This window comes from Arthrobacter sp. 01L42, assembly GCF_056400005.1.
Map to the genome: position 1 here is coordinate 57,672 of NZ_JBFTSL010000013.1, position 55,947 is coordinate 113,618.

Consider the following 55,947-nt stretch of genomic DNA (forward strand, 5'->3'; position numbering starts at 1 on the left):
GGGCTGGCACCGCGCCGCGCTGCAGGGCAACCGCCACCGGGCGTACGAGGACTTCGCCGCCGTCGCGAAGGACCTGATCTCCCGCGGTGTCACGTCCCGTCAGCGGCTCGGCTGCGTGGGCGGCTCCAACGGCGGACTGCTGGTGGGCAACATGCTCACGCAGTACCCGGAGCTTTTTGGCGCCGTGTCCTGCGGGGTCCCGCTCCTGGACATGCGCCGGTACACCAAGCTGTCCGCGGGCTATTCCTGGATCGGCGAATACGGCGACCCCGACGTGCCCGAGCAGTGGGAGTTCCTGAAGACGTTTTCGCCGTACCACCTGCTCAAGGACGGCGTGGACTACCCGGAGACGTTTATTTGGACGGCGACTTCGGATGACCGGGTGGGGCCGGTCCAGGCCCGGAAGATGGCGGCCCGCATGCAGGCCATGGGCATCCCGAATGTCTGGTTCCACGAGGCGCTCGAGGGCGGCCACGCGGGGGCTTCGGACAACCGGCAGGCGGCGGCCCTGCAAAGCCGCAGCCAGCATTTCCTGTGGCGGGCCCTCGCCGGCACCGAGGCGTAAGGCCCACACCCAAGCAACGCGGGGTCACTTAGCGCCCATCCGGGGGCCCCGCATGGGCCGGATCTGACCCCGCGTTGCTCTGGAGTTGCCGTTTTGCACTGTGTGGCACCTTCTGCGTATCCTTGGTTGGCTAGTTATTAGCAATTGGAGACGTGCCAGAGCGGCCGAATGGGCTTCACTGCTAATGAAGTGTGGGGCACAACTCCACCGGGGGTTCAAATCCCCCCGTCTCCGCGTTTGGCCCCGGTCCTCGGACCGGGGCCTTTTGCGTTCCCGGGCAGATCAGGGCGGATCGACGTCGTTCAGTCGCGCTGGTCTGCCCCCAGCAGTCATGTCCCCCCGGCCCGGCCCGTCCGGTGGCCGGACGCCTCACGCCCGCCGGCGGATCCGGATGGCAGGATAGGCCCATGTCGAGCAACACGGAATTTGACGCCATCATCGTCGGCGGCGGCCACAACGGACTGGCCGCGGCCGCGTACCTGGCCAAGGCCGGGCGGGACGTCCTGGTCCTGGAAAAGCTGGAACACGCCGGCGGCGCAGCGGTATCCGCGCACGCGTTCGACGGCGTCGACGCCCGCCTCTCGCGCTATTCGTACCTCGTCAGCCTCCTGCCCCGGCAGATCATCGACGACCTCGGCCTGCGCATCACGCTGGCGCGGCGGCGCTATTCCTCCTACACCCCGGACCCCGCGGACGGCAGCCGGGCCCTGCTGGTGGACAACGGGGACGAGGCCGCCACGGCCGCGTCGTTCGCCGCCGTCGGCGCTCCCGACGGCGAGTTCGGCGCCTTCACCGCGTTCTACGCCGCGTGCGGGCAGCTCACGGAGGCACTCTGGCCCACCATGACCGCGCCGCTGCTGGCGCGGTCCGCGGCGCGGGGCCTAGCCGCCCGGGCCGGGGCCGACGCGGCGTGGGAGGCCATGATCGAACATCCCATCGGGCAGGCGATCCGCCGGGAGCTGGGCAGCGACCTGGTCCGCGGTGTGGTCCTGACGGATGCGCTGATCGGTACCTTCGCCCGGGCTGACGATGAGGACCTGCAGCAAAACATCTGCTTCCTCTACCACCTGATCGGCGGCGGGACGGGGGACTGGGACGTGCCGGTCGGCGGCATGGGCGCGGTCTCCGGCGAGCTGGAGCGGGCCGCGCGCGACGCCGGCGCGACCATCCTGACCTCCGCGGACGTGACCGCCGTCCGGCCCGGCGGCGCCGTGGACTACCGCCACGGCGGGCAGGACCATTCGTCTTCCGCCCGGTGGGTGTTGTCCAATGTGGCGCCGGTGGTCCTCGACCGGCTGCGCGGCCGGCCTGCCGCCGACCTGTCAGCCGGCGCCGCGGCCGGCGACCCTGGCATTTCAGCGGTCGCCGCCACCAATCCGAACCATCAGCGCGAGGGTGCGCAGGTCAAGGTCAACCTCCTGCTCAAACGCCTCCCGGAGCTGCTGGACGGATCCGTCAGCCCCGAGGCCGCGTTCGGCGGGACGTTCCACATCAACGAGACCTGGTCCCAGCTCGACGCCGCCTACAGCACCGCCGCCGCCGGATCCGTGCCCTCGCCGCTGCCGTGCGAAATCTACTGCCACTCGCTGACCGACCCCACCATCCTGTCCCCGGAACTGCAGGCCGCCGGCGCCCAGACGCTGACCGTCTTTGGCCTGCACGTCCCGGACCGGCTGGTCACGGCGGAGAACAACGAGGACCGCCGCGCCGAACTGCAGGCGGCCGTCCTGGCCTCCCTGAACTCCGTCCTGGCTGAGCCCGTCGAGGATCTTCTCATGACGGATCCGGACGGGCGGCCCTGCATCGAAACCAAGACCACCCTGGACATTGAACGCGCCGTCGGGATGCCCCGCGGCAATATCTTCCACGGCGGCCTCGACTGGCCGTTCGTGGAGGACGGCGAACCGCTGGACACCCCGGCGCGCCGCTGGGGCGTGGCGACGGATGATCCGCAGATCCTGCTCTGCGGCTCCGGTGCCCGCCGCGGCGGCGCCGTCAGTGCGATCGGCGGACACAACGCCGCCATGGCTGTGCTGGAATCGGAACCACCCCTGCGCAATGGGTGAGCCGCTGCAATGGGTGAATCAGCGCAATGGATGAGCCGGCGCTATGGGTGAACCGGACCGTGGAGACACGCGCATGAACGCCTCCCCGCGCGGCGCGGACCCTGCCGGGGGCAGCTGGAGCCCGCGGCTGGCCCTGCTGGTGGCCGCGACGTTCTTCATGGAATTCCTCGACGGGACCGTCCTGACCACCGCCATACCCAGTATCGCCGCCGATTTCGCGGTGCCGGCCGCCGACGTGAACATCACCATGACCGCCTACCTGATGACGGTGGCGATGGGCATCCCGCTCAGCGGCTGGCTCGCGGAGCGGCTCGGTGCCCGCCGGGTGTTCTGTCTTGCCATCGCTATCTTCACGGCCGCGTCATTGCTCTGCGCGCTCAGCCAGGACCTGACCATGCTGACGCTGAGCCGTGTCCTGCAGGGTGCCGGCGGCGCCATGATGGTCCCGGTGGGCACGCTGGTGGTGCTCCGCGGCACCCCGAAGAAGGATCTGCTGCGGGCTACGGCCTTCCTCGTGTGGCCCGGGCTGCTGGCCCCGGTCCTCGCCCCGCTGGTGGGCGGAGTGCTGACGACCTACCTGTCCTGGCACTGGATCTTCCTGGTCAATCTCCCCCTGGGCCTGGCGGCCTTCCTGGCCGCGCTGCGCCTGGTCCCCCCAGTCCGCGGCGACAGCACGCGGCGCCTGGACTGGCTCGGACTGGTCCTGACCACGCTCGGGGTGGGATCCCTGCTGGTCGGCCTGGAATTGATGGGCGGCCGGGACGCCGGACTGCTGGCGGCCGCGGGGATCGCTGCGGGCCTGCTGTTCCTGGCCGCCGCCGCGGCCTGGATGCGGCGGACCAGCACGCCGCTGTTCAATCTGTCCGTCTTCGGCACGCGGACGTTCCGCGCGACGGCGACGGGAGGCTTTGTGTACCGCCTGACCATCAGCGCGGTGCCGTTCCTGCTGCCGCTAATGTTCCAGGTCGGTTTCGGCTGGGACCCGCTGCGCGCCGGGGCGATGGTGTCGGCCGTGTTCGTGGGGAACATCGGGATCAAGCCCGCCACGACGCCCCTGATCCGGCGTTGCGGGTTCAAGCCCGTCCTGGTGTTCGCGTCTCTGGCCTCCGCGGCCACTTTTGCGCTGTGCGCGCTGCTCGACGCCGGCACGCCGGAACCGCTGATTGTCGCGGTGCTGGTGGCCAGCGGGGCGTTCCGCTCGATCGGATTCTCGGCGTACGCGTCAGTGCAGTACGCCGATGTCGTCCCGGCCCAGCTGCCGTCCGCCAACGCCGTCTCCGCGACGCTCGTGCAGCTCGCCACCGCGGCCGGGATCGCGGTCGGGGCACTCCTGCTGCGGGTCTTCGAGGCAGGCAGCCGCGCGGGATCCACCGGGGTCGCCGGTGATCCGGCGGCGCCGTACCGGGCGGCGTTCCTGGCCATCGCGGTCTTGATGCTCCTGAGCACCCTGGACAGCCTGGCCCTCCCCCGCCACGCCGGCGCTGAGGTCAGCCGGCCTGGCCCAGCACCAGCGGCAGAACGGCGCCGGCGCCCGCGAGCCTGAGGGCCCGCCCGGAGACGGTCAGGGTCCAGCGGCTGTCCACGAGGTCGTCCACCAGCATGACGCTCTGGCCACGGATTCCAGCCAGGGCCTCCTCCAGCTCCGGCCCCACCACCAGGCGGTCCCAGACGCCGGCGAGCCGGTAGGCGCTGTTCCCGCCGCGGCCGCCGGTGGGTCCGCCGTGATTGAGCTGCAGCTGGCCCAGATACGGGATGCGGCCAATCTCCGAGATCCCGCGGGCCAGGGAATCCACCAGCAACGGCTTCCCGCGGGAGGGCAGGCTGATGATCGCGGCAGGCCGGCCGGCCCCGCTCCAGCCAGCGGTCCGGGCATCTCCGGTGCCCCACTCCCGGAGCACCTGGACGCAGGCCTGCAGCATGCCCGGGTCCACGGGCCGGTCGGGCGCACCGGCGGCGAAGGCCTCCCGCAGGGCCCCGCCCCAGCCAAGGTCCGTCAGGCGCGCCAGCACCCGGCCGTCCGCGAGGGCCTCATCCGGCTTGATCTTGCCCTTGACCGGCACGCCCAGGCGGTCCATGCCGCTGGGCCACTGCAGCCGCGGTTCCAGGGCGACGCCGGCCCGGCGCAGGGTCTGCCCGGCGGTCTCCGTGGCGTCCTCGGCGATGTCAGCGCGGAACCAGCGGCCCGCGCAGTTGTCGCAGCGGCCGCAGGCGCGGGCCGTTTCATCGTCCAGCACCGAGGTGATGTATTCCATCCGGCAGCCGGCCGTGTCCTGGTAGATGACCATCGAGTCCTGTTCATCCACCCGGGCCTCGGCGATCCGGCCGTACCGCTCGGCGTCGTAGTTCCACGGCTGTCCCGTGGAACGCCAGCCGCCGCCGACGCGTTCGACGGCGCCGTCCACGGCCAGGACTTTCAGCAGCAGCTCCAGCGGGGTGCGGCGCAGGTCCACCCGGGCCTCGAGCGCCACCGTGGACACCGCCGTGCCTGCCTCGGCGAGGGCCGTCAGAACCGCGGCAGCTTTCTCCTCGGACGGCATGGACGCCGTGGCGAAGTACTGCCAGATGTCGCGGTCCTCGGATCCCGGCAACAACAGGACGTCGGCGTTCGCCGCGCCACGGCCGGCGCGGCCCACCTGCTGGTAGTACGCCACCGGCGACGACGGCGCGCCAAGGTGCACCACGAAGCCGAGGTCCGGCTTGTCGAAACCCATGCCGAGGGCCGAGGTGGCCACGAGCGCCTTGACCTGGTTGTCCTTCAGGAGCTGCTCGGCTCGTTCCCGGTCCGCGGGGTCCGTGCGGCCGGTGTAGGCGAGGACCTCGTGCCCCGCCTCAGCCAGCAGGCGGGCGGTGTCCTCGGCGGCCGAGACCGTGAGGGTGTAGATGATGCCGCTGCCCTGCAGATCCTGCAGGTGGGTGAGCAGCCAGCCGAGGCGTTCGCGGGAATCGGGCAGGGTCAGGACACCGAGCCGGAGCGAATCCCGGCCCAGGGCGCCACGGATGGTGAGCACGTCCTTGCCGAGCTGTTCCTCGATGTCATGCACCACCCGGGAGTTGGCCGTGGCGGTGGTGGCGAGCACCGGGACGGTGTCCGGCAGCTGCGTGATGAGGTCCGCGATGCGCCGGTAGTCGGGGCGGAAGTCGTGGCCCCAGTCCGAGATGCAGTGGGCCTCGTCAATCACCAGCAGCCCGGTCCGGCGGACGAGCTCGGGCAGCTGGTTTTCCCGGAAGGACGGGTTGGTGAGTCGTTCCGGCGAGACCAGCAGGACGTCCACTTCATCGGCGGCGAGCTGCTCGCGGACGGTGTCCCAGTCCAGCTGGTTTGCTGAGTTGATCGCCACCGCCCGCACCCCGGCCCGCGCCGCGGCCGCGACCTGGTCCCGCATGAGGGCCAGTAGCGGGGACACGATCAGGGTGGGCCCGGCGCCGCGGCGGCGCAGCAGCAGGGAGGCGACAAAGTACACGGCCGACTTCCCCCAGCCGGTGCGCTGCACCACCAGGGCCCGCCTGCCGCCGTCGACCAGGGCCTCAATGGCCTCGAACTGGCCGTCATGGAACTCGGCTTCAGGATGGCCCACGAGCTCCCGCAGTACATTCTGGGCCTGTTCCCGGGTCGAGGATGGGGTGCCGGCTAGGGCAGTGCTGGAAAGGGCGTTCTGGTTACTGGCCATTGCTTCAGTATCCCAGCCCCCTCCGACAGCCGCGAAGCCGGTACCCGCTATGTGCACAATCCCAGCGTGTGGACAAACGTGGGCACGGGCCGGCGCGTCAGGGCCGCAACGTAAGATAAGACGCGTGACTACGGACAAGACAAAGACTTTTGACCTCTCGACCTCGTTCAAGGCCTACGACGTGCGCGGAATCGTGGGGCAATCCATCACCGCGGAGATCGTCGAAGCCGTCGGTGCCGCCTTCGTCGACGTCCTGGAACTCACAGGGCAGACCGTGCTGGTGGGCGGGGACATGCGCCCCTCCTCCCCCGAGTTCGCCAAAGCCTTCGCGAACGGCGCAGCCACCCGCGGCGCCAACGTCCAGCTGCTGGACCTGATCTCCACCGACGAGCTCTACTACGCGTGCGGGGCCCTCAACGCCGCCGGCGCCACGTTCACCGCGAGCCACAACCCGGCCGAATACAACGGCATCAAGATGGCCAAGGCCGGCGCCGTGCCGATCTCCTCCGAAACCGGGCTCATGGAAATCCAGGCCCGCGCCGAGGAATACCTCAACGCCGGCGCCATCCCCGCGGCCGGCAGCACTGGCCTGATTGGCGTGCAGGACGTCCTCAAGGGCTACGCGGAGTACCTGCGCTCCCTGGTGGACCTGCGCGGTTCCCGCCCGCTGAAGGTTGTGGTGGATGCCGGCAACGGCATGGCCGGCCTCACCACCCCGGCCGTGCTTGGCGATGCCCTGCTGCCCAAGCTTCCGCTGGAGATCGTGCCGCTGTACTTCGAGCTCGACGGATCCTTCCCGAACCACCCGGCCAACCCGCTGGAGCCGGAAAACCTGCGCGACCTGCAGGCCGCCGTCGTCGAACACGGCGCGGACATCGGCCTGGCCTTCGACGGCGACGCCGACCGCTGCTTCGTGATCGACGAGAAGGGCGAGCCTGTCTCGCCGTCGGCCATCACCGGCATGGTGGCCCGCCGCGAAATCGCCCGCGCCCAGGGCCTCGGTGAAGACACGCCCACCGTCATCCACAACCTGCTGACCTCCCGCGCGGTGCCCGAACTCGTCGAACGCCACGGCGGCCGGCCCGTCCGCACCCGCGTGGGGCACTCCTTTATCAAGGCCGTCATGGCCGCGGAAGGGGCCATCTTCGGCGGGGAACACTCGGCCCACTTCTACTTCCGCGACTTCTGGAATGCGGACACCGGCATGCTGGCCGCCATGCACGTCCTCGCCGCCCTGGGCGAACAGGAGGGCCCGCTCTCCGAACTCGGCCGCGAATACGAGCCGTACCGGTCATCCGGCGAGATCAACTCGGAAATCGAGGACAAGGCCGCCGCGGTCGAGCGGGTCCGCGAGGACTTCCACGACGAGGACGTCGAGGTCGACTACCTCGACGGCAGCACCTTCATCGCCACCGACGGCAGCTACTGGTTCAACCTGCGCCCGTCCAACACCGAACCGTTCCTGCGCCTCAACGTTGAAGCCACGGACGCCGCCACCATGGAACGCGTCCGCGACCGCGTCCTGGCGCTGGTCCGGGGCTAGCGGTGGCAGTACACCCGGAAGAATCCGCCAACACCGGATCCTGGCGCGAGTCCGTGCCGGACGCCAGCGCCACGGACCTGGAGAACCTGCTCGGCACCGGCGTCGGTGCCGCGCAGGAGCAGCTGGAACGCAACGGCGGCTTCCTGCCCTTCGCCCTGGTGGTGCAGAACGACGGCGAAGTCCGGCTGGTGGCCGTGACACCCGCGGACGCGAGCGACGGATCGGACGCCGACTTCGACGCGGACGCCATGATCCGGGACCTCCACGAGTTGCTCCGGCAGCACCGGGAAGAGTTCCGGGCCGCCGCCGTCGTCTGCGACATCACGCTGCTCGAGGAAGACTCGGACGCCATCCACGTCGCGGCAGAGCACCAGGACGGCTCCCTGTTCGCCGCCGTGCTGCCCTACGCAGCGAACGCCGGGACGCACGAACTCGAGTTCGGCCAGCTGGCCGCCGATACCAACGAGCCCGCCGTCTGGGTGGACTAGACCGCCCTTAGGCTGGGGATATGAAGATCAATGCGTTCGCCGATGTGAGCCTTCGCGCTTTGCTGGTGCTCGCGGCCGCTCCGGACGGCGGGCTCCTGACCACCCAGAGCATCGCCGACGCTGTCGGCACGCCGTACAACCACGTCAGCAAGGCGATGGCGAAGCTGCGCGCACTGGGCCTGATCGACGTCGAACGCGGCCGCAACGGCGGATCCCGGCTGAGCAGCGCCGGCCGGACCGCAACGGTCGGCCAGCTGCTGCGGCAACTCGACACCCGCCTGGACCCGGCCGACTGCATTGCCACGGGCGGGACGTGCCCGCTCATCACCGAATGCCGGCTCCGGGCCGCGCTGGCCCGGGCCCGCGAAGCCTTCTATGGCGAACTCGACGGGATCGTGATCGCGTCGCTGCCGACCTCCCGGCAGATGGCGCCCGTCTTTGCGGCGATCGGGCTGCGCCCGGGGCTTTGAGCGGCCCGGCAGGTTCGGGCCGCTGTCCGGCGGGATTCCGGCCCAATCTGGGGAAAACCTTTGGTTTGGCGTCCAAACGCCCTTCCTGGCGGGCCTGGCCATTGACTTCAGGCAGGCACGGGATGACCGGCATGCCAGGCTCAGGCACGGTACCGGCGCTCTGCCCCACCGGGATCCGGTTCCTTCTCCGGCAGCGACACTTGCCACTGACACCCGCCTTCTCCCGCCGCCGCCACGCCCGGAATCCGGTCGATTTGGAATAGATTTCTACGCGGTGTAGAAATGAGGCATAGATATTCGTATTTGAAATGCAAGTATCGCCGCGGACCCGGCTGAAGACGCCGGGCCACTATCTCAGGAGTCAACATGCTCTCGGACAAGTCCTTCCCCGTCATCGAGGCCACCCTGCCGCTGGTCGGTTCCCGGATCGGGGAGATCACCCCCAAGTTCTACGCCCGCCTCTTCGCCGCCCACCCCGAACTGCTGGACGGCCTGTTCAGCCGCTCCAACCAGCGCTCGGGCAATCAGCAGCAGGCCCTGGCCGGAAGCATCGCCGCCTTCGCCAGCCACCTGGTGAACAACCCGGACACCCTGCCGGAGACCGTGCTGTCCCGGATCGCGCACCGCCACGCTTCCCTCGGCATCACCGAACCGCAGTACCAGGTGGTCTACGAGCACCTCTTCGCCGCCATCGCCGAGGACCTGGCCGAGGTCATCACCCCGGAAATCGCCGAAGCCTGGACCGAGGTCTACTGGCTCATGGCGGACGCCCTCATCAAGCTCGAGAAGGGCCTCTACGCCGCACAGGCCAACGCCAAGATGTGGACCCCCTGGAAGGTTGCCGCCAAGACTCCGGCCGGCACCGGCTCCATGACCTTCACCCTGGAACCGGCCGACGACACCCCCATCACCGCGGCGCTGCCGGGCCAGTACGTCAGCGTCAAGGTCACCCTTCCGGACGGGCTCCGCCAGGTCCGCCAGTACTCCCTCTCCGGCGACGCCGGCACCAGCCGCAGCTTCACCACCAAGCTCGACGACGGCGGCGAGGTCTCCCCCGTGCTGCACAACAACGTGGCCGTGGGCGACGTCATCGAAATCTCCAACCCCTACGGCGAAATCACGCTCAAGGAAGGCGACGGCCCCGTGGTCCTGGCCTCGGCCGGCATCGGCTGCACGCCCACGGCGTCCATCCTGCGCTCCCTGGCCGAGTCCGGCTCGGACCGCCAGGTCCTGGTCCTGCACGCCGAAAGCAACCTGGACAGCTGGGCGCTGCGCTCCCAGATGACGGACGACGTCGAACGCCTGGACGGCGCCGACCTGCAGCTCTGGCTCGAGCAGCCCGAAGCCGGTTCCAACGCGGGCTTCATGTCCCTGCGCGAGGTGGACCTCCCGGCCAACGCCTCGCTCTACCTGTGTGGCCCGCTGCCGTTCATGAAGAACATCCGCAACGAGGCCATCAACGCCGGCATCCCGGCCACGAAGATCCACTACGAGGTCTTCGGCCCGGATATCTGGCTCGCCAGCTAAAACACTCATCGACGGCGGCCCCGCACCTCTTCGTGAAGGTGGGGGCCGCCGTCGTGAAGCGGTGCCCGGGAGTCCGCGCAGAGCGCGTCAGCCCGCCGACGGCACCCCGGTGATCGCGTGACCGAAGCGCAGGAGGTTACCGGGGTCGTACGTGGACTTCGCGGACCGCATCCGCTCATAGACCGCGGGAGTCCAGGCCCGGGCCCGGTCCTCCTCGTCGCCCGGCGCGCCATGGAAATTGACCAGCGTGTACCCGGTGGAGTGGGGAGCCATCGCGGCCAGGATCCCGCTAATGGAGGCCGATACGGCCTCGGCAAGGGGCGGTATCTTGAACCCGACGAGGAACAGCAGGAAGGCCGCGTCCCGCCCCGACACGGCGTCCGGCAACGCATCCGGCATAGCCCCCGGCCGGGACAGTGCAGTCCGGGCCAGCGCGCCGCCGAGCGGCCGGACCTCCACCAGCAGCAGCGGGCAGTCCGAACCGTCCCCGGTGAGCTCGAGCAGGTCAGCCACCGCCTCTTCGCCGAAATCCTTCAGGAGCGCGCCGCCGTCCATGAAGGGCAGCGGGTCCGCCGGGTCCATGTGGATCTGGTCTACGTCGAGGTAGCTCATGGGCCCGGCCGTGTCCATCAAGGGGGTCGAGACCGCCCGCATCGGGGCAAGCAGCGCGTCGCCGGCCTCACGCTTGCCCAGGAAGGCAAAGCGCAGGTGCACGACGAACTGGTTCCGCAGCGGCTCGGGAACGAAGTCCATGTCCGGAAGCCGCAGCAGCGAGATCGAGGGTGAGGCATCTTCGGGCAGCGTGGGCAGCCAGTGACGGAAGGCAGCCAGGACGGTGGCCGCATCCGCCCCGGGATAGATGATGCCGCCGCCGTAGAAATCATTGAACGGAAAGAGACTGAACTCGAGGGCGGTCACGATCCCGAGGTTGCCCTTACCGCCGCGCATCAGTGCAAACAGCTCGGCCTCGGCGTCGGCGTCGATCCGCCGCAATTCGCCGTCGGCCGTGACAATCTCCATGCTGCGGACATGGTCCGCCGCGAAGCCGTGCGCGCGGCCGAGCACGGGCAGCCCGCCGCCGAGCGTGTAGCCGACGACGCCGACGTCCGTGCTGGAGCCGTGCAATCCGAGGAGCCCGTGCGGCACGCTGGCCTCCAGGAGGGTGCGCCACTTCACCCCGGCGCCGACGCGCGCGGTGCGTTCATCCGGATCGATCTGCACGTCCTGCAGCCGGCGCGTGTTAATGAGCAGGCCGCCATCGATCGCAGATTCGGCGCCGTGCCCGGTGGACTGGACGGACACGGGAAGCCTGCGCTCCGCCGCCCACTTAACCGCGGCCACGACGTCCCGGGCATCTGCGGCCCCCAGAACGACTTCGGGCCGGTGCACTGTTGCGACGTTGAAGGCGAACGTCTCCGCCGCGAATTCGGGGCTGTCCGGCAACGCGACCGGGCCGCTGACAGCGCTGGACAAAGCATCGATGTCGTCGTTGACAAGCATGAGGAACTCCTGAGTCTCGCTTACCGCGAGCAGGTCGGGGGCGCGGCCGCACCCGCCCGGAATGCCCCCAGCGCACGCTCCACTCGTCGGCCGGCCCGGCTGATGGAATGCGGACAAGCCTAGGGATCTGGCCGGACGCGGCCTAGGGACCTAAGTCCCGGCGCCACGCACCCAACGAAAACGGCGGCCCCGCATCTTGCGAGAGGTCCTGGGTTCTAACGGTCGCTGGTTAAACCGCAACGCGGGGTCACTTACGGTCCATCCACGGTGGTGGGATGGGCCGTAAGTGACCCCGCGTTGCTTTGTGTTGTGCCGGCTGCTACTGCTCGGCAGCCATGCGCTCCTTCAGTCCTGCGAGTTCGGCGCGTAGCGCCTCGGGCAGCGAGCTGCCGAAGTTGGCGAACCACTCCTCGATCGAGGCCAGCTCGGTAGTCCACTCCGCGGGGTCGACACGGACGGCCTCTTCAACCTGGGCCGGGGTCATGTCCAGGCCCTTGAGGTCGATCGCGTCAGCGGTGGGGACGAACCCGATGGGGGTCTCCACGGCGTCGGCCTTGCCCTCGAGGCGTTCGATGGCCCATTTCAGGACCCGGGCGTTGTCACCGAATCCGGGCCAGGCGAATCCGCCCTCGGAATTGCGGCGGAACCAGTTGACCAGGAAGATCTTGGGCAGCCGCTCCGGGTTGGCCTTCGCGGACAGGTTGACCCAGTGGTTCAGGTAATCGCCTGCGTCGTAGCCGATGAAGGGCAGCATGGCCATCGGATCCCGGCGGACAACGCCGACGGCACCGGCTGCCGCGGCGGTGGTCTCCGAGGACAGGGTGGAGCCCATGAAGATGCCGTTGGACCAGCTGCGCGCCTCGGTGACCAGCGGGATGGTGGTCTTGCGGCGGCCGCCGAACAGGATCGCGGAAAGCTCCACGCCGTCCGGGTTGTAGTACTCCTCGGCCAGCATGTCGATCTGGTCGATCGGCGTGCAGAAGCGGGAGTTCGGGTGAGCGGCGGGCTTGTCCGAATCCGGGGTCCAGGAGTTGCCCTGCCAGTCGGTCAGGTGCGCGGGTACCTCGTCGGTCATGCCCTCCCACCACACACCGCCGTCGTCCGTCAGGGCGACGTTGGTGAAGATGCTGTGGCCCTTGGCGATGGCGCGCATCGCGTTGGGGTTGGTGCCCCAGCCGGTGCCCGGAGCCACGCCGAACAGGCCGGCCTCGGGGTTGACGGCGCGGAGCTCGCCTTCCTTGCCGAACCGCATCCAGGTGATGTCGTCACCGAGGGTTTCGACTTTCCAGCCCTCGATGGTCGGATCCAGCAGCGCGAGGTTGGTCTTGCCGCAGGCCGACGGGAAGGCGGCGGAGATGTAGTAGTTCTTCTGCTCCGGCGAGGTCAGCTTGAGGATGAGCATGTGCTCGGCCAGCCAGCCTTCATCGCGTGCCATCACCGAGGCGATGCGCAGGGCGTAGCACTTCTTGCCGAGCAGGGCGTTGCCGCCGTAGCCGGAGCCGAAGGACCAAATGGAGCGCTCCTCCGGGAAGTGGACAATCCACTTGTCCGGGTTGCAGGGCCACGGGACATCGGCCTGGCCCGGGGCCAGCGGGGCGCCCAGGGAGTGCAGGGCGGGGACAAAGAACGCGTTGGTCGCGGTGATCTTGTCCAGGACCTCGGTGCCGATGGTGGCCATGATCCGCATGGAGGCGACAACGTAGGCGCTGTCGGTGATCTCGACGCCGAACTTGGGGTCCTCGGCGTCGAGGTGGCCCATCACGAAGGGGATCACGTACATGGTGCGCCCGCGCATGGAGCCGGCGAACAGGCCGTGCAGCTTTTCCTTCATCTGCGCCGGGGCCATCCAGTTATTGGTGAAGCCTGCGTCGTGCTCGTTCTCGGAGCAGATGAAGGTCTGCTCTTCGACGCGGGCCACGTCGGCGGGGTCGGAGAAGGCCGCGAACGACTTGGGGAAGAGGTCCTCGTTGAGGCGGGTCAGGGTGCCGGCGGCAACGAGCTCGTCCGTCAGCCGGGTGTTTTCCGCTTCGGACCCGTCAACCCAGTAGATCCGGTCCGGCTGGGTCAGTTGAGCTACCTCTTCTACCCATGCCAGTAGACCGGCATGTGTGGTGGGTGCTTTTTCAAGCAACGGCAGTCGCGCCAGATCTCCCATTACGGTTCCCTTCCTCGGGTTCAGTGGTGTGTCCTAAATGCTAGGGCTCGGCAGGGGGCCCATTTCGGGCCCGGACGTGGGATGACCGGGGCCGAGCAAATCAAAAACCGCGGAAATTCAAGGAACTGGCCGGCCATCATCCCTCCTTTTTGTGACTAAGGTCACGTAGACCGGTCTAGTCAGCTAGATTACACCCGCTTCGATTTGTAACTGGGCCCGGGCTCGCGTAAAGTAATTCGAGGTTCGGGGAGAGAGAAGTTCTCCAAGAGCCGAGAATGCGCCCATAGCTCAGCTGGATAGAGCGTCTGTCTACGGAACAGAAGGTCAGGGGTTCGAATCCCTTTGGGCGCACAGATGAAGATCCGCCCCGGTTCGCCGGGGCGGATCTTTTGATTTAACCGCCCTAGGCGCCAGGGCGCCGGCCCGGCTGCTTTAGGCGCCAGGCTGGGCGCCGGCGCGGCCGCCTTAGGCGCCGGCGGCAGCTGTTGGGCCGGAGCGGCCCGGCAGCAGGTCTCAGGCCGTGGACCGGACGATGATGTTGCGGATGTCGTCGAAATGCGTGCTGAGCCGCTCGGAGGCGAGTGCCTTGTCCGCCGTTGCGACAGCCTCATAGATCCCCCGGTGCACTGCGGCCGTTGCCTGCAGGTCGACGGCGTACGGCCCGCCGAGTTCGAGGTGGATACGGCGGTAGACCTTCCAGAAGACGTCCATCAGGCTGATCAGCAGGTCGTTGTTCAGCGGCTCGAAAAGCCTGCGGTGGAACTCCGCGTCGGCCTCGATGAACGGCTCCCCCGCGTCGGCCAGCGCTTCCATGCGGTTCACGGACTCCTCCACGGCGGCCAGCTGTTCGGCGCTGATCCGGTCCATGGCGGCGCCGACCAGGCCGGATTCGAGTGCCTGCCGGACCTCCACGAGCTGCAGGGCTTCCTCGCCCTGGTGGCGCAGCGACAGCCGGGCGCGGAAGGTGAGCCCGTCGGTCAGGGCCTCGAAATTGCTCGGCGCCACGAACATGCCGAATCCGTGGCGGATCTCGATGACACCCAGCGCCTGGAGCGCCTTCAAGGACTCCCGCAGGGTGTTGCGGCCGACGCCGAGTGCCGCCGTCAGCTCGTTTTCGGTCGGCAGCGGGTCGCCGGGAACCAGGTCGCGTTCCAGGATCAGCTCCAGGATGTCCGACTGGAGCGCCCGGAGCCGGGCCTGGGCGCTGAACCTTGCCAGCGGTATGGCCGGGCCTGTTGTCATGTTGCGTGCGGCCATGGCCGCCTCCTCCCCCAAGTATGGTCCCAACAGTATCGACCGTCCCCCGTCCTGCAAAGGGTTCGGCCCGGCACATTACGCCGGAAGCCCGCATCGCCGGAGCCCGGAGCTCCCCCGGATCCGGCCGTGGCCCCGGCGTAGGCTGGTGCCATGACGGCACAGATTGAGCGGGAATTCGATGTCATTGTGATCGGCGCCGGGGCCGTGGGCGAGAATGTGGCGGACCGTGTGGTCCGCGGCGGCCTGACAGCAGTGCTCATCGAGGCGGAGCTGGTCGGCGGCGAGTGCTCGTACTGGGCCTGCATGCCTTCGAAGGCCCTCCTGCGGCCGGGCACTGCGCTGCATGGCGCGCAGACGGTCCCCGGCGCCCAGGAAGCGGTCACCCGCACCCTGGATCCGGCAGCCGTGCTGAAGCGCCGGGATTACTTCACCTCGAACTGGCAGGACGACAGCCAGGTCAAGTGGGTGGAGGACACAGGCATCGAACTGATCCGCGGCCACGGCTGGATCACCGCCCCGCGGCACGTCGAGGTGGCCGGGCTGGACGGCAACGGCTACGCACTCACGGCCCGGCACGCCGTGGTGGTCGCCACGGGCTCCGCCCCGAACCAGCCGCCGGTCGAGGGGCTTCACGACGTCGAGTACTGGACCACCAGGGAGGCGACCTCAGCCCGCGCGGTTCCCCCGCGGCTTGCAGTCCTCGGCGGCGGCGTTGCCGGCGTCGAACTCGCCCAGGCCTATGCCCGGCTTGGTTCGTCCGTGACGCTCGTGGCCCGCGGCGGGCTCCTGGGCGTTTTCCCGGAACAGGCCGCAGACCTGGTCGCTGCCGGCCTGCGCGCCGATGGTGTCGACCTCCGCCTGCACACTGGCACGCGGAGCGTGCATGAGAACGACGACGGCTCCCTTACCGTCGTGCTCGACGGCGGCCCCAAGAGCGGTCCCACGGGCGGCCCCAAGGACGGCCCGGGCGCCGGGACCGCTGACGGCACGGCCCATGGCGCCACGATCACGGCGGACAAGCTGCTCGTCTCCACCGGCCGGCACCCCGCCCTAGAGGGACTCGGCCTGGACAGCGTCGGCCTCCCGGCACCCGAGGGCGGCGGGACCCTGCGGCTCACCACCGATTCCACCGGACTAGTCCACCACGCCACCGAGAACGATGTGTCCGGCAACCCGTGGCTCTACGCAGCCGGCGACGCCGCCGGACGGGCCATGCTGACGCACCAGGGCAAATACGGTGCCCGGGCCACCGGAGACGCCATTGCCGCCCGGGCCAAGGGCGAACTCCGCGGCGAGCCGGCACCGTGGAGCCGCTATGCCCAGACGGCCTCCGAGCACGCGGTGCCGAACGTGGTGTTCACCGATCCGGAACTGGCGAACGTCGGCCGGACCGTGGCGCAGGCGGAGAAGGACGGCTTCCGGGCCTCCGCCGTGGAACTCCCCATCCAGGTGGCCGGCTCCTCGCTGCACGCAGAACACTACGAAGGGTGGGCGCAGCTGGTCATCGACGAGGACCGCAAGGTGCTGCTGGGCGCCACGTTCGCCGGCCCGGACGTCGCCGAACTCCTGCACGCAGCCACCATTGCCGTGGTGGGGGAAGTCCCGCTGGACCGGCTGTGGCACGCCGTGCCCTCCTATCCGACCATCAGCGAAGTCTGGCTCCGCCTGCTCGAAAGCTATGGCCTGTGATCCGTTGATCACAAGCGACCAACTCTATTTGAACTGACCGGTCAGTTCGGTTAGCCTTGAAGCAGACCAGACCCTGCGAAAGGCTTACATGCTCTCCGTGCAACAGCTCCGTGTGAACGGGCGCCGGAATGACCTGCTCCCACCCACGTCCCTTGAGGTACGTGCCGGGGAGCTGCTCTTGGTTGAAGGCGACGGCCAGGACCAGCGAACAGCCCTGGCCCTCACGCTCAGCGGCCGGATGAAGCCCTCCGGGGGAGTGCTCAGCTGGGACGGAAATTCCAAGATTAAGCGCCTCCGGTTGGCCAGTGCACTGGTGGACTCCCCCGGTGTCAACGAGCCCGAACAGCATCTCAGCGTGGGCGACCTCGTCACCGAGGACCTCGCGCTCATCCCCCGGCGCTATCGGGGTGCTCTGCTGAGCAAACCCTGGCTCAAGGTCAACCGCTTCGAGGACATTGCCGGCCTCTGGACCGAACAGATTCCGGCCCGGCGACGCGTCGAACTGCTCACCGCCCTTGCCCTGGCCAACCCCGGAACAGATCTGCTGGTGGTCGATTCTCCGGACAGGCACAGCGCAGATCCCGCGGACTGGCTTCCCAGGCTGGAAGATCTGGCGCACGACGGCGGCCGGCCGCTCGCCGTCGTCGTCACCGTCGCGGCACTGCCGGACGGCTGGACCGGGCCCTCCGCCGCAATCGGGAACGCCGTTGAGGCTGCCGCCGCAACGGATTCCATCGTTGACGCATCCGCGGACCACTCCCAGCCGGATGCGCAGGAGACGGAAGGCCATCCCGCGAAACACCGGAACCCTGAACCCATTCTTCTCGAAACCGAGGCCCTAAAGTGACTGTTCTGCGGCTGGCCCGCTCCGAGCTCAAGCGCATGACTGGCGGGCTCCTGCCCAAACTGACCATCCTGGCGCTGACCATGGTGCCTTTGCTGTACGGCGCGGTGTACCTCTATGCCAACTGGGATCCGTACGGGAACCTGGACCAGATCGACGCCGCCTTGGTAGTGGAGGACACCGGCGCGTCCGCCAGCAACGGGACCCGGCTCGAAGCCGGGAAAAAGGTCGCCGACAGCCTCGTGGACGGCCACGTCTTCAACTGGCAGAAAGTCACCACCGCCGCGGAAGCGGACCAGGGCGTGAGCAGCGGCAAGTACGCGTTCGCGCTCAAGATTCCCAAGGACTTCTCGGCCAACCTGGTTTCCCCGGGCAGCTTTGACGCCGCGAACCAAGCCATGCTGAATGTCACCACCAATGATGCCAACAACTACGTCCTCAGCAACATCGTGGACAAGCTGACCACTGCCGTGCATTCGACGGTTGCCAAGGAAGTGGGCGAGGAGACTGCGAACCAGCTCCTGACGGGCTTCGGCACAATCCATACTCAAATAGTCCAGGCCGCCGACGGGGCCGGAAAACTCTCCGACGGCGTTGCCAGACTCCGGGACGGGGCAGCCAGTTTGCATTCCGGAACGAGCCAGCTGAACGGCGGAGTCGCAGAACTCGCCGCCGGCCAAATTAAGCTGCGCGATGGCGCCAACCAGCTCAATTCCGGCGCCGGCCAGCTCAGCGCCGGTCTGACGCAGCTGAAGGACAGGACGGCCACACTCCCTGCCGACTCGCAGAAACTCGCGGACGGCGCCGCGCAAGTCGCGGCGGGAAACGCGGCACTGAACACGAAAGTCCAGGACGTCGTCGGGCAACTCAGCGCTGCTGACAAGGGCCTCCGGGACCGTGTGGTGCAATCCAACAGCCGTCTGATTGCCGCCGGGATCATCACCCCCGACCAGGCCGGCAAAATCCTGGCCGATTTCGATACCGCCGCAGCCTCAAGCCCGGTGGCCGATGCGAAGTCCAGAATCCAAACGGATGCAGCCCAGATCCAGCAGCTTGCCGACGGATCCGCCGCCGTAAGTTCCGGGGCGGCCAAACTTGCGGGAGCAACGCCGGCCCTGACTGATGCCATCTCAAAGGCTTCAGACGGCGCCAACCAGCTCTCAGCCGGCTCGGCCGCGCTGGCCGCGGGCGAGCAGAGCGCTGTCGACGGCACTGCCAGGCTCGCAGATGGCGCCCGGCAGCTCGACGACGGGGCGGCCCAGCTGGAGGACGGCGCCCGCACGGCCTCGGATGGCGCCGCCACCCTGGCCTCAGAGCTGGACAAGGGTGCCGGGAAGATCCCCAATCCCGATGATGCCCAGAAGAACAGCCTGTCAAAGGTGATCGCGGACCCTGTTGCCGTCAGCGACGTCTCCCAGGCCAAGGCTGCGTCGTACGGTGCCGGCCTGGCGCCATTCTTCCTGACCCTGGCCCTATGGATCGGCGTATTCATGCTGGTCCAGGCCATGCGGCCCATCACGCAACGCGCACTGGCGTCCAACGCCCCGTCATGGAAGATCGCCGTCGGCGGCTGGCTGCCATTCTTTGCCGTTTCAGTCATCCAGGCCACGCTGCTCACCCTCGTGGTGGACCTGGGCCTGGGCCTCAAGCCCGCCCACCCGGTGCTGATGTGGTTGTTCATGTTGGCGGCCGCCATGGCCTTCAGTGCCATCATCCAGGGCGTCGTGGCCCTGCTGGGAACTCCCGGAAAATTCGTGGTGCTTATCCTGCTGGTCCTGCAGCTGGTTTCCTCCGGCGGAACCTTCCCGTGGCAAACCACCCCGCAGCCGCTGCACTTTGTCCACGAGGCGCTGCCTATGGGTTATGTGGTGGCCGGCATGCGGCACCTGATCTACGGCGCGGACCTTTCCTTGATCGTGCCCACGGTGGTTGGCCTCCTTGGGTACACTGTGCTCGGGGCGGCGCTTTCCACGCTGGCCGTTCACAAGCACAAGTTCTGGACCCTGAAGTCCCTAAAACCGGAGATCGCCGTATGAGCACAGTGGGGGCCGGGGAGAAGAAACTCCGTCCCGCCCGCACGAACGCCACGAAGCAGAAACTGTTCGAGGCGTCCATGGATCTGATCGGGGAGCGCGGCGCGGCGGGCGTGACGGTGGACGAGATCGCCACGGCAGCCGGGGTGTCCAAGGGCACGGTGTATTACAACTTTGGCAGCAAGTCGGACCTGATCGCCCAGCTGCTGCGCCACGGCGTGGACATCCTCCTGGCGCGGCTGCTGAGTGTCCGCGACGGCTCCGCCGACCCCCTCGCCGCCATGGAGGAAATGATCGGCCAGGCCATGGACTTCATGGCCGAGTACCCGTCCTTCGCCCGGCTTTGGGTCAGCGAAAGCTGGCGGACCCCGAGCGAATGGCAGGACACCTTCGCCGAGCTCCGCGGGCGCCTGCTCGCGGTGATCGGCTCTGCCATCGACGGCGTCGCCGCCGTCTATCCCGTGGATTCTGCCGTTTCCCGGGGCAGCCTGGAAACGGCGATCTTCGGGGCCTGCTTCGTGGTGGGACTGGACCGCCAGACGTACAACCCGGAGCGGACCAGGGAGCAGAGTGTGGCCGCAATCATGGCCTCCATGCGCGGCTACGTCGTGAAGCAGCCGCCTGCTCAGGCATGATTATTCACATGCGTCACATGGGTACCAACGGGAAAGTCGCCATCGGAGCGTTTCTCACTGCCCTGGCACTTCTGGTCCTGACCGGAATCACCCTGCAAGAGTGGGTGCTGGTGTGGTTCGTCGGTGCGGCCGCGACGGCCTATGTGGCCTGCGTGGCGGAGGTGGTGGTCCGGCGCCGGCACAAGACTTTGGCCGCGAGCGGGGTCGGCAGCATCCTCTTCATCGCGTTCGGGGTCGCTTTCCTGCGCCAGTGGGGGCTGGCCTTCAACCCCGATCCCGACGCCCTGTCCACGCGCGTCGATTCCGAGCATCCGGATTTGTACTTCTATCTGGCCGCGGCCGCCGGAGCCGTCACCTTACTGTTGCTGTTCGCCGGCACTGTACTGCCTGGCAGGAGCCGCGGCCGGCGTTCCCCGGGCCGTGCTCCGCGACGCCGCCCGGCGCCCGGCGCGCGGGGAGCGGGGGCCAGGTCTGCGAATCCGCGGCCCTCCGCACCGCGGCCGACGTCGAGAGGAACCGCCCCGCGCCCGGCGGCTCCGCGGGCGGCTCCTCCGCGGGCCACTGCCCGGCCAGCGGCCAAGTCACCGGCTAAGACACCGATAAAGCCAGCTGCGAAGACACCGGCCAAGTCGCCTGCCCCCAAATCACCAGCCCGGGCATCGGCCCGCCGCTGAGTCCCGCGCATCACCACCCGGCGGAGAGGTTCAGCACCGGATTTTCCGCCGGAAGCCAGCCCAGGAGTTCAGCTCAGAGGTTTCGAGGCCTGTCTTCCCGTGGAGTGGCATCCGGGCCCGGGGCCGTGTCGGTCCGGGTTACGTCCTCGCGGCTGCGCTGGTCGGCGGACACTTGCTGGCCGGACGCTGGCTCGCCGGAAGACACTTGCTCGCCGGGGACGTGGCTGCCCGTTGTGGGTTCGGCGGCGGCCCTCTCGGCGCGCAAATCCCCGCGGGTCGGCATCTGCCCGCTTTCGCCGCCGCGTTCAGATGTGACTACGTCCGGGTCCACTTCGTCGGCTTTGCGCAGTTGCTCCTGCGCGCCGGAGCGGACGCTTTCGGCTTCTTCCTGGCGCTTGCGGGCTTCCTGCCGCAGCCGCTCGGCCTCGAGGTCGGCCTCCTGCGCGTCGGCCTCGGCACGGGCCGCCTTGGCGTCGCGTTCCCGCGCAGCGAATTCGTCGGCCTTGGCCTGTTCACGCATCTCGGCCGCACGGTTCCGGTCCGCGGCCACCTTGCGTTTGCGGCTGACCATGACCGCCACCGCTACGATCGCGAGCACCACGACGATGCCGACAATAATTCCTATGAGCTGCCCTGAATCCACGTTGATCACCTTTTCTCCGGGTTGCAACACATGCCCCAAAACCACTGGAAAAAACCACATGACTAAACAGCATCAGTAAACCGCAGATCGGCGCAGGTTGCTATGGATTCCGCAGCCCTCACCGGGCGGACCTGCGGCTATTTGGCGCGGGGGACCTTGAAGTAGGTCAGCTTGGCGTCCTGCCCGTCCAGTTCGGCCCAGGACTTTTCCGTTTCCAGGATGGTCAGCCCGCTGGTCGGATAGCGCGTGGCGGCGTCCATGTAGGCATCGTGGTCGGAGTCGCGCGACGCCAGATGCATCGCAAGGTCCTGCACCCCGGGCATGTGGGAAATCACCATGAGGGTGGTGACGGTGTCAGGGACGTGGTTGATGACGGCCAGCATGCGCAAGGCGGAGGCGGCGTACAGCCCATCCTCGAGCTTGGGCGTCGGCGCCTTGTCTCCGAGGGCGTGGCACACCCACGTGCAGGTCTGGCGGGTCCGCAAAGCGCTGGAGCAGAGGATGAAATCAGGAACCACGCCGTGCTTGAGCAGCCACTTTCCGGCGACTGGGGCGTCCTTGTGGCCGCGTTCTTCGAGCGGCCTTTCGTGGTCGGCAACCCCGCCGGGCCAATCGGACTTGGCGTGCCGCATGATCACCAGCCGTTTGATGTGATGCGCGCTCATGCCCCAATCCTAGTGCGGCGGCTGGCCCACGGGCGCGCATCCGACCAGCGTCCGTTCAGTCTTCAAGGACGAAGGTCACTTCCAGCACGACGTGCCAGGCAACGACGGCGCCGTCGCTGATCTCGACCTTTTGTTCCTTCACCCATGCCCCCGTGACATTGCGAAGGGTCTTATTGGCCCGGTCGACGCCCTCCTTGATGGCGGCATCGAACGAGGTCTTGGAGTTCGCGCTCAGGGTAGTAATCCGTGCAACAGACATGTCTTCCTCCCAATAGTCGGCTCAACGGTCCGAGACTACGCCGGACCCCCGAAAGGCAACAGAGTCCAACCAAAACCACCAGCATCGGCGGCAAAGGCCCGTCAGCCAGCCCACCCAAAGCGCCCGTCGGGGAATGTGGCTGCCGGCGGAAAGCCGCTGAAGCTTCCGGAAACGCGAAAGCGCCCGCTCCCTATGCAGGGGACGGGCGCTTTGCGTGAAGCTGAGGCTAGATCGAGTATTCCGGAGCGGCCCAGACAACCACTTCGGGGTGCTCGTAGAACCGGTAGCCCTGGCCGCGCACGGTGCGCACGGTGTTGGCGAGGCGGCCCAGCTTGGAACGCAGGCGGCGGATGTGGACGTCGATGGTCCGCTCATTCGGGACCTCTTCGGCGTTCCGCCACAGGCCTTCGAGGAGCTCGTCGCGGCCCACGGTGCGGGTGCCGTTCTCCACGAGGTAGTTCAGGAGCTCGAATTCCTTGAACGTGAGATTCAGGGATTCGCCGTCGAGGTGCACCTCACGGCGGGCGAGGTCGATCAGCACCCCGGACGGCCGCGGATCCTGCGGCTGCTGCAGGCGGGCGGTCTCGGTGCGCTGGCGGGCCCCCGCGGTGGGATCACCGAAGGTCGAGCGGACGACGTCGAGGGCGGAACCCGGGGCACTGGCCGGCGCGACGGCGACGGCGGCATAGCTTTCGGCACCGGCCACGAGCGACTGTGCGTAGGCCCGGATTTCCTGGGCCAGCTTGGCGATGGATGTGCCGGCTGCAGCCGCGGTTTCCTCGTCGATGCCCATGTACAGCACGAAACCACGGGCGACGTTGTCGCTGGGGGCCGGACGGACCGGGCTGCCGGCACCCGGGGCGATCACCGGGGTGGGCGCCGTGGCGGGGGCGGGAGGGACGGCACGGAGCTGGCCGTAGGAGTCAGGGTTGTAGCCCTGCGCTGCATATCCGGGGGCGGGGAAGCTGCCCGTGGATCCGGCGGGGGCGAACGCGGAGCGCCCGCCAAAGCCCTGGCGGATCCCTGAGGCCTGGCCGGCCTTGCTGGCGTTACGGACGGAGATGTGGACGTATCCGGATGCAACTGACATGGAATGCTTACCTCAATGTGAATGGCCGTCATCGCGGCTCGAATGCTTCTTTCCCCGCAATGAAATTGGGGAGGGGCGCCCGACTCTGGGCTGGGGGGCGAATACCTGGAAACCTTTAGGGGTGTAAAAGTTAGGCGTGCATTCGACAACAGCGCATCTCGGTACCAGCGGGTGTGCTGATCCAGGAAGCTGCGGCTGCAGGTGCTGTTGAGTTCTTGTTCACAATTGAAGTGTGCAACGTAACAATGTAAACGTGCAAGTAACAATGGACCCCAGGTTCCACATAGTGAGACAGATCGAGGATTTGTAGCGCAAGTCACAATTCTGCAGCGGCAATAAAATAACAAGTGTTTTACTGACCGGAAGGTCAGCAAGTGCGCTTTCTCGAATATTATTCGGTCAAGGCCGACTGCATCAGGCAAATCATTCACAGCACGGCGAGTTGGGCCAAACCGCGCCTGCCCACCGCCGCCTGCGAGGCGGTCCACGGAGTGGGCAGCCGGCATCGCCGCCGGCCAAGCACGGCGGCACTGCCTGCCAGGTACGGTGGCGATGCCGGCTGCGGCGGTTCAGTTCGACTGGCCGGTGGCCGTCGCCGCGACCACCATGACGGAGGCCGCCGTGTAGCCGGAGCCGTCCTTCGCCGCCACGATCCGCACCGTCCCGCCCGCCACGATGTCCGCGACGCTCAGCTGCGTGCCCGCGCCGCCGGCCTGCTGGCGCCGCTGTTGCAGATTACTCACCACGACGTCGCTGCCCAGCGCATAGCTGCGCGTGAAACCGTCGCTGCTCTTGACCGTCACGGAGGACGAGCTGACCTCGCTCACCGTGCCCAGCTGCTCGGCCATCGTGGTGTACGCGCTTCCTTGCAGCACCACGTATTCGGCGTGCACTGCCGCGGAAAGCCCGCTGCCCATCCCCCCGGCAGCGAAGTCGCCGGGACCGCCCTGCCCCGGCATGCCGCCGCCCGCGAAACCACCTTGCGCGGAACCGTCTTGCGCTGAACCTGGCGCGCCCGGGGCGACACCCTGGCCGCCGGGTCCGCCGGCGCCCGCCCCGCCGGCCGCACCGGTGGCTGCCGTTGCGCTTGAGGTGAGGGCATAGACGCCCGCCCCGGCGCCGACGGCCAGGACTGCGGCGGCTCCGGCGACGGCGAGCCCCCGCTTGAGGGTCCATGGCTTTGCCGCCGAGGCCGTCTTGGCGGAAGTTCCCGGCGCGCCCCAGCCTGTGGCTGCGGCGGGCACAGGTTCCTGCCGGGGCATGCCCCGGGCCGGTTCCGATGTCGGAACCGTCCAAACCGGCGGTGCGCCCCAGCCGCCGGCAGCGCCTGCTTCCGGCCGCCCGCCGTCGGAGTGTCCGGCGTCAGCGTGTCCGGTTTGGACTGTTCCGGCGTCGGTGGGTCCGGCGTCAGCATGTCCGGTTTGGACCGTTCCGGCGTCGGTGGGTCCGGCGCCGTACTTCCAGGCAGTACGGGGTGTGGTTACCGGCGCGGGCGCCGCTGGCGCGCCGGTGGTGGGCGTGGGGGCGGGTACGGGGGCTGGCTCGGGGGCTGGTCCGGAACCGGCTCCGGGATGCTGACCGCTCATGGTATTTCTCCTTTAGGGTGCGGATCGGTGTTCACCCCAGAGTGGTGAGCGATCCTGTGCCTGGGCTGTGCGGGCCGACAGCCCGGCCTGTGACGTTGGCGCCGGACGGTAAAGGGGTTTGAACATGGCCGGCGCGGCCCGTACGGTCCCGCAACGGCATCCAGCTCGCTAGGCTGGGATTCACAGGTGCCGCACAGGGTCCCCAAAGCCCCGCCTAACCGGCAGATCGGAGAGTTGTCCCCATGGCCACTTCGCACTCCATGACCAACAACCTTCCCCAGCTCACGCATCCGGACGGCTCCCCCATCCGCGCCCTCGTGGTGGATGACGAGCCCAGCCTCTCCGAGCTCATGAGCATGGGGCTGCGGATGGCCGGCTGGTCCGTGGCCGTGGCCGAGGACGGGCCCGGAGCCGTCCGGCTAGCCAAGGAGTTCCGCCCCGACGTGCTGGTGCTGGACGTGATGTTGCCCGGGTTCGACGGCGTCGAACTGCTGAACAGGATCCGCGCGTTCGCGCCGGAGGTGCCGGCGCTGTTCCTCACCGCCAAGGATGCCGTCCAGGACCGCATCACCGGACTGGCGGCCGGCGGCGATGACTATGTCACCAAGCCGTTCAGCATGGAAGAGGTGCTGCTGCGCCTGCACCGGCTGGTCCAGCGCTCCGGAGTGGCCGCCATGGACACCGCCGAACTCGTGGTGGGAGACCTCGTGCTCAACGTCGACACCCGCGAAGTCACCCGGGCCGGTGAGGAAATGCACCTGACCGCCACGCAGTTCGAGCTGCTGCGCTACCTCATGGAAAACCCGAAGCGGGTCATCAGCAAGGCCCAGATCCTGGACCGTGTCTGGGACTACGACTTCGGCGGCCAGGCGAACATCGTGGAGCTGTACATTTCCTACCTCCGCAAGAAGGTCGACGCCAACCACGCTCCGATGATCCACACGGTGCGCGGAGCCGGGTACGTCCTGAAACCGGCGGACTGATCCGTGCCCTCACTTTCCGGCATGACCCGCGTCCCCGGACGCGACTGGCGCAACCCGTCGACGTGGCATTTGCGCACCCGGCTGGTCCTGGTCGCCATGGCGCTGCTCGTGGCCATCTGCGGCGCTGTGGGCTTGTTCAGCTACGCCTCCATGGACCTCTTCCTCACCCGGCAACTCGACACCCAGCTGGACCAGGCCTCCCACCGTTCGAGCGAATTCGGCCGGCCCTCCTCGGACGATTCGGGCAGACGCCCCGACCCCCTCGAAGCCCGGGGACAGGGCGTCGGGACGCTTAACGCACGGATAGTGGACGGCGAAGTCAGCAGGGCAGGATTCCTGGCCGGGGACGGCGCGGTCAAGAACCTCTCCCCCGCCGACAACAAGGTTCTCCTGGCCCTCACCCCGAGCGGCGTGTCCGTGGACCGCAGCCTTTCGGCCGGCGCCTACCGGCTCACGGCGGCGCGAACACCGTACGGCGACGTGATTGTGACCGGACTCCCGCTGGCAGAAAAACAAAGCACCCTGGCCTCCCTGGTCTGGACCATGGTGGTGGTGTCCGCAGGCGGGCTCGTGCTGATCGGGCTCGCCGGCACGGCCCTGATCCGGCGGACCATGAAGCCGCTGGAACAGCTCTCCGAGGTTGCCACCAAGGTCTCCCGTCTCCCGCTGGACGCCGGCGAGGTGGCGCTCGGGGTCCGCGTCCCGACGTCGGCGGCCCATCCCGGAACGGAAGTGGGCAGCGTGGGCTACGCGCTGAACAAGATGCTGGACAACGTCTCCAACGCTCTCGAGGCGCGGCAGGAGAGCGAGATGAAGGTCCGGCAGTTCGTCGCCGACGCCTCGCACGAACTCCGCACCCCGCTGACGGCCATTCGCGGCTACACGGAGCTGATGCGGATGACCGAGCATTTCACCCCCGACGGCGAGAGGTCCCTCGCCCGTGTGCAAAGCCAGTCCGAGCGGATGACCACGCTCGTGGAGGACCTGCTGCTGCTGGCGCGCCTGGACGAGGGACAGCCGCTCAAAATCTCCGACGTCGACCTCACCCAGCTGGCCATCGAGACGGTCAGCGATGAGAAAGTCATGGCCCCGGACCGCATCTGGCAGCTGGAACTTCCGGACGAGCCCGTGGTGGTGCGCGGTGATGCGACCCAGCTTCACCAGGTCCTCGCCAACCTGCTGTCCAATGCGCGCAAGCACACGGAACCCGGGACCAAGGTGGTCACGGGCGTTATGCGCTCGGCTGACGGCAGTGCCGTGGTCACCGTGACAGACAATGGCAGCGGCATCGCCCCGGAATTTATCGGCCGGGTCTTCGCCCGCTTCACCCGGGCCGACGCCTCGCGCACCAATCCGGCGTCGAACCCCGCAGCCGTCCCCGCCGATTCTGCCGTCGCGACGGCGAGGGTCGGGTCCGGGGCTCCCGCACGCTCGTCCTCCGGCGCCGTTTCCGGCAGCCGCGGAGGTCACGGCACGGCGACCGCCGCGCCGACGTCCGAGGGCACCAGCGGGTTGGGCCTGTCCATTGTCCAGTCGATCGTGGAGGCCCACGGAGGAACAGTCGAGGTCACGTCCCGGCCGGGCCGCACGGAGTTCGCCGTGCGGCTGCCCGCCTCGCCGCCGCCGGCGTAACCGGAACGGCCGCCGTCGGCGCAAACGGCCCGGACGGTCGACCGGCGAGCCCGGCGCAACCCGACACCCCGGCACTGTGACTCCTGTTACCAAAATGTGACTTAAGCAGCCGGGTCCTGTAGCGTCGTTAGCGTGCGCCGCCATCGGTGCCGCATATCCGGACGGACGCCAAACTCTGCCGCTTCCCGGATTCCGCTGGACCAGGCAGAGGCGGGGGACCCAGAGTTCCCGGGCAATCTGCTTTCATGCGCCCTCGGGGTGAAGCCGACACGTGATGTTCCGTGCGGCCGGATGACCTCATCCGAACCCGACAGCTAACTCCGCCGGCGTTGAGAGGCCACCATGACTGAATTCCAGGTACAAACACGCCCTGACGGCGGTTCGCATTCCCGCTCAGTTGGCGCCGCCAAGTCGCGCCACCGCGCCGAACCGGTCAAGCAGGCATCCGCCCTGTCGCGGTTCGCCGCCGGGCTCGGTGTAACCGGCCGCCGTGCCGCCGTCGTCACCGCCGCGTGCGCGCTGCTGCTGGGTGGCGGCGCCGCGAGCCAGGCGGCAGAGCCGGGCGCCCACACGGCGAACGTTGCGAGCCAGACGGCCACGATGGCTGACCCGCTGGCCAAGCTCAACTTCGAGCGGGTCCAGGTGGCTGGGCCGACCGCTGCCACGGAAAAGAACGTGGCTCCCCAGATCTCGGAGGTTAAGGCAGCCGAAGCGCTGATCCACGCGCCCGCTGCTGCCGCACCGGCAGCCGCGGCAGCACCTGCTCCGGCCCCCGCGGCAGCCCCCGCACCTGCTCCGGCTCCCGCGGCGGCCCCCGCTCCGGCACCGGCAGCCGCTCCGGCACCGGCACCGGCAGCCGCGCCGGTCGCAGTCGACGACCCCGCCGGCGCGCAGGCCTACGCCGCGTCCCAGCTGGGAAGCTATGGCTGGGCACCCGGCCAGATGCAGTGCCTGCACAAGCTGTGGACCAAGGAATCCGACTGGAAGACCACCGCCACGAACGCCAGCAGCGGCGCCTACGGCGTGGTCCAGTCCCTGCCCGCCTCGAAGATGGCGAGCGCCGGCGCCGATTACATGACCAACTACCGGACCCAGATCAACTGGGGCCTGAACTACGTCAAGTCGCGCTACGGTTCCCCCTGCGGTGCCCTGAACTTCCACTACGCACACAACTGGTACTAAACCGGCACTAGCCGCCCCCCGCCCTGGAGGCCCCGGATCCGCATGGATCCGGGGCCTCTTTGCGTCTCCACGGCCGGACCGGCCCCGGCGGCCCGGACTTCCACAGCCCCCGCACAGCTTGACCCTAAAGCCCTCATATGGGCCGCCGGGAAAGTTGAGCCATGACATTCACAGACCAGGCCACAGGAACCCTGCCCCGCTCCACGGCGACGCCGGCCGGCCCGGCGGCCCCCGGGGCACCCTCGGGGCTTGCCCTGGCCGACGCACCCGTCCCGGGCCCGATCGCCGGGGCCCTGACCGTCCCCGGCGGCCGGCGCACGGCCATTGATACGCGCGCCAGCACGCCCCTGCTGGACGTCACCATCCCGGTCTTCAACGAGGAACGGGACCTCGAGGCCTGCCTGCGCCGGCTCCACGCGTACCTGCTCGGCGCCTTCCCGCATTCCTTCCGGATCACCGTGGCGGACAACGCCAGCACCGACGGAACGCTCAAGGCCGCGGAACGGGTAGCCCGCGAGCTGCGCGAAGTGACGGTGGTCCATATGGCAGAAAAGGGCCGCGGAAACGCACTCCGCAAGGTGTGGCTGGCCTCGCCGTCGCCGGTCCTGGCGTACATGGATGTGGATCTTTCCACTGATCTGGCGGCCCTCGGCCCGCTCCTTGCCCCGCTCATTTCCGGGCACTCCGACCTGGCGATCGGGACACGGCTGTCCCGCAACTCCCGCGTGGTCCGCGGACCCAAACGGGAATTCATCTCGCGCAGCTACAACTTCCTGCTCCAGGCCCTCATGGGCGCCCACTTCAGTGACGCGCAGTGCGGCTTCAAGGCGATCCGGGCGGACGTGGCCCGGCAACTGCTTCCCCACACGCTGGACAACGCCTGGTTCTTCGACACCGAGCTGCTGGTCCTGGCAGAAAAGTGCGGCCTGCGCGTCCACGAAGTCCCGGTGGACTGGACCGACGACCCGGATTCCAGCGTGGACATCGTCCAGACGGCCCTCGCGGACTTGCGCGGCATGGCACGGTTGAGCCGGGACCTGGTCTCGGGCCGGATCCCGGTTCCCGACCTGCGCGCGGCCCTGGCCCGCGGACCGCTGCCGGCCGCCTCGCGGGCACAGGAACAAAGCCCCGGCGGAAGCCTCTTCGGACAGCTCGTCCGCTTCGGCAGCATCGGGGTGGCCTCCACCCTGGCCTACCTGGCGATTTTCCTGCTCTGCCGCGGGTTCATGGACCCGCAGCTGGCAAACTTCCTCGCCTTACTCACCACTGCCGTGGCCAACACTGCGGCCAACCGGCGCTTCACGTTCGGCATCCAGGGCGGCAGCCAGGCGGCTCGCCACCATTTTGAGGGGCTGCTGGTCTTCGGCATCGGGCTGGCCCTGACCTCGGGCGCACTCGCCCTCGTTCACGCCGCGTCGGGAGCGGCCCCGGACCGCTGGCTTGAACTGCTCACGGTTACCGCCGCCAACCTGGCCGCCACGGCCGTGAAGTTCCTGCTCTTCCGGTTGGTGGTTTTCCGCCACAGGCCCGCCGCTGCCGTTCCGGCGCCCGGCGCCCCCGATCCTTCCCTCCCCCGCACAGAAAAGGCCAAGTAAATGACGGCAACCATCAGTCCCACCGCCGGAGCCCAGGGCGGTTCCCCGGCCGGCAGGCTGCCGGCCGCCGAGGAACAGCCACACCAGGTTCCCGGAGACGGCGGGACGGCGCCCCATCTGCCCGCGTCCCCGGCGCCGGCCGCCCAAGGCCGCCGGGACCGGCTGCTGTTCGGACCGCAGCCCCGCTGGGTGCGGCCCGCGGCAGCGCTGCTCCTGGTGGTCTCCGCGGCGTTGTACCTGTGGAATCTGGAGGCCACCGGCTACGCCAACTCCTTCTATGCCGCGGCGATCCAGGCCGGGACCAAGGACTGGACCGCGCTGCTCTTCGGCTCCCTCGACGCCGGCAATGCCATCACGGTGGACAAGCCCCCGGCCGCACTCTGGATTCCCGCCCTCGCGGGACGGATCTTTGGTTTCTCGGCCCTGAGCATGCTCATTCCCCAGGCGCTCATGGGAGTGGCCGCCGTCGGGCTTCTCTACCTGACCATCAAGCGGGTGTCCGGGCCGGCCGCGGGCCTGCTCGCCGGCGGCGCCCTGGCGCTGACCCCGGTGGCCGCCCTCATGTTCCGGTTCAACAACCCGGACGCGATGCTCACCCTGTGCCTGGTGCTGGCGGCCTACCTCACCACCCGCGCCATCGAGAAGGCCGGCTGGAAGTGGCTCGCCGCGGCCGGCGCGGTCATCGGCCTGGCGTTCCTGAGCAAGATGCTGCAGGGCTTCCTGATCGTTCCCGGGCTGGCCCTGGCCTACCTGTGGGCGGCGCCCACCACCCTCGGCCGCCGGCTCCTGCACCTGCTGGCCGCCGCCGCCGGGATCGCCGTCGTGGCCGGCAGCTACGTTGTGCTGTTCCAGCTGACGCCGGCCTCGGTCCGGCCGTACATGGCGGGGTCTGAGACCAACAGCTTCCTGGAACTGACGTTCGGCTACAACGGCCTGGGCCGGATCACCGGGTCAGGCGGGGGCATGCCCGGCGGAGGAAACCTGGGAGGCAACGCCGGCGGCCCGGGAGGCAACGGAAACGTCGGCTTCGGCGGCGCGGCCGGGATTACCCGGATGTTCGGGACCAGCTTCGGCGGCGAGGTGTCCTGGCTGCTGCCGGCGGCCCTGATCCTGCTGGCCGCCGGGCTGTGGTTCACCCGGCGCGAGGCCAGGACCTCAAAAACCCGTGCGGCGCTCCTGCTGTGGGGCGGCTGGCTGGTCATCACTGCGGGGATCTTCAGCTTCATGAGCGGCACCGTACATCCGTACTACGCCGTGGCGCTGGCCCCCGCCATCGCGGCGCTGGCCGGCATCGGTTCCCTGGAACTGTGGCGGGGCCGGGCCTACTGGCCCGCCCGGGTTGTCCTGGCCGTGACGGTGCTGGCCACCTCAGTCTGGTCCGCCGTGCTCTTGGGCCGCGACCCGTCCTGGCTTCCCGGGCTCCGGGTGATCGTGGTGGTCCTGGGCGTCCTCGCCGCCGCGGCCCTGCTCCTGCGGGCGGACGGCATGGCGGCTCTCCCGGCGCGGTTCCGCAAGGCCGCCACGGCCGGCGTCGTGATTCTCTGCCTTCTTGCCGGCGGGCTCGGAAGCACCGCGTGGACACTGGCGACCGTCGCCCAGCCGCATTCCGGTTCGATCCCCACGTCGGGCCCCACCGCGTCCGCGATGGGCGGCGGCTTCGGGGCGGCAGGCAGGACCGGCAGTGACGGCGCCGGCACTGACGGCGCGGGCAGTGCCGGCATGGGCGGCGGCCCCGGCGGGGAAACGTCCTCGGCGGAGTTTACCGCGCTGCTGAAATCCTCCGGCGCCAAGTGGTCCGCGATTGTCTCCGGCGCCACCCAGGCTGCGAGCCTGGAACTCGCCACCGGCACCAGCGTGATCGCGCTCGGCGGCTGGAACGGCGGCGACCCCTACCCGACGCTCGCACAGTTCCAGGCGATGGTGGACCGCGGCGAGATCGGCTACTTCATTTCCGGCGGCATGGGCGGCATGGGCGGAGGCCGCGGAGGCAACTCCGAGGTCGCCACCTGGGTCGCTGCCAACTACCAGGCCCAGACCGTGGGCAACGCCACCGTCTACAAACTGGGAGCGTAGACCGCCATGACTGACACCCTGAGCCCCCGCCCCGACACGGCGCCGGGGCGGCCGCGGCCGCAAGCCCGGGACCGCCGCCGGCGACTGGAGCCCCCGGCTGCCGGCGGCACGCGCGCCGTCCCTGGCGCCCCGGCCCTGCGGATGCGGCTGGAACTGGCGGGGCTGCTGCTGGCCACGGTCGTGCTGTACCTGTGGAACCTGGGCGCCTCCGGCTGGGCAAACGCGTTCTACTCCGCGGCGGCCCAGGCCGGGTCGGAGGATTGGGCGGCCTGGTTCTTTGGCTCCTCCGACGCCGCCAACGCCATCACCGTGGACAAGCCGCCGGCGTCGCTGTGGGTGATGGGCCTGTCGGTGCGGATCTTCGGGCTGAGCTCCTGGAGCGTCCTGGTGCCGCAGGCGCTCATGGGGGTCGGCACGGTCTGGCTGGTCTATCTGGCCGTCCGCCGGGCCGCGGCCCCCGCCACGGCCGACGCCGGCCTGGCCCACCGCGCGGGGCTCCTCGCCGGTGCGGCCATGGCCCTGACACCGGTGGCCGTGCTGATGTTCCGGTTCAACAACCCCGACGCCCTGCTGGTGTTATTGATGACCGCGGCCGCCTACGCCGTCTTGCGCTCCATCCAGGACGCGCGCGTGCGCTGGCTGCTGTTCGCCGGGGTGCTGCTGGGCTTCGGGTTCCTCACCAAGCAGCTGCAGGTCCTGCTGGTTGTCCCCGGTTTCGCCGTGGCCTACCTGCTCGCGGCGCCGGCAGCGGCAGGCAGGCGCATTCTTCACCTGCTCGGCGCGGGCGCGGCGATGGCCGTCGCCGCCGGGTGGTGGCTGGCCGCGGTCGAACTCATTCCCACGGCGGACCGCCCGTACATCGGCGGCTCGCAGAACAACTCCATCCTGGAACTGACCCTGGGCTACAACGGCCTGGGTCGGCTGAACGGCGATGAAACCGGGAGTGTGGGCGGCAGCAACGGCTGGGGTACCCCCGGGCTGTTCCGGCTCTTCAACAGCGAGTTCGGCGGCCAGATCGCCTGGCTGCTGCCCTCGGCGCTGCTGCTCGGAGCGGGGTTGCTCTGGCTGGGCCGCCGCGCGCCGCGCACCGACCCGGTACGGGCCTCGGTGATCATCTGGGGCTCCTGGGTTGCCGTTACCGGGCTGACGTTCAGCTTCATGGCCGGGATCATCCACCCGTACTACATGGTGGCGCTGGCGCCGGGGATCGCCGGGCTCGCCGGGCTCGGCGGCGTCCTGCTCTGGCAGCGGCGGAACCAGCCCGTGGCCGCCGCCGTCCTCGCGGTGGCGATCGTAGCGGCCGGCGCCATGGCCGCCGAACTTTTGGTCCGCACCGCGGCGTACATGCCGTGGCTGCGCTGGGTGACGCTGCTGGGCGCGCTCGCCGCCGCCGGCCTGGTGCTGGCCGCCGCGGCCCCGGGCGCCAAGGGGGCCGCAGCGGTGAAGGGGACGGGGATGATGGCGTCCAAGACGGTGGCGCGAACGACGGCGGCGCTCGCCGTCGCCGCGGCCTTCGCCGGTCCGCTGGCCTACTCGCTGTCCACCGCGGCCACGGCCCACAGCGGCTCGATTGTCAGCGCCGGGCCGTCCGTGTCCGGACGGGGCGGGGCCGGGATACCGCCGGCCCTCGGCGGCGCGGCAGGAGGCGGCTTCGGCGGTGCCACGACGGCCAACGGCACAGGCACAGGCACAGGCCGCGGACCAGGGGCGGGCGGAATGGGCGGCCTGCTCGGGGCCAGCACGCCGTCGGCGGCGCTCGTGGCCGCGCTGCAGACAGATGCCGGGCCCTACACGTGGGCCGCCGCCGTCGTCGGATCCAACAACGCCGCCGGCTACCAACTGGCGACGCAGCTCCCGGTGATGGCCGTGGGCGGGTTCAACGGCACGGACCCCGCACCGACCCTGGCGCAGTTCCAGCAATACGTGGCCGACGGCAGGATCCACTACTTCATTGCCGGGCGCCTGATGCAGGGCGAAAGCGGAGCCAACGACGCCGCGCAGATTGCCGCCTGGGTGCAGGACAACTTCACCGCCCGGACCGTGGGCGGGACCAGCGTGTACCTGCTGGCCGGGTAGGCGGGCGCCGCCGTCAGGTCCGGGCCGGGCAGCGGCGGGCTAGAAGGTGGGGGCTAGAAAGTGAAGGACAGGGTGCGCAGGCCGGCGCCGGTGACGTGTGTGGTCACGGCCACCCCGGAGTAGTCGGGAATGTGCAGCACACCGTCCGGCAGTTCGCCGGCATTGGGCCCCACGGCCACGGTCCGGACGCCGGCGGCGATGCCCGCGGCAATGCCTGCCGGGGCATCCTCGAACACCACCGCATCGGCCGGGGCGACACCCAGCAGGGAGGCCGCCCGGAGGTATCCCTCAGGGTGGGGCTTGCCCCGCATGACGTCCTCCGATGTGACCGAGACGGCCGGGACGCCGATCCCCGCGGCTGCCATCCGGACCCCGGCCAGGTCCCGTGACGCGCTCGTCACCAGCGCCACGGCATCCGGCGGCAGGCTCGCCAGCAGCTCCGGCGCGCCGGGAACCGGAACAATGCCCCGGGTCTCGGCCAGCTCCATCCGGCCGAGCTCGGCCGCGAGGGCCTGGATGTCGGAACCGGCCGGAGCAAACCTGCGGACGGTGTCCATGGCCTGGACGCCATGGGAGGAGCGCAGGATCTCGCCGATGTCCAGGCCGTAGCGGGCCGCAAACGTGGTCCACACCTGCTCCACGATGCTGGTGGAATCCACCAGCGTGCCGTCCATATCGAACAGGACGGCGCGGGCGGTCAGGGTGGTGGTGCCGGAACGGGATGCAGAGCTCATGCCTCCATCCTGCCGCATGGCCCCGGGTCAGCCTGCCGCGCGGAGCCTGCCGGGATCAGCCGTTGGGCCGGTGGGGGATGTACTGCACTGCCCACTTGTTGCCGTCAGGGTCGGCGAAGTGGACAAAGTGCCCCCAGTCCTGGACGTCGACGTCGCTGACGTCCACTCCGTTGTCCTTGAGCTGCTTGTGCGCGGCCTGGATGTCGCTGACCACAAGCTGCAGGCTCGGTGCGGTACCGGGCGGGGCGTCGTTGAGGCCCTCACCGATGGCAATCGAGCAGCCGGAGCCCGGAGGCGTCAACTGGACAAACCGGAGGCCCTCCATGGGCCGTTCGTCGTAGTCGGCGTCGAAGCCCACCTTATTGACGTAGAAATCCTTGGCCCGGTCCACATCGGACACCGGCACAAACACGAGTTCAAGTTTCCAATCCATGGCGCACAGGCTAGCGCGGTCCGCGGCGACGCGGAAGGGATCCTCCGTGTTGCGCCTCGGCGGCGCCGCTCCTAGCCGGCGATGCCGTACAGGCGGTCTCCGGCGTCGCCCAGGCCGGGCACGATGTAGGACTTCTCGTTGAGCTTCTCGTCGATCGAGGCCAGCACGATCGTGACGTTGGCCTCTGAAAGCTCTTCCTCCAGCTTGGCCAGGCCCTCCGGGGCGGCAAGCAGGCAGATGCAGGTGACGTCGGAGGCGCCGCGCTTGAAGAGGAACTTGATGGCCTCGCGCAGGGTCCCGCCGGTGGCCAGCATGGGATCGAGGACGAAGATCTGCCGGTCCGTGAGGTCCTCGGGGAGGCGCTCGGCGTAGGTGATGATGTCCAGGGTCTCTTCGTCCCGGGCCATGCCCAGGAAGCCGACCTCGGCCGTGGGGACCAGCTTGGTCATGCCCTCGAGCATGCCCAGCCCCGCCCGGAGGATCGGGACCACCAGCGGGGTCGGCTTGGTGAACGCGGTGCCGACGGTGGTGCTGACGGGGGTCTCGATGGTCACCGGTTCGGTGCGGACGTCACGCGTGGCTTCGTACGCGAGGAGCGTGACAAGCTCCTCGGTGAGCTGGCGGAAGACCGGGGACGGGGTGTTCTTGTCCCGCAGAACGGTGAGCTTATGGGCGACCAGCGGGTGGTCCACAACGAGAGTGCGCATGGGTCAAAACTATCACCCGGATGCTGAGGACCGTCCCGCGGGGCCGGAGGTATCGGCGTCGTTCGTCCCTGCCTGTGCAGTGCCGACGGCACTGCCTTTGGTGGCGCCTTCATGCAGGTGGGCGGGATGCTCAAAAGTCGGCGCGTCGCCGGCGTGTTCGCGGTGCCGGAGCACGTGGAAGAGCCGGTGGGCCAGGATCACGATCCCCACCCACGCCAGACCAATGACCCACCCGACGATCACATCCGTCATCCAGTGATGGCCCAGGTAGACCCTGCTCAGGCCCATCGCGACGATGAAGATCACACCAGCGGCGATCAGGGCGATCCGGGCGCCGGTCCGCTTGATGTGCAGGCAGGCCAGGTACACCACGAGCGCGATCACCACCGTGGTGTTCAGCGTGTGGCCGCTCGGGAACGACGGCGAGTTCTCGTAGGGCGGCACGGCGTCGGCATGGTCCGGGCGGGTCCGGCCGATCAGTTTCTTGCCCAGGGACGTGGCCGTCACGGAGACCGCGGCTGCGCCGCCGATCAGGATCAGCGGCCGCCACGACCGGGAGGTGTAGATGAGCACTGCCGTGAGGATGCTGGCCAGGATGGGCATCCCGATGCCGCCGCCGATGTTGGTGAATCCCGTGATGAACGCGTCGAGGCCGGGGTTGCGAAGCTGCTCCATGAACGCCAGCGCCGGCTTGTCCAGGTTCGCCAGGCCCGCGTCGTCCACCACGTTGTCGTAGACCTCGGCACTCGTCAGGGCCAGGATCACCACCACCACGCCGCCGATCAGCATGGTGATCCACAGCGCCGCGTAGGGCACCACCCATTTGCCCCAGCGCTCCGTCAGCCAGTTCTCTGTTCTGGTGGTCACGGCCGTCTCCCGAATATTTGACTATTTGAACCCGTGGACTGCGCAGCCGGGCTGCACAGCATGCTTAGGATCGAAACTATCATTGACCCATGACTGCCCCTGAGCCCCGCCATGCCCAGTGGATGGGCCTTGCCCTGGTTGAGGCCCGGAATGCCCTGGCCACCGCAGACGTGCCGATCGGCGCCGTCGTGATCGGGCCGGACGGTTCGGTGCTGGGCACCGGGCGAAACGAACGCGAGGCCCTCGGAGACCCGACGGCCCACGCCGAGATGGTCGCCATCCGGGAGGCCGCCGCGCGGTTGCGGTCGCACCGGGCCCTGGAGGGCAAGGGCGACGACGGCTGGCGGCTGGAGGACTGCACGCTGGTGGTGACGCTGGAACCCTGCGCGATGTGCGCTGGAGCGATCGTCCTCGCCAGGATTCCGCGGGTGGTGTTCGGTGCCTGGGACGAGAAGGCCGGCGCCGCTGGTTCCGTGTTCGACATCCTCCGCGAGCGCCGGCTCAACCACTGGGTGGAAGTGGTTGCAGGCGTCCGTGAGCAGGAGTGCGCAGCGCTGCTGCGGGACTTCTTCGCCGGGCACCGCGCCTGATCCGTTCCGGCTAGCCTGCGCCGCCGGCAGATGACGCGCCAGCCGGTGACGCTGAGGCTGCCGCGGAAGCCGCGAGCCCATCGATCCGCTTCTGCCGGGAGGCCGGAGAGTCCAGGCTGAAGGCCCGGAAATCACCGAGGTCCTCGCGGATCCAGGCTTCCACCTCGGCGATCCGCTGCGTCACCGCGGGCGTGGGGCCGTGGAACAGCCAGGGCACGATCCGTTCCTGGGCCGGATCGTACTGCCAGAGTCCGATGATCAGGCCGCGGTCCAGGATCGGGTGGTCCGGGAGATCCGCCTGCAGCGCGAGCGACCCCAGTGCCGGCTTGTGCAGGTCCTCCTCGGCCAGCAGGTCCGCCGCGTTGCGGCGCAGCAGGAACAGGGAATCCGTTCCTGCCAGCAGCTGGATCTGTTCCCCCGCCGGCTCCTCGAAGGCGGCGAGGCTGCCGAGGTCCTCGGGCAGCATCCACAGCGGGTCCCCGCCGCCGGCGGCATGTGACCCGGCCATTACTGTGGACAAGGCGGTGGGCACCTCGACGGCGCCGACGGCGGCGAGGGCCGCCTTGCTTTGCGCCACGGTGAACCCCGTAAACCATTGCGACTGTTTGAAGGTGGCCCCGCCGGTCCAGCCCAGGTAGCGGCGGATCAGCTCAGTGCGCGCATCCTCGTCGTCAAGATCGCTGGGCGGCAGGCCCCACGGCTGGTAGGCGTAGCGCTGCTGGTCCAGGCGCCCGTTCGCCGGGACCCTGCGGATCCGGCCGTCGGACTGCAGGATCCCGAGTGCGGTAGGCAACGTGGTGGTGGCGCCCTTTTTCTTGCCTTCCTCGCCAAGGTTGCGCACTGAATCGCCGAGCTCGTCCTTGAGCTGCCGCGGATCCATGGGCCCCTCCGCCTCGGCGAGGGTGTGCAGCACCTGCTCTTCCAGCAGCGTGATCTCGCCGCGATCCACGCCGAGCCGGCCGACCACCTTGAACGCGGACTCGGCCGCGTCCCGGCCCAGCTGAAGCGCCCAGGCGAAGTCTTCCCGGCCCAGGACGTAGGTGCAGCCGCGGGCGACCGGGAGTTCCAGGATCCGGTGGGCGAGGACGTCGGTGTCCACTTGTTCGCGGCGGATGCCGGCGCGGGCGAAGAGCGTGAGGTAGGGGTTGGCGCCGCCCACGGACCGGGCCCAGCCTGCCCGGGCGAGAACCTGCTCCGCCGTGCAGCCGGCCAGCGAGCCGTCCAGGCCCTGCCGGTGCCAGGACCATGCCCGGAGCCGCTCCGGGGTCAGGCTCTGCGGCTCCGGCAGGTTGACGGGCTTTTCTACCGACGGCGATTGCGTGGCGACAGGGTGGGTGCTCATGGGCTCATTCTCCAACAGCTTCTCTGTCAGCGGTATCAAGAAGCCGTATCAACCCGCGCCGTCTGGTTTCTGGGTGCCTCTGTTTCACCGAGTTCCGCGGTTTCCGCGGTTTCGGTGGGTTCCGTCGGTTCCGTGGGTTCCGTCGGTTCCGTCGACAGGAAGCCCAGAACGGTCCGGGCGGTGGCGTCCCAGCCGGGCAACCGGCCCCGGGCAGCCGCTGCCGCCTCCCGCCAGCGGTCCCTGAGACCGGGGTCGTCCAGCCAGCGGCGGAGCAGGTCCGCCAGCGGAGCGGGGTCCGTTCCGAGCCCGACGGCGGCGCCCGGCAACCCGGGCACCGGAGTCCCGGGCGGAGTGTCCGGCGTCGGAGTGCCGGCCGCCGGCGGCCCGGGCAGGGTGCCGGCGGCGAGCGCCTCGACGGCTCCGGTGCCCTGGCGCACCACCACGGGAATGCCGCGGGCCAGCGATTCGGTGACCACCAGGCCGTAGGTTTCGGCCCGGGAAATCAGCAGGCTGAGATCGGCCGCATCCCATTTAGCATCCAGTGCCGGGCCACGGAGCTCGCCCGGGATGCGGATCCTCCCGGCCAGGCCCAGGCGTTCCACGGACTTCCGGAGCTGCGCGGCGTAGGCCGGATCGGCGGTGTCCGAGCCGATGAGGGACGCCGTCCAGGGCACATCCGTGAGCCGGGCCAGCGCGTCCAGCAGGAGCGACTGGTCCTTGTTCGGCAGCAGGGCCGCCACGGCGATGAGGTGCGGCGCGCCGGTTGACAGGCTGCCGGACGCGAGCGGCGCGGGGGCGGTCCCGGGCAGGGCCACCCGGAGGCCGTCGAGGCCGTGGCGGGCGCGGATGCCCGCCGCGGCCGAACCGCTCGTGCAGATGACGCCGGCAGCGGCCCGCAGGGCCCTGCGTTCGCGCTCCGCGTGGTCCGGCTGGGGCATGTGCAGCAGGATCCAGACCCGGACCCCGGCCGCAGCAGCCGCTTCCAGCTCGTCGGGCGCACCGCAGGCGAGGAGGCTGTCGACCACCGTCACCGTGCCCCAGGTTGCGGCGCCGGCAGTTGCAGGGCCGCCGCCCCCGGCCGGGCCGCCGTCGGGCCCGGCGTGGAGCAGCGTGGCCAGGCGCCGCCGGTCCCCCGCGCTGCCTCCCGGCCAGTCGCCGTCGAGCGGGCAGGTTTCCACCGCGGCACCGAGGGCCGCCAGTTCGGCGGCGAGCGCCGCGTTGTAGACGTTGCCACCGGAGTTGTGCCGGACGTTGCCGGGCACCACAAGACGGATACGAGGGTTGGCCGGCGGCATCTGCGGCGCCTAGCGGGCGTCGAAGTCCAGCGAGTAGCTGGCCCAGGCATCGGGGGTCTCGCGCAGGGTGACGTCCAGCCCGGCGAGGTCGCGCCCGTCGTTGCCGACACGGATCTGGGCGGCGACGGCGTCGGCGATGTACCGGGCGAGGGCTTCGGTGGTGCTCAGCTTGCCGAAGAAGTCCGGGTGCTCGTCGAGGTTCTTGTAGTTCAGCTCGTCCAGGATCTCGTCCACCGCGTCCCCTGCGGCGCCGATGTCCAGCACAATCGCGTCGTCATTGAGCTCACGACGGCGGAAGGTCACCTCCGTGACGAACGTGGCCCCGTGCAGGCCCTGGGCCGGGCCGAAGACCTCGCGCGGAAGGCTGTGGGCGATCATGAAATTGCGGCGGACGGTCAGACTAAACACGGGCTACCTCGTGGCTTCGGTGGGCTGGGCGGCGGATTTGAACTCAGTGGGCTGGGCGGCGGATTGAGCGTCCCAGGACGGGTATTCGATGACGTGGCACAGGGCGTCCAGGTTGCCGTCGGCGAGGCGCTGGACGACGCCGGGGAGCTCTGCGAACGTCGAGGAGCCGGTCAGGAAGGCATCGAAGACCGGATCCTGCAGCAGGGACACGGCGAGTGCGAGACGCTCGGCGTTGGTGCGGCGGTGCCGGCGGGCGCGGGCCACCATCCCCACCTGGCTGGCGCGGATGGACAGACGGCGGGCGTGGAAGTCCTCCCCCAGTGGGAGGGAGATTTTCCGGTCGGCGTACCAGGACATTTCGATGATGTCGCCGTCGTCGCCCACCAGCTGCAGGCTCCGTTGCAGTCCTTCCTGCGAGGCCGAGCAGTGGATCACGATGTCGCAGTCCGGGAGGGCGTCGTCGGGGTGGCTGAAGTCGACGCCGAGTGCGTCCGCGAACGCTCTTTTGGCGGGGTCGACGTCGATCAGTTGCAGCCGCGCGAGCGGAAACCCGGCCAGGAGCTTGGCCACCATGCCGCCGACCAGTCCGGCCCCAATCACGGCAACCCTGTCGCCCAGGCGGGGTCCGGCCTCCCAGAGGCCGTTGATCGCGGTTTCCACGGTGCCGGTGAGCACCGCGCGGCGGGCCGGGACGCCGTCGGGAATGATGGTGAGGGCTTCGACCGGGACGATGAAGCGGTCCTGGTGCGGATAGAGGCAGAAGACGGTCTTCCCGGCCCAGCCCTCCGGTCCGTCCTCGACCACGCCCACGGTGAGGTAGCCGAACTTCACCGGGTAGGGGAAGGAACCCTCCTGGTTGGGGGCGGCCATTGCGTTTGCGACGCACTCCGGGACGCTCGCGTGGTGGACTACCAGTTCGGTGCCCTTGCTGATGCCCGAATACAGGGTCCGGACCAGTGCCTCGCCGGGTCCGGGGGCGGGCAGGTCCTCGCTGCGGAGCTCGCCTTGTTCCGGGCCGACGGTCCAATAGGCGGTGGCCGTGGCGTGCTGTTCAGAAGTCGTCATTGTGCTTACGAATCTAGTGCCCGGGCTGTTCGCGGGGAAGGGTGACGGGTTCCGGCGAGTCGGCGGGCAGGGGCCGTTGGGGCTCGTTTTGTGGATGGGCGCCTTGCTCCGGTACCCTAGTCAGGTTGGTGACGTGTCCGAGCGGCCGAAGGTGCAACACTCGAAATGTTGTTTGGTGTAAAAGCCAACGTGGGTTCAAATCCCACCGTCACCGCGAAATAGCGGGGCCCCTGCTTCCCTTTGTTTACAAGGGAAGCAGGGGCCTTTACTTTGCCTGGATTTAGGGGTTGCCCACACTAACCAGTGAGACGACGTGATCCAGCGAGTCCGACACTGAGTCCAGGTCGCCGTCAAACAGGTCTGCGTGAACGCCAACGTGATGGGGGCCGGGGTCGCTTCGACTCCGGCCCTCGTTCTTGCTTGAACACGGCCCGGCCGTCTCGGCACAGCGCACGGCGTCGCCTACCATCGGGAGCATGACGATCAGGGTGGACGACGAAGGCAACCTCTACACAATGAACGATTGCTACAGCTGCGACAACGAGGGACCTCATTACTCGTCCTTCGTCGTAAACGGGAGCCCCGTCTTCCAGTGCGCGCGGTGCATGGGCCCGGTCAGCGACACTTCGCCGGCCCCATCGACCTGGCTGCCGGGAGCCAAGGGGTAGGGGCGTCACAATCCCTACAGCTGGCCAAGGAAACGCGAGTTGCCGGCCGTGATGTATCTCCCCCGGGAAGACAGGGGGGTCGAGCGCACGAAAGGCGTCACGTTGGCTGAATCAGCGCGGCAAGCCCCGCGGTAACGCGGCAGTGACAGAACATTTGTGAACGGTGAGGGCAACCGCAAGTTGGGGCCCTCTGGGCGCAGCAACGCCGGGGCAACGCGCAGTTTGCGATCGAAGCACTCACCGAGGCGGCTGAGTCTCCGGTCAACCAGGCCTAGACCGACATTGAGACCCACAATCCGACGCATGCGCCCGGGTGAGGAGACCGGCGGGACCAGCCGCCGGAGGCATTGGCGAGGATGCCATCACCTGCTAGGCTCCCCAGAATCCCCACACGACCGCATGCCAGTCGCAATCCCTCAGGAGGTTCGCGATGCCGGACACCACCTGCCACATGTCGATCTCGCTGGACGGCTTCGTCGCCGGGCCGGACCAGAGCCGCGAGAACCCCCTGGGCAAGCGGGGGCAGGAGCTGCACCGCTGGCACATCGGCGACCCGCGGGCCAACGACGCCGACAAGGTCGCGAACGAGTGGCTCATGCGCCCACGGGGCGCGTATGTGATGGGTCGGAACATGTTCGGCCCGATCCGCGGGGACTGGGATGAAGAATGGACCGGGTGGTGGGGAGCCGAACCGCCGTACCACGCGCCGGTGTTCGTGCTGACCCATCACGGACATGACCCGATCCAGATGGACGGCGGAACGACCTTCCACTTCGTCACCGAGGGCTTCGACGCGGCCTACTCCGCAGCCCGCCAGGCCGCCGGGAATAAGGGCGTGGACATCGCCGGCGGGGCCTCCACCGTCCGGCAGGCGCTGATCGCCGGCGTGATCGACGAGCTTACCCTCGACATCGCACCGGTCCTGCTCGGTTCGGGCGAGCGCATCTTCGACGGGGTTGAATCCTTCGGCTTCGAGCCCGCCGAGGTGCTCCACTCACCGCTGGCCACCCACGTCCGTTACCGCCGCGCCAGTTAAGTCCGTAGGCGCTGCGGGTCTCACAACCAGAGAGGTACGCCGTGGGGAGCGGGACGAGATTGAGCAGGGGCCGCAAAATATGGCTCGGTGTGCTGGCAGTAACGGTTGCCTCTGTCACTGCTTTCTTCCTCTGGTCATCGTGGAAGAGCGATCAGATTGTCGCTGAGCTCAAGTCGATTGCCGACCGCCTCCAGCCAGAGCCGGGCTGGGAACCCTTGAGAACACAGCAGCCGGTGGGCAGTGCGCTGTGCATCCCGCTTGATGGGCCTTGCTCCCAGTACGCATACCGTTGGGACACTCACCGGAAGTACCGGGAGGGTGACCTGGAGCGGTACGTTCAGCAGGTGGGTTTGACGCCACAGGAGTACAAGCCATGCGTACGGGAACAGAGGATCAATGCGGGCGGACTGGACTGCCGGGGTGTTGGCGTCATTGACGGCTGGAACGTACGCATCACGATCAGTGACTACGGTCGGGACGACGACACCAACATTGTGCAGGTCGTGGTCAACAAGTACGGCTACTGATCCTTGTTTTGTGTTCGCGGTTGCCGCAGACCGGAGGCGGACACCCCGTTGCCGGGGTGCCCGCCAGTTTCAGTGCGATCTTGGTGCTAGTGCTCCGCTTCTGCGGCAGCCTTCTTGGCGTCTTTCTCGGCGTCCTTCTCGGCGCGCAGAGCCTCCGCGTCGTGCTGTTCCTCGGCTTTTTCCTGATGGATGACCGCTGCGAAGAGCTTCTCCATCTCCTTGGCCACGCCGGCGGCCGAGGCCGGGTTCTGGCCGGTCACCAGCCGGTCGTCAACCACGACCTTCTCCTCAAAGACATCAGCGGAGACGTGGGTGGCGCCCTGTTCCTCAAGTCGGTCGGCCAAGAAGAACGGGATGACCTTGTCCTTCCCGGCGGCAACCTCCTCGTCGTTGGTGAAGGCGGCCACCTTCCGGCCCTCGACGAGGCGAAGCCCGTTCTTCAATTCCACGTTCAGCAGGCCGGCCGGTCCATGGCAGACCGCGCCCACCAAGCCGCCGGCGTTGTAGACGCTGGCCACCAGATTCTGCAAGCCTTCGCTGTCCGGGAAGTCCCACATGGTGCCGTGGCCGCCCACGAGGTAGACGGCGTCGTACTGGTCGGGGTCAACGACGTCGACGCGGGCAGTGTTGTAGAGTCCGGCGCGCGTGGTCTCGTCCTCCGTGAAGGCGACCTGGATGGGATCTTCTGAGTCCACCTCGTCGCGCGGAGGCTGGCCGCCCTGGATGGACGCGAAGTCGACGAAATGCCCGGAATCCTTGAAGACCTTCCAGGGATGTGCAGCCTCCGCCACGTTGTAGCCGGTCTTCTCTCCGGTATCGCCGATCTCGGAAACGCTGGTCAGTACCATGAGGATTTTCTTCATGAAGTGCTCCTTTCGTCCAACTTCCACCCTACGCCCAGCCCAATTCGGGCCCTCCCCGCTGTCTTTTGCCTGCCGGCAGGCTTGCCTGGCACTTGACCATTGAGGCAGCGCCCGAGAGCCTTGGGGCATGACAGCTCAATACCACTTGGGCCTCGCAGCCGCTGCAGGGTTGGCGCTGCTGTGCGGGTGCGCGATGCAGGGGGATCCGGCGAGTGGGACCCCGGCCAACCCAACAACTATGGCCGCCTCAGGCTCGCCGTACAGTCTCTACACACACTGCGGCATCCATGAAGCGCTCGTGCAGGGCACCTATTTCGTCGCGGACGAGGCGCTGGACGACGGCCACGGCAACCCGCCTGAAGGCTGGAAAAACCCCTACCAGCCCGGCGCCATCACCGTGACCGGCCCAAAGGCCATCTTCCGCGATGAAGCCGGCCACACGGTGACATTCCATGCCCGCCTTGGCGCCACAGCTTTCCTCAACACCTGCTCCTAGAACGCAGGCAGCGGCACCCGAAGCCAAAACCGCCTAGTCGTCGCAGTTCTGCAGGACCCAGTTCTGAGCGCGCCAGATGACGTTGTAGAGGTTTTAGGGTGCGTCGAGCGCTGCCAGCCGTTCACAGCTCCCCGTCGAGGTGCTCCATCTCCAGGCACGCGTCCTCGTAGGAAACGTCGCCGTTCCGGAATGCCTGCTCAAGTTCCTTGGCCCTGCGCCGTGAATGGGCCGTGCTCAGTGTTCCCGTGAGGCCAGCCTCCAGATAGTCGAACCTGGAGTGCGTGGGCTGCTGGTCGCGGGCGTGGTCGCTTGCGGGGACGTGCCGGCGGATTGTCGCGTGGAACCAGGCGCCGGGGTGCATTAGGCGATGCGCATAGGCTCTGGGGTCGACTAGGTACATGCTTCCATGGTTCAACTCCCTGCTGAGAAGACCATGAGTTTCCTCTGAGTGATCGGGGCAAACGACTTTCCGGGGCCATCACCGCCAACCAGGAGGCCCCGCGTCCCTCGTGCTGGCAGGAAGCGGGCCCCGGCCTCCCGCCTACCTCCGGACGATCACGACGTCCAGGGTCCGGGGGCCGTGGACGCCTTCGACGCGTTCGAGTTCGATGTCGCTGGTGGCGCTGGGGCCGCTGATCCAGGTCTGCGGGCGGGTGCCGTCGAGCCGGCGGAGGGCCTCCGGCAGGATGGCGGTAATGTCCCCGGCCCGGACGATGCAGATGTGCCGGTCCGGGACGAGGCTGATGACCCGGCGCCCCTGGTCCGGTGCGGCATCGAGGATGATGGTGCCGGTTTCGGCGACGGCGACGGCGCTGCCGGTGACGACGGCGTCAATCCCGTCGAGCTCCTCGACGCTGAGCCGCTGCCCGGGGGCGTCCGTGACGCGGCGGCCGGAGCCGCCGTCGTGAGCGTCCGCCTCCGAGAACAGCGCCTGGTCCAGACCGTGTGGCACAGCGTAGCGGCCGGTGCCCTCGAGGAGCGCGGCGAGCCGCTGCGGCACCGCGGCGGCTTCCTCGATGAAGACATTCGCCTTGTAGTCGAGGAGCCGGTCCGTCAGCAGCTCGATGAGCTCTTCTCCGCCCAGCCCGGAGGAGCGCCGGTAGTCGCGGGGCACCTCCGGTACTGCCGGGGCGTCCCGGAGGGCCGACCGGATCCGGTCGAGTATTTCTGCGCGCGCGCTCACGGGTTCTCCTCTGTTCCGGCTGGTCCTGGGCCGGCGGTCTCCGTGCCGGGGGCACCGGGTCCGGCGGCCCGGTGTTCCTTGTCCCACCACTGCCGGAAGGACTGTGCGGGCGGTGCAGGGATGTCCCGGCTCTGGGTCCAGCCGGCGGCGATGCCGGGCAGTTTGGTGATTTTCCGGTCCGGGCCGGCGGCTATCCGTCCCAGCGGGAGCGCCTTCTCCACGAGGCCGAGATTCTTTCCGGAGGACAGCGCCCAGGAGGCCGCCTTCATGCCCAGGTCCATCTGGCTCGGCAGCCGCTCCCTCCCACGCTTCCCGCGCTTGCCGCGTTTGCTGTCCACGTCCTCGCCGCGCAGGTGCACCAGGATGTCCGGGATGTTGATCTTCACCGGGCAGGCGTCGTAGCAGGCGCCGCACAGGGACGAGGCGTAGGGCAGGGAGTTGTTCTCCTCGGCCGTGATCCCGGTCAGCAGCGGCGACAGGATCGCGCCGATCGGGCCCGGGTAGGTGGATCCGTAGGCGTGCCCGCCGGTGCGTTCGTAGACGGGGCACACGTTCATGCAGGCGCTGCAACGGATGCAGTGCAGCGCGGAGCGGCCCATTTCGTCGGCCAGGGCGGCGCTGCGTCCGTTATCCAGCAGGACCAGGTGGACGTTCTGCGGGCCGTCATCGGGCGTGACGCCGGTCCACAGCGAGGTGTAGGGGTTCATCCGCTCGCCGGTGGAGGACCGCGGGAGCAACTGCATGAACACTTCGAGGTCCTCCCAGCCCGGCAGCAGTTTTTCGACGCCCATGACGGTGATGAGCGTTTCCGGCAGCGTCAGGCACATGCGCCCGTTGCCTTCGGATTCGACGACGGCGAGGGTCCCGGAGTCTGCGAGGGCGAAGTTCGCGCCGGACACGGCCACCTTGGCGCTGAGGAACTTGCGCCGCAGGTGTGCCCGGGCGGCCGCGGCGAGGCGGGCCGGCTCGTTGGTGAGCTCCGGATCCACCCCCTCCATTTCGCGCAGGAAGATGTCCCGGACCTGGCTGCGGTTCTTGTGGATGGCCGGGACCAGGATGTGGCTGGGCTTGTCGTGGTCCAGTTGGACGATGAGCTCGGCGAGGTCGGTCTCGTAAGCCGCGATGCCCCGTTCTTCGAGGTATTCGTTGAGGCCGATTTCCTGCGTGGCCATGGACTTGACCTTGACCACCTCGGTGGCGCCCTGGTCCCGGATGAGGGCGGCGACAATGCTGTTGGCTTCGCCGGCGTCGCGGGCCCAGTGGATGGTCCCGCCTCGGGCGGTGAAGTTCGCCTCGAACTCTTCGAGCAGTTCCGGCAGCCGGGCCATGACGGATTCCTTGATCGCCCGGCCCGCCTCGCGCAGCTCCTCCCAGTCGGGGAGTTCGGACACGACGGCCAGCCGCTTGTCCCGGATGGTCCGGGTGGCGTGGCCGAGGTTGGCCCGCAGCTGGGGGTTGCCGAGTTCGCGGCGGGCGGCTTTCGGGAAGGGCTCGTGTTCGTGCAGGTTGCCGATGCCGAAGACCGGCAGGGACGGCATCCCCAGGAATGTGCCGCTCATCGTGCGGTCCTTCCGGTGGTGAGGCGGACGTCGCCGGAGACGGCGGCGGGATTCTCGAGGGTGCTGGCCAGGATCTCGGCGAAGTGCATCGTGGTGACGCCGCTGCCCTGCCGGGACAGTCCGCCGCCGATGTGCATCAGGCAGGACGCGTCGCCGCCGGCGCAAAGTTCGGCGCCCGTGCCGCAGATGTTGGCGGTCTTGTCCGCCAGCATCGCCGAGGAGACGTCCGCGTTCTTCATCGAGAAGGTGCCGCCGAAGCCGCAGCACTGGTCGGCTTCGGGCAGTTCGGCCAGTTCGATGCCGCCGACCGAGCGCAACAGGTCCAGTTGGCGGTCGCCGAGCCGGAGCAGGCGCATGCCGTGGCAGCTGGGGTGGTAGGTGATCCGGTGCGGGAAGTACGAGCCCAGCTGCGCCGCTGCGTCGGTGACGCCCAGGACATCCACCAGGAGCTGGGAGAGCTCGTAGGTTTTGGCTCCGACGGCGGCGGCCCGGGCTTCCAGCCCGGCGTCCCCGCAGCGGCGGGCGACCATGGAGTGCTGGTGCTTCACGGAGGCGACGCAGGAGCCGGACGGTGCGACGGCGACGTCGTACTCCTCTTCTTCGAAAGCCTTCACATGGTTGGCGACGACGGGCAGCGCCTCCTTGAGGTAGCCGCTGTTGACGTGCATCTGCCCGCAGCAGGCCTGCCCGGCGGGAAAGATGACCTCGTGGCCGAGGCGTTCCAGGACGGACACCGTGGCGCGGGCCGTGGCCGGGTACATGGCGTCCACGATGCACGTGGCGAAAAGCGCGATCCTCACTGGGCACCTCCGGCGCTCTGGTGTGCCGCCACGGGTGAGGGCACGTACTCCGCCGAGTGCTGGGAGGCACGCACCACGGCGCGCAGCTCGCCCAGCCCGCCGCTGAGCACGCCGGCGGCGCGGGCCTGGACCAGGACGTTGCCCAGGGCCGTGGCCTCGACGGGTCCGGCGATCACGGTTTTTCCGGTGGCGTCGGCGGTGAGCTGGCACAGGAGCCCGTTCTGGGATCCGCCGCCCACAATGTGCACGACGCCGGCCCGGACGTCCGCGAGCCGTTCGGCGTCGGCGATGGTCCGGGCGTAGCCGGCGGCAAGGCTGTCCAGGATGCACCGCACGATGTGCGCGGGATGCTCCGGCAAGACAGCACCGGTGTTCCGGACCGCGCCCCGGATCCGTTCGGGCATGTTGTCCGGAGCGATGAAACAGGGGTCGTCGGCGTTGATGACCGGGCCGCCGGGCGGAAGAGTCGCGGCCGCGTCGAGCAGTTCCTCGAGCCCGGGCCGGTAGCCTTCGGCGGCCCAGGTGCGCTGGCATTCGCTGAGCAGCCAGAGGCCGCCGACGTTGCGCAGGTAGCGGATGGTGCCGTCCACGCCGCGTTCGTTGGTGAAGTTCGCGGTCCGGCTGGCCTCGGTCAGGACCGGGTGGGACAGTTCGACGCCGACCAGAGACCACGTGCCGGAGGAGACGTAGGCGAAATTGTCGTTAACACCTCCGGCGTCCGCCGGTACGGCGGCGACGGCCGAGGCGGTGTCGTGCGAGCCGACGGCCACCACGGCCGTGGTTTCGGGAAGTCCCAGGCGTCCCGCGATGTCCTTGGTGAGGGTGCCGACGGTCTCGCCGGGCTGGATCAGCGGCGGGAACAGGTTCGTGGGGAGGTCCAGCGCGGTGAGGAACTCCGTGGCCCACTCCCCCGCGACGGCGTCGAAGAGCCCGGTGGTGGAGGCGTTGGTGGCCTCGGTGCGGCGCTGGCCGGTGAGCAGGAACCCGATGAGGTCCGGGATGAGCAGCGCCTGCAGCCCCTCCAGCGCCGGCTCCGTGGCGAGCTGGTAGATCGTGTTGAACGGCAGGAACTGCAGCCCGGTGGTGGCGTAGAGCCGGGCCGGATCGAGTTTTTCGTGGACCCGGGAGATGGCGGCACGGGACCGGTCGTCGCGGTAGCTGAACGGCGCCGCGACCAGTTCACCGGCGTCGTTGACCAGCCCGTAGTCCACTGCCCAGGTGTCGATCCCGATGCTGGCGATGCTCTCGCCGCGGGCCGCGGCCGCCGTGGCGGCGGCCGCGAGCCCGGCGAGGACCTCGGCGAACAGCGCGTCGAAGTCCCAGCGGAGGCCGCCGTCGAGCTCCTTGACCCCGTTGGGGAACCGGTGCACGGTCTCCAGCTCGGCCCTCGCCCCACCGGGGCTGCCCGCGACCCGGCCCAGGATGACCCGGCCCGAGGACGCACCGATGTCGATTGCGGCAAAAGCACTGCCGGCAATGACATCCCCGGTGAACAGGCCGCCGCCGGGTGCGGTAGCAGGAAGGCTCATCGCAGGAAGGCCGCGGCCACGCCGGCGTCCACGGGGATGTGGAGCCCCGTGGTGTGGGAGAGCTCGCTGCCGGTGAGCACGGCGGCGGCGTTGGCCACGTTTTCGGGCAGCACTTCGCGCTTGAGCAGGGTGCGCTGGGCGTAGTACTTGCCCAGTTCCTCTTCCTGCACGCCGTAGACGGCGGCGCGCTTGGCGCCCCAGCCGCCGGCGAAGATCCCGGAGCCTCGGACCACGCCGTCGGGGTTGATGCCGTTGACCCGGATCCCGTACTCGCCCAGTTCCGCGGCGAGGAGCCTGACCTGGTGGGCCTGGTCTGCCTTGGTGGCGGAGTAGGCGATGTTGTTCGGGCCGGCGAACACGGAGTTCTTGGAGGAGATGTAGATGATGTCCCCGCCCATCTCCTGGCCGATCATCACCTGCGCGGTCGCCTTGGCCACCAGGAACGAGCCCTTGGCCATGACGTTGTGCTGGAGGTCCCAGTCCTTTTCCGTGGTTTCCAGCAGCGGCTTAGAGATGGAGAGCCCCGCGTTGTTGACCACCAGGTCCAGTCCGCCGAAGGCCAGGACGGCTTCCTGGATGGCGGCGGCGATCTGGGCTTCGTCGGTGACGTCGGCCTGGACCCCGATGGCGACGTCGGCGCCGCCGAGTTCCGCGGCCACGGCCCGGGCGTTGTCCAGGTTCAGGTCAGCGATGACCACGCACGCGCCGTCGGCGGCGAAGCGGGTGGCGATCGCCTTGCCGATGCCCGACGCCGCCCCGGTCACCAGTGCGATCCGGCCAACATGGGATTTCGGCTTGGGCATCCGGGCCAGTTTGGCTTCCTCCAGGGCCCAGTATTCGATCCGGAACTTCTCGGCTTCCTCGATCGGGGCATAGGTGGAGACGGCTTCGGCGCCGCGCATGACGTTGATGGCGTTGAGGTAGAACTCCCCCGCCACCCGGGCGGTCTGCTTGTTCGCGCCGAAGGAGAACATGCCCACGCCGGGCACCAGCACAATCGCCGGGTCCGCGCCGCGCAGGGCGGGGCTGTCCGGGGTCGCGTGCCGGTCGTAATACCCCTGGTAGTCCTCGCGGTAGGCGGCGTGGAGTTCCTTCAGCCGGGCCACAGAGTCTTCAACCGGGGCGTCGGCGGGCAGGTCCAGGACCAGCGGCTTGACCTTGGTGCGCAGGAAGTGGTCCGGGCAGGACGTGCCCAGGGCCCCGAGCCGCGGGTGTTCGGCGGCTTCGAGGAACGCCAGGACGGCGGGGTCGTCGCTGAAGTGCCCCAGCTGCGGCTTGTCCGTCGAGGCGAGTCCGCGGATCACGGGGGCCAGGGCGGCGGCCTTCGCGCGGCGCTCGGTTTCCGGGAGGGCGGCGTAGCCGGGCAGCTTGGGACCGAACGGTTCGTTCTTGCCGTGGTCCTTGATGTACTGCTCGGCCTGCTCAATGATCCACAGCGAGTTGGCTTCGGCTTCCTCGCTGGTGGCGCCCCAGGCGGTGATGCCGTGGCCGCCCAGGATGGTTCCGACGGCCTGCGGGTTGGCGTCCTTGATCGCGGCGATGTCCAGGCCGAGCTGGAAGCCGGGGCGCCGCCACGGCACCCACGCCACTTTCTCGCCGAAGATCTCCTTGGTCAGGGCCTCGCCGTCGGCGGCCGTGGCGATGGCGATCCCGGAGTCCGGGTGCAGGTGGTCCACGTGGGCGGCGTCGACCAGGCCGTGCATGGCGGTGTCGATCGAGGGGGCGGCGCCGCCCTTGCCGTGCAGGCAGTAATCGAACGCGGCCACCACGTCGTCTTCACGCTCGACGCCGGGGTAAACGTTCTTGAGCGCCTGCAGCCGGTCCAGCCGCAGCACGGCAAGGCCCTCGGCCTTCAGCGTGCCCAGATCCCCGCCGGAGCCCTTGACCCACAGGAGCTCGACGTCCTCGCCGGTCACGGGGTCCTTTTCGGTGCCCTTGGCGGAGGTGTTGCCGCCGGCGAAGTTGGTGTTCCGCTTGTCCGCGCCGAGGCGGTTCGAACGGGAGATCAGTTCTTCGACAGTCTTGTTCTCAGTCATAACTCTTAAGCGCCCCATCCGGCCTGGTGGCCGCCGACGCGGTCCTCGTTGATCTTCTTCTGGTAACCGCTGGCCTTGAAGGCGGCCATCGGGTCCGCGGGCAGGCCGCGGGATTCACGCCACTGCGCCAGCGCGGGGCGGACATCGGTGTAAAAGGCATCGTTGAAGATGCCGTTGGCGGCCAGGACGTCGCCGCTGCGCTGGGCCTCGGCCAGCGCATCGGTGTCGATCAGCAGGGCGCGGGCGGTCATTTCCTGGACATTGAGCACGGACCGGATCTGGCCAGGGATCTTTTCCTCCAGGTTGTGGCACTGGTCCAGCATGAGGGCGACGGCTGAGTTCTCTCCTGGGGACTTACCGAACCCGCCGCCGCGGATGACCTCGTGCATGATGCGGAAGAGCTGGAAGGGATCCGCCGCACCGACGATCAGGTCATCGTCAGCGTAGAAGCGGGAGTTGAAGTCGAAGGAGCCGAGCTTGCCCAGGCGCAGCAGCTGCATGACGATGAACTCGATGTTGGTGCCGGGGGCGTGGTGGCCGGTGTCGAGGCAGACAAAGGCTTTCTCGCCCAGGGCCAGGGTCTGGGCGTAGGAAGTACCCCAGTCCGGAACGTCGGTGTGGTAGAAAGCCGGCTCGAAGAACTTGTACTCCAGCACCAGGCGCTGCTCGTCGCCCAGGGCCGCGTAGATTTCCTGCAGCGACTCGGCCAGGCGGTCCTGCCGGCCGCGCATGTCGTCCTGGCCCGGGTAGTTGGTGCCGTCCGCGAGCCAGATCTTCAGATCCCGCGAGCCCGTGGCGTTCATGATCTCCAGGCACTCGAGGTGGTGGTCGATCGCGCGGCGGCGCACCGCAGGGTTCGAGGAGGTCAGGGAACCAAACTTGTACTCGTCGTCCTGGAAGGTGTTGGAGTTGATGGTGCCGAGTCCCACGCCGAGCTCCGCCGCGAACTCCTTCAGGGCCGCGTAATCATCCACCTTGTCCCAGGGGATGTGCAGCGCCACGGTGGGCGCGAGTCCGGTGAGTTCGTGGACCTTCGCGGCGTCGGCCAGCTTCTCGTGGACCGTGCGCGGGGTGCCGGGAGTGCCGAACACCTTGAAGCGGGTGCCGGAGTTGCCGTAGGCCCAGGACGGGACCTCGATGGCGAGTTCCCCGAGGCGGCCCAGGGCCGTTTCTGTGGTGTTCATGGTTGTTCCTTCTGCGGTTGGTGGTTGTCCCCGGCGGCGTTTGCTGCGGACAACTGGTCCTCGAGATTGAAGATTTCGGTGAGCTGGAGGAAGCCTTGGTCCGGCGCTCCGGCGAGGTCGTCGAAGAAGCCGGCCATGTCGGCCTGCCAGCGGGCGTTGACGTCAGTGGCTGCCATCCGGGCCTGGGCTTCGGTCAGGCTGTCCGTTTCGAAGTAGCCGATAAGTAGCCCGTCGGGCCGGAGGAAGAGTGAGTAGTTGTTCCAGCCCGAGGCCTTCAGGGCCCGGAGCATCTCCGGCCAGACGGCGGCGTGCCGGCGGGTGTATTCCCCGATCAGCGCGGGCTTGACCTGGAGCTGGAAGCAGACGCGTTGCGTGCTCATGAGAGCACCACGTGGCGGTGTTCGATGCCCAGCAGGGATGCGGCGGCCTTGATGTCGGCGGCGCGGTGGCCGACGCACAGGGCCCAGTGGTGGCCGATTCCGGTCTGGCTCCAGACGTCCACCCAGAGCCCGGGGTCCCCGCCGAAGTCCACCCGGGAGGTCGTGTTGCCGATCTGCAGGAGCGGGCCGGGAACCACCTCGCCCTCGGAGGTGACGAACACGTAGCTTCCGTCCGGGTCCTGGCCGAGGCCGAAGGTGGTGACGGGGCCGTGGCGAACATCGAATTCGACCGAGACGCCCCAGCCGCGTTTGCCGTGGTAGATGCCGAGTCCGCGCAGGAGCGGGTCCTGGGCGGACACGGCCAGGTGGGCCGGGCCGTCGTGTCCCATTTCGACCACGTTGTCGAGGAAGTTCAGGGCCTGGATCTCGGTAAATGATCCCCCGGCGCCGATCGCCTGGGCCGCCAGCATGGCGATGGAGGTCCGCAGCTCGAACTCGCCGGCCATCGGGATGCCCCGGGCCGTCAGGATGGAGGAGCCCAGGATCATCCCGGCGCCGAGCCGTTCATGCTGTTCGCCGGCCAGTCCGCGGTGATAGTAGGCCACGGAGTCCAGGTCAAAGTCCTCCACCAGGCGGTCCAGGCCGACGGACACCTTGGCGCCCCACGCGAAGTCGTCGTCGTTGACGGAGTCATCCACAACGAAAAGTTCGCGGGCGAGCCCGAGCCGTTCGGTCACCTCCGCCTCCGTGACGGCGTTGACCCGTTCGCGGAGGTCATCGAATTCCAGCACCTCCACGTGGGAGCCGAAGGTGGTGGACACGGTGGTGAGGTCGGTGGCGACATCCAGCATGCCCGGATAGAGGTGGCCCATGAGCCCGTGCCGGGCATTGCGGAGCCGGGCGCGGACGCCGGCGGCGTGGACCCACGCGGTGATCCGCTCCCAGGCGGACTCCTGCTTAAGGTGCCCCGAGACTGAGCGGAAGTCGATCCCGGCCCGGCGGAAGACGTTGGCGACCTCCGGCACCGGGCACTGGCCGCAGTAGGCCAGCCACTTGCCGGTGTCAAAGTTGGCGTGGTCCATCGCTTCGGTTGGCTGCAGGTCGATCACCAGGACGGGGGTCTTCGCGCGCTGGGCGATGGGCAGGACCATGGAGGATGTCAGGTACGTGGTGAGGAAGATGACGATGAGGTCGCAGTCGGCGACGCGGAGCTTTTCGCCGGCCGCGGCGGCCTCCTGCGCGTCGGAGATGAAGCCGGTGTCGACGACGTCGGCGTCGAGCTCCTGGAAGCGGCCGGTGACGTACCGGACGGACTCCCGCAGCTGCGGCAGCAGCTCCGGGAACTGG

Annotated in this window: 50 protein-coding genes, 3 tRNA genes and 1 riboswitch (2 of these 54 running past the window's edge); of the genes, 26 read left to right on the forward strand and 27 right to left on the reverse strand. The window is 68.8% G+C overall.

What is annotated here, in order from left to right:
• The 4 genes from AC1DN2_RS12830 to AC1DN2_RS12845 form a co-directional block, all read left to right on the forward strand.
• Positions 1–565: the 3' portion of a prolyl oligopeptidase family serine peptidase gene (locus AC1DN2_RS12830; protein WP_476850610.1), read on the forward strand. 1,715 nt of this gene lie to the left of the window's left edge; the window shows 565 of its 2,280 coding nt (coding positions 1,716–2,280); the start codon falls outside the window, past its left edge; its stop codon occupies positions 563–565.
• Between the two features lie 146 nt (positions 566–711).
• A tRNA-Ser gene (locus AC1DN2_RS12835) sits at positions 712–799 on the forward strand.
• Between the two features lie 173 nt (positions 800–972).
• The gene (locus tag AC1DN2_RS12840; RefSeq protein ID WP_476850611.1) at positions 973–2,631 is read left to right on the forward strand and encodes a phytoene desaturase family protein; all 1,659 of its coding nucleotides are present in this window, start codon (positions 973–975) and stop codon (positions 2,629–2,631) included.
• Positions 2,632–2,704: 73 nt separating this feature from the next.
• Positions 2,705–4,174 carry an MFS transporter gene (locus AC1DN2_RS12845; RefSeq protein ID WP_476850612.1) on the forward strand — a complete coding sequence of 490 codons (1,470 nt, stop codon included), beginning with the start codon at positions 2,705–2,707 and terminating at the stop codon, positions 4,172–4,174.
• On the opposite strand, the gene AC1DN2_RS12850 is transcribed toward AC1DN2_RS12845, so the two are convergent.
• A complete protein-coding gene (locus tag AC1DN2_RS12850) occupies positions 4,119–6,299 on the reverse strand; it encodes a RecQ family ATP-dependent DNA helicase (protein WP_476850613.1) in 2,181 nt (726 codons plus the stop codon). The two genes, AC1DN2_RS12845 and AC1DN2_RS12850, sit on opposite strands and share 56 nt — an antisense overlap.
• Positions 6,300–6,423: 124 nt before the next feature.
• On the opposite strand from AC1DN2_RS12850, the gene AC1DN2_RS12855 reads away from it, so the two are divergent.
• The 4 genes from AC1DN2_RS12855 to AC1DN2_RS12870 all read left to right on the forward strand — a co-directional run bounded on the left by AC1DN2_RS12855 (position 6,424) and on the right by AC1DN2_RS12870 (position 10,327).
• Positions 6,424–7,842: a phosphomannomutase/phosphoglucomutase gene (locus AC1DN2_RS12855; protein ID WP_223914399.1), complete on the forward strand. Its 1,419-nt coding sequence runs from the start codon at positions 6,424–6,426 to the stop codon at positions 7,840–7,842.
• Positions 7,843–7,844: 2 nt separating this feature from the next.
• Positions 7,845–8,330 carry a hypothetical protein gene (locus tag AC1DN2_RS12860; protein ID WP_028278122.1) on the forward strand — a complete coding sequence of 162 codons (486 nt, stop codon included), beginning with the start codon at positions 7,845–7,847 and terminating at the stop codon, positions 8,328–8,330.
• A 20-nt stretch (positions 8,331–8,350) separates the two neighbouring features.
• Complete coding sequence (locus AC1DN2_RS12865) at positions 8,351–8,800, forward strand: RrF2 family transcriptional regulator (RefSeq protein ID WP_018774250.1); 450 nt, start codon at positions 8,351–8,353, stop codon at positions 8,798–8,800.
• Between the two features lie 366 nt (positions 8,801–9,166).
• The gene (locus AC1DN2_RS12870; protein ID WP_476850614.1) at positions 9,167–10,327 is read left to right on the forward strand and encodes a globin domain-containing protein; all 1,161 of its coding nucleotides are present in this window, start codon (positions 9,167–9,169) and stop codon (positions 10,325–10,327) included.
• An 87-nt stretch (positions 10,328–10,414) separates the two neighbouring features.
• Here AC1DN2_RS12870 and AC1DN2_RS12875 read toward each other — a convergent pair whose 3' ends face one another.
• Together AC1DN2_RS12875 and AC1DN2_RS12880 are read right to left on the reverse strand one after the other, a co-directional pair.
• Positions 10,415–11,827: an FAD-binding oxidoreductase gene (locus AC1DN2_RS12875; protein ID WP_476850615.1), complete on the reverse strand. Its 1,413-nt coding sequence runs from the start codon at positions 11,825–11,827 to the stop codon at positions 10,415–10,417.
• Between the two features lie 319 nt (positions 11,828–12,146).
• On the reverse strand, positions 12,147–13,982 hold the full coding sequence (locus tag AC1DN2_RS12880; RefSeq protein ID WP_223914403.1) for a phosphoenolpyruvate carboxykinase (GTP): 1,836 nt from the start codon (positions 13,980–13,982) through the stop codon (positions 12,147–12,149).
• Between the two features lie 277 nt (positions 13,983–14,259).
• Here AC1DN2_RS12880 and AC1DN2_RS12885 point away from each other — a divergent pair.
• Positions 14,260–14,333 (forward strand) — tRNA-Arg (locus tag AC1DN2_RS12885).
• Positions 14,334–14,495: 162 nt separating this feature from the next.
• On the opposite strand, the gene AC1DN2_RS12890 is transcribed toward AC1DN2_RS12885, so the two are convergent.
• Entirely contained in the window at positions 14,496–15,224 is a 729-nt protein-coding gene (locus AC1DN2_RS12890; RefSeq protein ID WP_476850662.1) for a FadR/GntR family transcriptional regulator, read from the reverse strand.
• Positions 15,225–15,389: 165 nt separating this feature from the next.
• Here AC1DN2_RS12890 and AC1DN2_RS12895 point away from each other — a divergent pair, with 165 nt between their 5' ends.
• The 5 genes from AC1DN2_RS12895 to AC1DN2_RS12915 all read left to right on the forward strand — a co-directional run bounded on the left by AC1DN2_RS12895 (position 15,390) and on the right by AC1DN2_RS12915 (position 21,114).
• On the forward strand, positions 15,390–16,928 hold the full coding sequence (locus tag AC1DN2_RS12895) for a dihydrolipoyl dehydrogenase family protein (protein WP_476850616.1): 1,539 nt from the start codon (positions 15,390–15,392) through the stop codon (positions 16,926–16,928).
• Between the two features lie 88 nt (positions 16,929–17,016).
• Positions 17,017–17,775, forward strand: coding sequence for an ABC transporter ATP-binding protein (locus tag AC1DN2_RS12900; protein ID WP_476850617.1), 759 nt, complete (start codon positions 17,017–17,019; stop codon positions 17,773–17,775).
• Entirely contained in the window at positions 17,772–19,808 is a 2,037-nt protein-coding gene (locus tag AC1DN2_RS12905) for a YhgE/Pip family protein (protein ID WP_476850618.1), read from the forward strand. The genes AC1DN2_RS12900 and AC1DN2_RS12905 overlap by 4 nt, the downstream gene beginning before the upstream one ends.
• Positions 19,805–20,440 carry a TetR/AcrR family transcriptional regulator gene (locus tag AC1DN2_RS12910; RefSeq protein WP_230008014.1) on the forward strand — a complete coding sequence of 212 codons (636 nt, stop codon included), beginning with the start codon at positions 19,805–19,807 and terminating at the stop codon, positions 20,438–20,440. The genes AC1DN2_RS12905 and AC1DN2_RS12910 overlap by 4 nt, the downstream gene beginning before the upstream one ends.
• Positions 20,441–20,457: 17 nt before the next feature.
• A complete protein-coding gene (locus AC1DN2_RS12915) occupies positions 20,458–21,114 on the forward strand; it encodes a hypothetical protein (protein WP_476850619.1) in 657 nt (218 codons plus the stop codon).
• A gap of 73 nt (positions 21,115–21,187) precedes the next feature.
• Here the strand turns inward: AC1DN2_RS12915 and AC1DN2_RS12920 are convergent, their stop codons facing one another.
• The 5 genes from AC1DN2_RS12920 to AC1DN2_RS12940 all read right to left on the reverse strand — a co-directional run bounded on the left by AC1DN2_RS12920 (position 21,188) and on the right by AC1DN2_RS12940 (position 25,357).
• Positions 21,188–21,757: a hypothetical protein gene (locus tag AC1DN2_RS12920; protein ID WP_476850620.1), complete on the reverse strand. Its 570-nt coding sequence runs from the start codon at positions 21,755–21,757 to the stop codon at positions 21,188–21,190.
• Positions 21,758–21,894: 137 nt separating this feature from the next.
• Entirely contained in the window at positions 21,895–22,422 is a 528-nt protein-coding gene (locus tag AC1DN2_RS12925) for a SixA phosphatase family protein (protein WP_476850621.1), read from the reverse strand.
• 55 nt (positions 22,423–22,477) lie between these two features.
• Positions 22,478–22,681, reverse strand: coding sequence for a dodecin family protein (locus tag AC1DN2_RS12930; RefSeq protein ID WP_230012628.1), 204 nt, complete (start codon positions 22,679–22,681; stop codon positions 22,478–22,480).
• 226 nt (positions 22,682–22,907) lie between these two features.
• Complete coding sequence (locus AC1DN2_RS12935) at positions 22,908–23,771, reverse strand: winged helix-turn-helix domain-containing protein (RefSeq protein ID WP_018774264.1); 864 nt, start codon at positions 23,769–23,771, stop codon at positions 22,908–22,910.
• Between the two features lie 569 nt (positions 23,772–24,340).
• Complete coding sequence (locus tag AC1DN2_RS12940; RefSeq protein ID WP_476850622.1) at positions 24,341–25,357, reverse strand: hypothetical protein; 1,017 nt, start codon at positions 25,355–25,357, stop codon at positions 24,341–24,343.
• A gap of 242 nt (positions 25,358–25,599) precedes the next feature.
• Between AC1DN2_RS12940 and AC1DN2_RS12945 the strand changes: the two genes are divergently transcribed.
• The 6 genes from AC1DN2_RS12945 (at position 25,600) to AC1DN2_RS12970 (ending at position 34,898) form a co-directional block, all read left to right on the forward strand.
• Positions 25,600–26,340, forward strand: coding sequence for a response regulator transcription factor (locus AC1DN2_RS12945; protein ID WP_079551963.1), 741 nt, complete (start codon positions 25,600–25,602; stop codon positions 26,338–26,340).
• Between the two features lie 21 nt (positions 26,341–26,361).
• Positions 26,362–27,972 carry a sensor histidine kinase gene (locus AC1DN2_RS12950; protein WP_476850623.1) on the forward strand — a complete coding sequence of 537 codons (1,611 nt, stop codon included), beginning with the start codon at positions 26,362–26,364 and terminating at the stop codon, positions 27,970–27,972.
• 183 nt (positions 27,973–28,155) lie between these two features.
• A riboswitch (cyclic di-AMP (ydaO/yuaA leader) is annotated at positions 28,156–28,315 on the forward strand.
• Positions 28,315–29,154, forward strand: a complete 840-nt coding sequence (locus AC1DN2_RS12955; RefSeq protein WP_476850624.1) for an aggregation-promoting factor C-terminal-like domain-containing protein — start codon at positions 28,315–28,317, stop codon at positions 29,152–29,154. (Overlaps the previous riboswitch by 1 nt.)
• A gap of 161 nt (positions 29,155–29,315) precedes the next feature.
• Positions 29,316–30,749, forward strand: coding sequence for a bifunctional glycosyltransferase family 2/GtrA family protein (locus AC1DN2_RS12960; protein ID WP_476850625.1), 1,434 nt, complete (start codon positions 29,316–29,318; stop codon positions 30,747–30,749).
• Complete coding sequence (locus AC1DN2_RS12965) at positions 30,750–32,822, forward strand: glycosyltransferase family 39 protein (RefSeq protein ID WP_476850626.1); 2,073 nt, start codon at positions 30,750–30,752, stop codon at positions 32,820–32,822.
• 6 nt (positions 32,823–32,828) lie between these two features.
• Entirely contained in the window at positions 32,829–34,898 is a 2,070-nt protein-coding gene (locus AC1DN2_RS12970) for an ArnT family glycosyltransferase (RefSeq protein WP_476850627.1), read from the forward strand.
• Positions 34,899–34,951: 53 nt separating this feature from the next.
• On the opposite strand, the gene AC1DN2_RS12975 is transcribed toward AC1DN2_RS12970, so the two are convergent.
• The 4 genes from AC1DN2_RS12975 to AC1DN2_RS12990 form a co-directional block, all read right to left on the reverse strand.
• Positions 34,952–35,632 carry an HAD-IA family hydrolase gene (locus tag AC1DN2_RS12975; protein WP_476850628.1) on the reverse strand — a complete coding sequence of 227 codons (681 nt, stop codon included), beginning with the start codon at positions 35,630–35,632 and terminating at the stop codon, positions 34,952–34,954.
• 55 nt (positions 35,633–35,687) lie between these two features.
• On the reverse strand, positions 35,688–36,065 hold the full coding sequence (locus AC1DN2_RS12980; protein WP_476850629.1) for a glyoxalase superfamily protein: 378 nt from the start codon (positions 36,063–36,065) through the stop codon (positions 35,688–35,690).
• 71 nt (positions 36,066–36,136) lie between these two features.
• Positions 36,137–36,772: a uracil phosphoribosyltransferase gene (gene upp, locus AC1DN2_RS12985; RefSeq protein ID WP_018774274.1), complete on the reverse strand. Its 636-nt coding sequence runs from the start codon at positions 36,770–36,772 to the stop codon at positions 36,137–36,139.
• A gap of 12 nt (positions 36,773–36,784) precedes the next feature.
• Entirely contained in the window at positions 36,785–37,639 is an 855-nt protein-coding gene (locus AC1DN2_RS12990; protein WP_230008678.1) for a phosphatase PAP2 family protein, read from the reverse strand.
• Positions 37,640–37,728: 89 nt separating this feature from the next.
• Here AC1DN2_RS12990 and AC1DN2_RS12995 point away from each other — a divergent pair, with 89 nt between their 5' ends.
• Positions 37,729–38,229 (forward strand): nucleoside deaminase, encoded by a 501-nt coding sequence (locus AC1DN2_RS12995; protein ID WP_230008679.1) that lies wholly within the window; start codon positions 37,729–37,731, stop codon positions 38,227–38,229.
• 10 nt (positions 38,230–38,239) lie between these two features.
• On the opposite strand, the gene AC1DN2_RS13000 is transcribed toward AC1DN2_RS12995, so the two are convergent.
• The 4 genes from AC1DN2_RS13000 to AC1DN2_RS13015 are packed head-to-tail and all read right to left on the reverse strand — an operon-like array spanning position 38,240 to position 42,339.
• Positions 38,240–39,571, reverse strand: a complete 1,332-nt coding sequence (locus AC1DN2_RS13000; RefSeq protein ID WP_476850630.1) for a DNA glycosylase AlkZ-like family protein — start codon at positions 39,569–39,571, stop codon at positions 38,240–38,242.
• 35 nt (positions 39,572–39,606) lie between these two features.
• Positions 39,607–40,866, reverse strand: a complete 1,260-nt coding sequence (locus AC1DN2_RS13005) for a glycosyltransferase (RefSeq protein ID WP_476850631.1) — start codon at positions 40,864–40,866, stop codon at positions 39,607–39,609.
• Positions 40,867–40,875: 9 nt separating this feature from the next.
• Positions 40,876–41,274: a 6-pyruvoyl trahydropterin synthase family protein gene (locus tag AC1DN2_RS13010; RefSeq protein WP_476850632.1), complete on the reverse strand. Its 399-nt coding sequence runs from the start codon at positions 41,272–41,274 to the stop codon at positions 40,876–40,878.
• A gap of 3 nt (positions 41,275–41,277) precedes the next feature.
• Positions 41,278–42,339, reverse strand: a complete 1,062-nt coding sequence (locus AC1DN2_RS13015; protein WP_476850633.1) for a zinc-dependent alcohol dehydrogenase — start codon at positions 42,337–42,339, stop codon at positions 41,278–41,280.
• Between the two features lie 127 nt (positions 42,340–42,466).
• Between AC1DN2_RS13015 and AC1DN2_RS13020 the strand changes: the two genes are divergently transcribed.
• From AC1DN2_RS13020 to AC1DN2_RS13035, 4 genes are all read left to right on the forward strand, one after another.
• Positions 42,467–42,553: transfer RNA gene (locus AC1DN2_RS13020), tRNA-Ser, on the forward strand.
• A gap of 262 nt (positions 42,554–42,815) precedes the next feature.
• Positions 42,816–43,007, forward strand: coding sequence for a hypothetical protein (locus tag AC1DN2_RS13025; protein WP_476850634.1), 192 nt, complete (start codon positions 42,816–42,818; stop codon positions 43,005–43,007).
• Positions 43,008–43,437: 430 nt separating this feature from the next.
• Positions 43,438–44,043, forward strand: coding sequence for a dihydrofolate reductase family protein (locus tag AC1DN2_RS13030; protein WP_476850635.1), 606 nt, complete (start codon positions 43,438–43,440; stop codon positions 44,041–44,043).
• Positions 44,044–44,132: 89 nt separating this feature from the next.
• Entirely contained in the window at positions 44,133–44,570 is a 438-nt protein-coding gene (locus AC1DN2_RS13035; RefSeq protein WP_476850636.1) for a hypothetical protein, read from the forward strand.
• Positions 44,571–44,656: 86 nt separating this feature from the next.
• Here the strand turns inward: AC1DN2_RS13035 and AC1DN2_RS13040 are convergent, their stop codons facing one another.
• Positions 44,657–45,433: a type 1 glutamine amidotransferase domain-containing protein gene (locus tag AC1DN2_RS13040; protein ID WP_476850637.1), complete on the reverse strand. Its 777-nt coding sequence runs from the start codon at positions 45,431–45,433 to the stop codon at positions 44,657–44,659.
• Positions 45,434–45,560: 127 nt separating this feature from the next.
• On the opposite strand from AC1DN2_RS13040, the gene AC1DN2_RS13045 reads away from it, so the two are divergent.
• The gene (locus tag AC1DN2_RS13045) at positions 45,561–45,929 is read left to right on the forward strand and encodes a hypothetical protein (protein WP_476850638.1); all 369 of its coding nucleotides are present in this window, start codon (positions 45,561–45,563) and stop codon (positions 45,927–45,929) included.
• 121 nt (positions 45,930–46,050) lie between these two features.
• Here AC1DN2_RS13045 and AC1DN2_RS13050 read toward each other — a convergent pair whose 3' ends face one another.
• From AC1DN2_RS13050 to AC1DN2_RS13090, 9 genes are all read right to left on the reverse strand, one after another.
• A complete protein-coding gene (locus AC1DN2_RS13050) occupies positions 46,051–46,290 on the reverse strand; it encodes a hypothetical protein (protein ID WP_476850639.1) in 240 nt (79 codons plus the stop codon).
• Positions 46,291–46,470: 180 nt separating this feature from the next.
• Positions 46,471–47,112 (reverse strand): LutC/YkgG family protein, encoded by a 642-nt coding sequence (locus tag AC1DN2_RS13055; RefSeq protein WP_476850640.1) that lies wholly within the window; start codon positions 47,110–47,112, stop codon positions 46,471–46,473.
• Complete coding sequence (locus tag AC1DN2_RS13060) at positions 47,109–48,671, reverse strand: LutB/LldF family L-lactate oxidation iron-sulfur protein (protein ID WP_476850641.1); 1,563 nt, start codon at positions 48,669–48,671, stop codon at positions 47,109–47,111. Before AC1DN2_RS13060 ends, AC1DN2_RS13055 begins: the two co-directional genes overlap by 4 nt.
• Positions 48,668–49,471: a (Fe-S)-binding protein gene (locus tag AC1DN2_RS13065; RefSeq protein ID WP_230010532.1), complete on the reverse strand. Its 804-nt coding sequence runs from the start codon at positions 49,469–49,471 to the stop codon at positions 48,668–48,670. The genes AC1DN2_RS13060 and AC1DN2_RS13065 overlap by 4 nt, the downstream gene beginning before the upstream one ends.
• A complete protein-coding gene (locus tag AC1DN2_RS13070; RefSeq protein ID WP_476850642.1) occupies positions 49,468–51,000 on the reverse strand; it encodes a rhamnulokinase in 1,533 nt (510 codons plus the stop codon). Before AC1DN2_RS13070 ends, AC1DN2_RS13065 begins: the two co-directional genes overlap by 4 nt.
• Positions 50,997–53,036, reverse strand: coding sequence for a bifunctional aldolase/short-chain dehydrogenase (locus AC1DN2_RS13075; RefSeq protein WP_476850643.1), 2,040 nt, complete (start codon positions 53,034–53,036; stop codon positions 50,997–50,999). Before AC1DN2_RS13075 ends, AC1DN2_RS13070 begins: the two co-directional genes overlap by 4 nt.
• Before the next feature lie 5 nt (positions 53,037–53,041).
• The gene (gene rhaI, locus AC1DN2_RS13080; RefSeq protein WP_476850644.1) at positions 53,042–54,220 is read right to left on the reverse strand and encodes an L-rhamnose isomerase; all 1,179 of its coding nucleotides are present in this window, start codon (positions 54,218–54,220) and stop codon (positions 53,042–53,044) included.
• The gene (locus AC1DN2_RS13085; protein ID WP_476850645.1) at positions 54,217–54,600 is read right to left on the reverse strand and encodes an L-rhamnose mutarotase; all 384 of its coding nucleotides are present in this window, start codon (positions 54,598–54,600) and stop codon (positions 54,217–54,219) included. Before AC1DN2_RS13085 ends, rhaI begins: the two co-directional genes overlap by 4 nt.
• Positions 54,597–55,947 carry the 3' portion of an arabinose isomerase gene (locus tag AC1DN2_RS13090; RefSeq protein WP_476850646.1) on the reverse strand. The gene runs 98 nt beyond the window's last position, so 1,351 of the gene's 1,449 nt are visible here — the last part of the coding sequence; the start codon falls outside the window, past its right edge; the stop codon is at positions 54,597–54,599. The genes AC1DN2_RS13085 and AC1DN2_RS13090 overlap by 4 nt, the downstream gene beginning before the upstream one ends.

What these genes read in the sequence shown, in the direction of transcription:
- AC1DN2_RS12840 (WP_476850611.1), top strand. Translation starts at nt 973, where the DNA reads ATGTCGAGCAACACGGAATTTGACGCCATCATCGTCGGCGGCGGCCAC.
- AC1DN2_RS12845 (WP_476850612.1), top strand. Translation starts at nt 2,705, where the DNA reads ATGAACGCCTCCCCGCGCGGCGCGGACCCTGCCGGGGGCAGCTGGAGC.
- AC1DN2_RS12850 (WP_476850613.1), bottom strand. Translation starts at nt 6,299, where the DNA reads ATGGCCAGTAACCAGAACGCCCTTTCCAGCACTGCCCTAGCCGGCACC.
- AC1DN2_RS12865 (WP_018774250.1), top strand. Translation starts at nt 8,351, where the DNA reads ATGAAGATCAATGCGTTCGCCGATGTGAGCCTTCGCGCTTTGCTGGTG.
- AC1DN2_RS12870 (WP_476850614.1), top strand. Translation starts at nt 9,167, where the DNA reads ATGCTCTCGGACAAGTCCTTCCCCGTCATCGAGGCCACCCTGCCGCTG.
- AC1DN2_RS12875 (WP_476850615.1), bottom strand. Translation starts at nt 11,827, where the DNA reads ATGCTTGTCAACGACGACATCGATGCTTTGTCCAGCGCTGTCAGCGGC.
- AC1DN2_RS12880 (WP_223914403.1), bottom strand. Translation starts at nt 13,982, where the DNA reads ATGGGAGATCTGGCGCGACTGCCGTTGCTTGAAAAAGCACCCACCACA.
- AC1DN2_RS12890 (WP_476850662.1), bottom strand. Translation starts at nt 15,224, where the DNA reads ATGACAACAGGCCCGGCCATACCGCTGGCAAGGTTCAGCGCCCAGGCC.
- AC1DN2_RS12895 (WP_476850616.1), top strand. Translation starts at nt 15,390, where the DNA reads ATGACGGCACAGATTGAGCGGGAATTCGATGTCATTGTGATCGGCGCC.
- AC1DN2_RS12900 (WP_476850617.1), top strand. Translation starts at nt 17,017, where the DNA reads ATGCTCTCCGTGCAACAGCTCCGTGTGAACGGGCGCCGGAATGACCTG.
- AC1DN2_RS12910 (WP_230008014.1), top strand. Translation starts at nt 19,805, where the DNA reads ATGAGCACAGTGGGGGCCGGGGAGAAGAAACTCCGTCCCGCCCGCACG.
- AC1DN2_RS12915 (WP_476850619.1), top strand. Translation starts at nt 20,458, where the DNA reads ATGGGTACCAACGGGAAAGTCGCCATCGGAGCGTTTCTCACTGCCCTG.
- AC1DN2_RS12925 (WP_476850621.1), bottom strand. Translation starts at nt 22,422, where the DNA reads ATGAGCGCGCATCACATCAAACGGCTGGTGATCATGCGGCACGCCAAG.
- AC1DN2_RS12930 (WP_230012628.1), bottom strand. Translation starts at nt 22,681, where the DNA reads ATGTCTGTTGCACGGATTACTACCCTGAGCGCGAACTCCAAGACCTCG.
- AC1DN2_RS12935 (WP_018774264.1), bottom strand. Translation starts at nt 23,771, where the DNA reads ATGTCAGTTGCATCCGGATACGTCCACATCTCCGTCCGTAACGCCAGC.
- AC1DN2_RS12940 (WP_476850622.1), bottom strand. Translation starts at nt 25,357, where the DNA reads ATGAGCGGTCAGCATCCCGGAGCCGGTTCCGGACCAGCCCCCGAGCCA.
- AC1DN2_RS12945 (WP_079551963.1), top strand. Translation starts at nt 25,600, where the DNA reads ATGGCCACTTCGCACTCCATGACCAACAACCTTCCCCAGCTCACGCAT.
- AC1DN2_RS12950 (WP_476850623.1), top strand. Translation starts at nt 26,362, where the DNA reads ATGACCCGCGTCCCCGGACGCGACTGGCGCAACCCGTCGACGTGGCAT.
- AC1DN2_RS12955 (WP_476850624.1), top strand. Translation starts at nt 28,315, where the DNA reads ATGACTGAATTCCAGGTACAAACACGCCCTGACGGCGGTTCGCATTCC.
- AC1DN2_RS12960 (WP_476850625.1), top strand. Translation starts at nt 29,316, where the DNA reads ATGACATTCACAGACCAGGCCACAGGAACCCTGCCCCGCTCCACGGCG.
- AC1DN2_RS12965 (WP_476850626.1), top strand. Translation starts at nt 30,750, where the DNA reads ATGACGGCAACCATCAGTCCCACCGCCGGAGCCCAGGGCGGTTCCCCG.
- AC1DN2_RS12970 (WP_476850627.1), top strand. Translation starts at nt 32,829, where the DNA reads ATGACTGACACCCTGAGCCCCCGCCCCGACACGGCGCCGGGGCGGCCG.
- AC1DN2_RS12975 (WP_476850628.1), bottom strand. Translation starts at nt 35,632, where the DNA reads ATGAGCTCTGCATCCCGTTCCGGCACCACCACCCTGACCGCCCGCGCC.
- AC1DN2_RS12980 (WP_476850629.1), bottom strand. Translation starts at nt 36,065, where the DNA reads ATGGATTGGAAACTTGAACTCGTGTTTGTGCCGGTGTCCGATGTGGAC.
- upp (WP_018774274.1), bottom strand. Translation starts at nt 36,772, where the DNA reads ATGCGCACTCTCGTTGTGGACCACCCGCTGGTCGCCCATAAGCTCACC.
- AC1DN2_RS12995 (WP_230008679.1), top strand. Translation starts at nt 37,729, where the DNA reads ATGACTGCCCCTGAGCCCCGCCATGCCCAGTGGATGGGCCTTGCCCTG.
- AC1DN2_RS13000 (WP_476850630.1), bottom strand. Translation starts at nt 39,571, where the DNA reads ATGAGCACCCACCCTGTCGCCACGCAATCGCCGTCGGTAGAAAAGCCC.
- AC1DN2_RS13005 (WP_476850631.1), bottom strand. Translation starts at nt 40,866, where the DNA reads ATGCCGCCGGCCAACCCTCGTATCCGTCTTGTGGTGCCCGGCAACGTC.
- AC1DN2_RS13015 (WP_476850633.1), bottom strand. Translation starts at nt 42,339, where the DNA reads ATGACGACTTCTGAACAGCACGCCACGGCCACCGCCTATTGGACCGTC.
- AC1DN2_RS13025 (WP_476850634.1), top strand. Translation starts at nt 42,816, where the DNA reads ATGACGATCAGGGTGGACGACGAAGGCAACCTCTACACAATGAACGAT.
- AC1DN2_RS13030 (WP_476850635.1), top strand. Translation starts at nt 43,438, where the DNA reads ATGCCGGACACCACCTGCCACATGTCGATCTCGCTGGACGGCTTCGTC.
- AC1DN2_RS13040 (WP_476850637.1), bottom strand. Translation starts at nt 45,433, where the DNA reads ATGAAGAAAATCCTCATGGTACTGACCAGCGTTTCCGAGATCGGCGAT.
- AC1DN2_RS13045 (WP_476850638.1), top strand. Translation starts at nt 45,561, where the DNA reads ATGACAGCTCAATACCACTTGGGCCTCGCAGCCGCTGCAGGGTTGGCG.
- AC1DN2_RS13050 (WP_476850639.1), bottom strand. Translation starts at nt 46,290, where the DNA reads ATGCACCCCGGCGCCTGGTTCCACGCGACAATCCGCCGGCACGTCCCC.
- AC1DN2_RS13060 (WP_476850641.1), bottom strand. Translation starts at nt 48,671, where the DNA reads ATGAGCGGCACATTCCTGGGGATGCCGTCCCTGCCGGTCTTCGGCATC.
- AC1DN2_RS13070 (WP_476850642.1), bottom strand. Translation starts at nt 51,000, where the DNA reads ATGAGCCTTCCTGCTACCGCACCCGGCGGCGGCCTGTTCACCGGGGAT.
- AC1DN2_RS13075 (WP_476850643.1), bottom strand. Translation starts at nt 53,036, where the DNA reads ATGACTGAGAACAAGACTGTCGAAGAACTGATCTCCCGTTCGAACCGC.
- rhaI (WP_476850644.1), bottom strand. Translation starts at nt 54,220, where the DNA reads ATGAACACCACAGAAACGGCCCTGGGCCGCCTCGGGGAACTCGCCATC.
- AC1DN2_RS13085 (WP_476850645.1), bottom strand. Translation starts at nt 54,600, where the DNA reads ATGAGCACGCAACGCGTCTGCTTCCAGCTCCAGGTCAAGCCCGCGCTG.